We start from the raw sequence: 45,264 nt of genomic DNA, 5'->3' as shown, positions 1-45,264 counted from the left end.
AGGTCGTATTCGCCGCGTGGGGGACGTTCTCGGGTTGGTGAGGTCGTACTCGGCCGGGCGCAGGGGGTCGTTTTGGGGCTGATGAGGACGTTCTCGAGCTGGCGAGGTCGTATTCGCCGCGTGGGGGTCGTTCTCGGGCCGATGAGGATGAAGGCGTTCCTCGCCGCACATGGGGCAAGGAAAGCCTATCGTCATGGTGAAAATGGGCCCTTCCGGATTTGCGGGAGTGGAGGCGGCGGTGCCTGGCGCGGGTCGCGGTGCACCCCGGGATGCGCCTACCTGCCGCTTGGTGCCGCTCGCAGGGAAGAAGGCTCGCCGACCGCAGTCGGCCCCTGCCGGCCCCGGCGGGCCGCTAACTCGGTCTCGCGTAGGAGTGCGGCGGCCAGGGACAACGTCGTCACCGCTCCAAGCGCCACCACTACGCTGGGCGTTAGCCAGCTGGCCAGGAATCCGGTCGCGCTGCCCCGGGGTGCCCACAACAGGGTCGGCACGATCATGAGCTTCAATCCGTTACGCAGCGGCTGTCCCTTGATCAGGTTGCACGCCCAGATACATACCGCTCCGTACACGGCGCCGCCCAGCAGCACGCCCGCGTAGCCGTAGTCGTAGAACAGCTCGGCGATGAAAGAGCTGCCGGTGCCCCGGCCGGTCAGGTACTGCGGTCCCAGCAGCGTGTAGGCGAAGGCATGAGTGAAGGACCCGCCGTTCAGAGCGTGCTCCACGGTGTTGCCGTGGTAGACCTGGTACCCCAGCAGCCGGGCGGGCAGCCCGGAGTGCAGGAATTCTCCCGTGTACCAGTCCCTGGGAATGAAATCCGCGTAGGTGTACGCGTTGCGCACCACCGTAGAGCTCACCCCCTGGCCGTACAAGAGCTGCAGAACCGGGTTGCGGCCCGCGGTATCAGAGGCGACCGCGCCCACACCCCGCGCCGACTCCACGGCGGTCAGCACGACTGCGACCAGCGGCACCGCGACGGCGCCGGCGATCCGGCCGATCGCGCCTATGCGCCAGGTGCCCGACGGATCTTGGCGTGCGCGCACTATCCAGTAGGCGAGGATGATAACCAGGCCGCCGACAAATGTGCCGCGCTGGCCGGTCAGCAGGCTGAGGAACAGGTAAGCCGCCCAGCCGGTAACTGCAGCCGTCACTTCGCGTCGCGGCGGGAACACCCCCAGGTGAATCGCCAGCATCAGGGGCAGCATCACCTCAATGCGGCGCAGTCCATACATGGATCCGGAGGCGTCCTCCAGATCGGAGAACTCGGTGTAGTAGGACAGGTAGCCGTTGGCCAGCACATAGCGGGCCCGCAGCCCCACTGAGATCAGCGACAGCACGAGCGTGGCCCAGAACAGGAAACGCACAATCGACGGGTCAGCCAGCACCGTGGCTCCGCGGGCGTCCAGGGCCGCGCCTGCGCGGCCGCCGCCGACGGCGCGGTCTGGACCGTGCCGGTAAGCGCGGCCGCCGCCAACGGAATCTGTGGGCGCATCGGGGCCGGGTGCAGACTCGCCACTCCGGAGCAGATGTCGTGCGCTCCCGCGCCATGCCTCCGTGGCCGTGGCACCCAGCATGATGCCCAGCAGGCTCAGTGCCAGGCACAGTTGCAGGTGCTCGGTCTGCCCCGGCGGCGCCTGGGTGGTCTCATACCGGAAGAAGTCGATCGTGATCTCGCGTCCCAGCAGCAGCAGGAAGAAGGAGACCAGGAAGGCCGCCAAGATGGTGCGACTGGCCATCCTGGCGGCGGCGAACAGGAACGCATTCAGCCACAGCAGCAGGATCAGCGTCCAGGCCACGGAGGCCTGCGTCGACAGCGCCAGGGCCACTACCACCAGGTTGCTGAGCGCCCCGACCACCACGATCCCGGGCCGCCGCCGGGCAGGGACGGCGCGGCGCCTAGACCGCCGTCGTCCCCCGCCTGCGGTGCCGGCAGGCATACTGCCGCCACCGGCCGCTGCGTCCGCAGCCGCCACGGCACCGTTCGCCGCCCTCATCTGCGTGCTCATGCCCGCCCCTGGCCGAGGCCGCGCGGTTTCACGGGGCCGGCAGGCGCGGCTCCGAGCAGGCCCGCCAGCTCGTTCGCGAAAGCGGTGTACAGGGTGCCCGCGTCGCAGCGTTCCTCCCAGGTCCGCCGGGCGCCGGTGCGCAGCTCGGCGTAGGCGTCCTCGTCCAGGCCCGCGATCTCCTCAACGGCGCTGCGCACCTGCTCCGGCGTCGGATCTGCGGGCAGCAGGATGCCGTTGACCCCGGTGCGTACCAACTCGCCGGTGCCGCCTACGTCGGTGGCGACCACCGGTATACCCGCGGACAGCGCCTCCATGATGGACACGGGCACGCCCTCGGAGGCGGAGACATTGACGAGCAGGTGGCGCGGGGCGCGCACGTATTCCTCGACCAGGTCGGCGTTGCGCACAAAGCCCCGCCACGTGAGCGTCACATTGTCCCCCAGTTTCTGGGCGGCACGCGCCTCGATCTGCTCACGGAGCTCACCCTCGCCGAAGTGATCCCATTGGATCGGCCGGGAGCTGCCCGCCAGCGCGTCGACGAGCAGGTCCAGACGCTTGACGGGCACGATCGTGGAGCAGGAGACGATCCGCAGCCCGTCCGCGCGCCTCGGCACGGCAGCGGGGACCCCGTGATCAGTGGTTCCCAGGCGGGAGACAACCGCCTTGCCCGCCGCCTGGGGGTGCCGTCCCAGAAGGTAGCGCAGACCGTGATCGGCAACCAGGTAGATACGGTCCAGGCCTGCCACGGTCTGCTCGCGCAGGGGCAGGTAGCCGCGCGGGGAGTGCTCCTCGTACAGGTCAGCACGGTGAGCGCGAGCCACGGAGACGGAGCGGCGGAAGCGACGGCGCAGCCTGGCAGCCATATAGGGCTGGTAGGCGAAGCGGTAGGAGTAGAAGACCACCTCATCGTCCGCGGCCGCACCCACCGAATCCAGGATCCGGTCGATCTGGCCGGCCTCGTGGCGGGCCCGGCTCAGGAATATGAACAGGGTCACCACCTGGGCGGGCGCCAGCCGCCGTCGGCGGGCCAGGTCAGCCAGCTCCCGGTACAGGTTGGCATCGCCCAGTACCCGCAGGGAGCCCAGCAGGTAGAACAGGCGGGAGCGGAAGGGAATCGGGTGCGCGTGCATACCCTCCGGCAGCGGCCGCACCGTGGCCCGCTGGTCCGCGCGCACTGACAAGGACATGATGTCCACGCGATCGAAACCCGTTACGTACTCCAGCTCGGTGGTCAGGAAGGGCTCCCAGTTCCCGAAGGGGAAGGCATTGGCGAGGATGACTAGCCGCTTCATCACGCCTCCTGCAGATTGAAGGACACCTGGGCGGCCAGGGCGGCCGCCCGCTGCTGGCACTGCGGCAGGTCCTGGCCGCGCACCACCACCTGGCCCAGGCAGTCGTTGGAGGAGGTGAAGCCGTTGAGGTGGTCACCGGGGCCGCGGAAAAGGGATAGGTCCTGGACCCAGTCGGGCAGGTCTCCGGGTACGGACACCGCAGTGACCGTGCCGTGGGCGTCGGGATCGGTGAGCATCAGTGCCAGGGCGGCGCCGGGCCAGGGCTCGCACCGGGCCCAGGCCTCCGGCACGGCCAGGTCCAGGGCCTCCCGGGCGACCAGCTCGTAGTAGTCCAGCCCGTGCACGGCGCTCATCAGCTCTGGCAGGCCGTTGGCACCCGCCCGACCCGTCAGCTCAATGACGTAGACCTGGCCGTCGCACGCCATCAGGTCAATGTTGACGGCGCAGTCCTCCAGCCCGAGCGCGCTGATCGCCGCAGCGGTGACGGTGCGCGCCTGGGCGGCCAGCTCGGAGTCGTCGAGCGGCACGTGGTGGCCGATGGGGATCGGCAGGCCGCCGTCGGCCAGGTCGTCGCCGTGAACGGTTACATGCAGGACCTCACCATTGTGGACGAGCGCCTGCGCACCGAACTCGCGGCCGTCCAGGAAGCGTTCCACGATCACCGTGCCGTGCCGGCTGAGGGACTGGGCACGGTCGAAGGCTGCGCGTGCCTGGGCGGCGGAGCCGACCTTGAATACGCCGGCGGAGCCCTGCAGGTCTGCGGCCTTGACCATCGCAGGCAGCCCGACGGCGTCCAGCGCGGCGGCGAGCTCCTCCGGCGCTGATACCTCCCTGAAGGGGGCGGTGGGCACGCCTCGCTCCGCCAGGCGGCGCTTCATGGCTAGCTTGTCCATACACAGGCGGGCGGCCGCGCGGCTGAGCCCGCGCAGCCCCAGCTCGTCCACCACCGCTCCCAGCGCCTCCAGGCCGGTGTCCAGGCAGCTGGTGGCGACGGCGTCGACGCCGGCCATGCGGGCCTCGCGGGCAACCGCGTCCGGGTCCAGCAGATCCACATCAATGGCCTCGTCGGCCTCCTTCAGGCCGGGCGGCGGGCCGGCGGTAAGGCTGGCGACGACGGCGGTAGCGCCCAGGCGCTTAACAGCACGGATCAGCCCGAGCTGGCCGCGCCCGGCCCCGATGATCAGTACGCGCCGCCCGCGGGCCGGCAGCTGGCCCTCCTCCGGCGGTGCGGCGGACACGGCGGACGGCGCCGCAGGATCGACCTCGATACGGATCAGGTCGCGCGCCTGCTCACAGGCGGCGACGGCGGTGGCGCGGTCGGGGCCGGAGGCGACGACCACGCCCAGGCGATCCGTGCTCGAGTGCAGCGGGGTAATCTGCTCGCCTGGCTCGGCCAGGGTAATGACGGCTTCCACTCCCGGCACGGTGCGCGCGGCTTGAACGCCGGAGAAGGCACGCAGCACGCCCTCGGGGGCGGTCAGGAAGCGAATAGCGGCAGCGCGTCCGGAACTGGCCGGCACCTCGATGCTCTCACCGCAGGCCTGCCGCAGCACCAGGCCAATGAAGTCGATGCCAGTGGATCCGGGCACCAGGTGGGAGGAGACGAAGTCCCCGGCCATCCGTGAGCCGAACTCGATGAGCACCGGCCCGGAATCGGTCAGCATCATCTCCACGTGGGCGGGTCCGAAGTGCATGTCGACGGCGGCCAGGCACTGGGCCACCAGGGAGTGCGCCGCGGCGAGGGTATCGGCGTCCAGGTCCGCGGGCTGGGTGTGCCCAGTCTCAATGAAGTGCGGGCTGCCGGTGGTGTCCTTGTCCGTGGTGGCCAGCACGTGGTAATCGCCGTCTACGCACAGTACCTCGCAGCTGATCTCCCGGCCCACCAGCAGTTCTTCGACGATCACGGCCGGTTCCTTGGAGGGTGCCAGGGCGTACTCGAGCGCACCGGGCAGATCGGCCTCGTCATTGACCTGTACCACGCCGCGGGAGCCGGAGGAGTCCAGGGGCTTGACGATGCAGGGCAGGCCCACGTGGGCCACGGCTGCACGCAGCTCATCGAGGTTGGTGGCCAAGGCGAAGCGCGGGTGGGACACGCCGGCCCGCGCGACGGCCTGCAGCATGAGGGCCTTGTCAGTGCAGGCGGCCGCCGTCTCCGGTGAGACCGCGGGCAGTCCGTGGGCCTGGGCGACGGCGGCGATCGCCCGCACCGGCCGGTCCGTGCCCACGGAGGTGACGCCCGCCAGCTCACGCTCACGCGTCAGGGCCAGCAGCCCCTCGACGTCGGTGGTGGAAACGGCGGCGAACTCGTCGGCGAGGGCGGCGCCGGGAACGTTCGGGTTGGCGTCGACGACCAGCGTGCGCATGCCCAGGCTGCGGGCTTTGCGGATCATGGGTACTTGGAGCGGGGACCCGCCCAGAATCAGCACCGGTGGGCGGGCATCCCGGGAGTTGGTGGTGCCGGCGGCGTCTGCCTGCGGCGCGGGGGCGGAGAGGGGCTCAGGGGAGGGCATGGACTGGAGTCTCCTGTCAGTGGCTGGTTATAGGGGCCGGGAAGCTGGGCGGTTCAACGTGAGGCGGGAGCAGGTGTCCGCTCGGGCTGGGGCTGCTCGGCTTGCCTGGTCCCGGAGCCGCCCTTGGCGTCTGAGTACACCGACTTACCCGTCAGCACGGTCTGAATGGTCTTGAGCACGATGCGCACGTCCAGGCCGAGGGACAGGTGATCCACGTAGTAGCAGTCGGCCGCGTAGCGCTCGGGCAGAGTCGTGGAGTTGCGGTAGAAGGCCTGGTTGTACCCGGTGATGCCGGGGCGCACCGTCAGGCGCCGCCGCTCGTCGTCTCCCATTTGGTCCAGGGGCTTGGTGGCCAGGTTGGGGCGCGGGCCGATCAGGCTCATGGTGCCGTTCAGGACGTTCAGGAACTGGGGGACCTCGTCGATCGAGGTGCTGCGCAGGAAGCGGCCGACCCGGGTGACCCGTGCGTCGTTGCGGGAGGCGACCGACGAGGAGTCGGCATTGCGGATGTCCGGGGCACCTACGGACATGGAGCGGAACTTGAAGATCCGGAATGGGCGTCCCTGCCGCCCCCAGCGCTCCTGCCGGTAGAAGACGGGGCCGCCGTCGTCGAGCTTGATGGCGGCGCCCACGCCCACCGTCAGCACCCCTAGGAGCGGCATGACGGCCAGGGCCGCGGTTACGTCGAGCGCGCGCTTGCCGTGGCGGGCGTAAAAGGTCTTGGGATGACTCCAGGTGTTCAGGGTCGCCTGGTTTGCCATGGTTTTCCCCTTTCAGCGGCTTCACCGGGCGTGGCGCGCGGGGAGGCTGCTCAGGAAGTAGTTCTCAGGAAACTGGTCAGCAGCGGTCAGGTGTCAGGAGGCGTCTCAGGAGGAATCCCGAGCGCTGGGTGGTCAGGAACAGGTGCAGCAGAAGGTAACGGTCAGGAACAGGTACGCGATAAGCCTAGCCGTTATGTGGGGTGCGCGCACGGCGCATCTGTGAGAGATTAAGCGCCCAGCGCCTGGTCCCGGGCGATGGTCGCCTCCACGCCGTCGACCACGGCGGCGGAGAATCCGGCCCGTTCGAGCGCCACCAGGCCGGCCACCGTCGTCCCGCCGGGGGAGGAAACGGCGTCAATCAGGTCCGCGGGGCTACGGCCGCGCTCGCCGCCGGAACGGGCTGTCTTCGCGGCCTCCGCCTGTATGGTCAGCGCCGAGCCCAGCACCGCCTGCGTGACGATCTCCACGGCCTGCGCCTTGGGCAGGCCGGCCGCCACGCCGCCGCGTGCCAGGGCATCGATGAACTGGAACACGAAGGCGGGGGAGGAGCCCGCCAGGGCGGTGAATGCCGAGAAGTCGCGCTCGGCCAGCAGCAGGGTGCGGCCCACACTCGCCAGCAGGGAGCGAGCCGTCTCCAGGTCAGTGTCGGTGGCTGCCGTGCCCGCAGCCAGGGCCGTCATGGACTGGCGTACGGCGGCCGCCATATTCGGCATGGCCCGAACCACTCGGGCGCCCGGCGGCAGCATCTCCGCCAGGCGCTCGGTGGTGAGCCCCGCGGCGATCGAGAGCACCAGGGGACGGTGCTGCGCCAGCGCATCGGACAGGGGGGCGAGCACGGCCGGCACCATGTGTGGTTTGACGGCGAGCACCACCACGTCACTGGCCGCCACCAGGTCTGCGGCCGCCTTCACATGCCGCGCCCCGGTGGCCTGGGCCAGGTGGGCGGCGGAATCGTGGGCGCTAGTCAGTAGCAGGTCGGTGGTGGGAGTTCCCGCCGCGATGGTTCCCCGCACGATCGCGCCCGCCATGTTGCCCGCACCGATGAAGCCGTAGACCGTCATGCCCCCAGGGTAGTCTCGCGGCGTGCCCACCACCTCGTCTGCGCCCTCGAAGGACTCGTCCGGTCCGGCTGCATCCGCAGACGGCGTTACCCGGAGGCGGGCACTGTTCGTGGTCGGCGCCGCCCTGGCGGAGGAGGTTTGCGCGGTTCCTGATCTACCGCGGCGCGGCGGGCATATGTGGGTGCAGCCGGTCGCCTCCACCGTGGGCGGCTCCGCCATGAACGTGTTGCGCAACCTGGTGGGGCTGGGCCGCTCCCCGATCCCGGCGCTCACCGTCGGTACCGGGCCGGCGGCCGCCCGCGTCGCGGAGCTGCTGTCCGCCCTTGGGTTTCGCAGCGTTCTCCCGGCCCACGCGCGGGACAACGGCACCTGCCTCACCCTGATCACCCCGGACGGCGAGCGTACGTTCCTGACCGCTCCGGGGTGCGAGACCGACTGGTCGAGAACGCGTGTGGCCACCCTGGACGTACCCGCGGGTGCCGTCGTGTACGCCTCCGGCTTCCAGCTGCTGGCTCCCGGCGGGCACCTGGCAGACTGGGCATCCGGGCTGCGCTCCGATGCCCTCCTGGTGCTAGATCCCGGCGCCCGCTGCGCCGAGCTGGTGCGCCTGCCCGCCTGGCGGGCACTCAGGGATCGTTGTGACCTGCTGACCCTCAACGGCCGGGAGGCGGCGGCCCTGATGGACGCCGAACTCCACTCGTGGCACCGGGAGGGGAGCGCGGCTGGGCCGGACAGTCCCCTGGCCGAGTGGGCGCTCCAGCACCGCTGTGACGTGGTGCTGCGGCGGGGAGCCGCAGGTGCGACCTGGCTGCCCGCCAACGGCGGTCCGCCCGTGCACGCCGCTGCCGTGCCTGTGCAGGTGGTGGACACAGACGGCGCCGGTGACGCTCACACAGCCGGCGTCATGGCCGCGCTCGCGGATGGACTCGAGCCGGCGGTGGCCCTGGAACTGGCGGCCCGGACGGCCGCCCGGGCCGTCGCGCACGCCGGCCCATGATGCTCGGTGGCTGGTGGCGCCGGGTGATGCCCGGCGCACGCGCCTGAACTGCGAGACACAGCCCGGCCACAGTGCCGGCACGTGGGCCTTCCAGGTGGTGGCCGTAGCTTCAGCCTCGCCCTGACACCACGGGGTAGGCGACAACATGCCGAGAGCACACGAGAGCGCAGAGGACTACTTACATGACCGAGCCGAGGCCCGACGACTTCGATGTCACTGCCCGTATTCCGGCCGAGGACGCCCCCGCCGCGCGCGCCGGTTCCGCCTTGGCACCGGTGGGTGCAGATGCCGGACTGACAGACCGCTGTGCATCGCCCGAGGTCGGCGGCCAGAGCACTCCGCCGGCGGATGACCCCGAGCCTCAGGCTGCGGTGCCGGCCGGCGCTTCGCCGGTATCCACGCCTGGCGCCGGCACCGGGGATAGGCGGGGACGCCCCTGGTACCGGCGTGGCTGGCTCGCCGCAGCTGCTGTGATCGCCCTCATGGCGGCCTCCTTCGGTGCTGGCTGGGGCGTCAACGAGCTGCTTTCCGGTACTGCTCCGGCCGACGTTGAACAGGGTGAGTTTGCGCCGGGGTCGGGCGGTCCGGGCGGGCAGGCGCCAGGCCGGGGCGGAGGTATGCCGGACGGGGGACAGCCGCCCTACGGCGACTCAGGGCAGACGGAAGGCGGTGCCGGCGGTGCCGGCCGGACGACTCCTGACCGCGACGGCAGCGGCGGCGACGGCACCACCTCCGAGGATGGCGGCAGCGCCGGCGTGCTGCAGGAGGGCACCTCGGCCTGACTCAGGCCTACGTGGCCGCGGCTCGACCGCTCTTCGCCGGTTCGCTCTTCGCCGGTTGTGGCTTGGCGAGTCGCGCTGCCAGCGGGCCGTGGCACGGATTGCACCACTTTCACTCGCGACGGTCTTGGAGTCTGCGCAAGATTCGCATGATTGCGCGGTTCTATGTCTCAGGGTAGCGGTTGCAACCGCAAAAGTGGTGCATTCCGTGACAACGGTACGGTGCGACGCATTCACGGTGAGGCGGCGCCTCTCGCATATTGATACGGATGGACGGCAAGGCGGTGTGCGTCACACCTGCGTGTGGTGGCTTGCCACACCCGCACTCAGAGTGTCTACTTGTGTATACAAGTTGCCGCGCGGGTGCGGCAGCGTGAGTCACCTCGGAGCGCCAAATGAGCTTTCGCGACGCCGTCGTCTACCAGGTCTATCCGAAGTCCTTCAAGGACACTACCGGCAACGGTGTCGGCGACCTGCGCGGCATCATCGAGAAGGTCCCCTACATCGCCTCCCTGGGCGTGGACTACGTCTGGCTCAACCCCTTCTACCCCTCGCCGGGCCGGGATAACGGCTACGACGTGGCCGACTACTGCGCGGTAGACCCCGCCATGGGCACGATGGAGGACTTCGACGAGCTCGTCGCCGCCCTGGCCGAGCACGGCATCAGCCCCATGCTGGACATGGTGCTCAACCACGTGTCCACCGAGCACGAGTGGTTTCAGCGGGCCCTGGCCGGCGAGCAGCGCTACCGCGACTACTTCTACCTCCGCCCCGCCCGCGGCGAGGGGCCCGCGGGAGAGCCGGTCCTGCCCACCAACTGGGTCTCCAAGTTCGGCGGTCCCGCGTGGGCGCCCTTCGGCCCCGTGGACGACTCCGGCCGCCCGCTGGGCGGGGAGTACTACCTGCACCTGTTCGACCCCGGCCAGGCCGACCTGGACTGGCACAACCCCGAGGTGCGCGCCCGGGCGGCGGAGGTCATCAACTTCTGGCGCGCCCACGGCGTGCGGGCCTTCCGGTTCGACGTGATCAACCTGATCGGCAAGACCGAGCCCCTGGCGGACGCCCCCGCCGGCACCGATGACCGCCTGGTCTACACCGACGGTCCGCTGGTGCACGACTACCTGCAAGAGCTGAGCCGGGACAGCTTCGGCCGGGACCCGGACTCCGTGACCGTGGGGGAGATGTCCTCCACCTCCATCGCCGCCTGCGTGGACTACACCAACCCCGCGCGGCAAGAGCTGTCAATGGTGTTCAACTTCCACCACCTCAAGGTCGACTACGCCGACGGCCAGAAGTGGACCCTGGCCGAGCCGGATATCCCCGCCCTCAAGCGCGTCCTCAACGACTGGGCCCTCGGCCTCCAGGCGGGCGGCGGCTGGAACGCCCTGTTCTGGAACAACCATGACCAGCCCCGGGCCATCAACCGCTTCGGCGACCCGGAGCACTACCACTACGAGTCCGCCACCATGCTCGCCACCGCCATCCACCTGCTGCGCGGCACCCCCTACATCTACATGGGGGAGGAGATCGGCATGACCGATCCCGACTACACCCGCATCGAGGACTACGTGGATGTCGAGGCCCTGGGCGCCTACGCCGAACTGGTGGCCGCCGGGCACAGCGAGGCGGACGCCTTCGCGATCGTCCACGCCAAGGCCCGTGACAACGCCCGCACCCCCATGCAGTGGGACGCCGGCACGGGCGCCGGCTTCACCACCGGCACGCCCTGGCTGCAGCCCACCAACGCCGCTGCGGTCAACGTCGCTGCCGAGGAGGCGGGCGGGCGCATCCTGCCCTACTACCGCCGCCTGGTGGAGCTGCGCAAGACCGAGCCGGTGATCGCAGAGGGCGACTACATCCCCTGGGGGCTCGAGAGCCCCGACGTGTTCGCCTACATCCGCGAGCTCCCCGCCTCCGGGCCCGCTACCTCCCCCGCTGCCGAGGATCCCGCCCATGACGACGCCGGCACCACCCGCCTGCTCGTCCTCACCAGCTTCCGTGGTCATCCGACCACGGTCGAGATTCCCGATGAGTTCCTCACCGGAGACGTACTCATCGGGAACTACCCCACCCGGCCGCTGAGCCCCGTCATGACTCTGCTCCCGTACGAGGCACTGGCCATCATCGTCCGCACTACGACCAGGCTCTGAGAGGAGCTGTACACATGTCCTCAGCATCAGCCTCGGATACGGCGCTGGTAGCGCCCGTATCCGGCAAAGTAATCGCCCTCGCCGACGTACCCGACCCGGTCTTCTCCTCTGGGGCCCTCGGGGAGGGCTTCGGCGTGGCCCCAACCTCCGGCGACGTAGTCGCCCCGGCATCCGGAACCATCACGATGGTGGCGGAGACCGGCCATGCCGTCGGCATCGCCACCCCTGACGGCCTGGAGGTGCTCCTGCACCTGGGGGTGGACACCGTCGAGCTGGAGGGGCGCCCCTTCCACCTGACCGTCGCTGTTGGTCAGGAGGTCCGCTCCGGCCAGTCCATGGGAACTATGGACCTGGCGGCTATCAAGGCCGCCGGCAAGGACACCACCAGCATCGTGGCGGTGACCAACTCCGCCAAGGCCCTGGCCGAGCTGCGCGTCACCGCCGGGCAGGCGCAGGCCGGTGCCGGCGTGGCCACCGCCGTGCTCAAGACCACTGCCGGGGCAGCCGGCACCGTCCTGCCCGCGGCCACCGCCGACGACGGCCTGACCGGCTTCGACGCCACCGCCCGCGACATCATCGCCGGGGTGGGCGGGGCCGACAACATCCGCTCCGTCATCCACTGCATCACCCGGGTGCGCTTCTACCTCAAGGACGAGTCCCTGGCCGACGACGCCGCGGTCACCAGCGCCGACGGCGTGATCGACGTCGCCCGCGCAGGCGGCCAGTACCAGGTGGTCATCGGCGCCGCCGTCGGTGACGTGTACGACGCCGTCATCAAGCAGGTGCCCCGGCTGGCCGAGGGCGCCGACGAGGCGGAGGCGGCCCCGGCGGCCCCGAAGCCCACCACGCCCATCGGCTGGGTCAAGTACGGCTTCTCCTCCCTGATCGGCGTGATCACGGGATCCATGATCCCCGTGATCGGCGTGCTGGCCGCCTCCGGCATTCTCAAGGGAATCCTGGCGCTGCTCACCCAGTTCAACGTGGTTGACACCGGCACCTCCACCTACACCTTCATCGACGCCATGGCCTCGTCGATGTTCTACTTCCTGCCCATCATCATCGGCTTCACCTCCGCCCGCAGGCTCGGTGCGGACCCGATCATCGTGGCCATCATTGGTGGTGTGCTGACCTTCCCGTCCGTGGTCTCCATGGCCGACTCCTCTGCCGAGGACTACCACGTAATCGCCCGCATCGGGCGGACGGTGTTCAACTCCGACTTCTTCGGCATCCCCGTCTCCCTGCCCGAGGGCAACGCCTACGCCTACTCGATCTTCCCCATCATCGTGGCCGCCTGGCTGGCCAGCAAGATCGAGCCGTGGTTGAAGCGGTGGATCCCGGCGGTCGTGCGCTCCATCTTCGCGCCGCTGCTGGAGATCTTCATTGTCTCCACCCTGGTGCTGGTGGTATTCGGCCCGATCGTCATGACGATTTCCGGCGGTATTGCCCAGGGCGTCAGCTGGGTACTGGGCCTTTCGTATCCGGTAGCAGGCCTCCTCATCGGCGGCTTCTACCAGTGCCTGGTCATCTTCGGACTGCACTGGGCGGTCATCCCGATCATCTCCCAGCAGATCGCCGACCCCGGGTACTCCCCGCTCAACGCCATCGTCTCCGCCTCGATGATCGCCCAGGGCGGTGGCGCGCTCGCCCTGTGGGTCAAGGCCAAGAGCCCCCGTATCAAGCAGCTGGCCGGCCCGGCCACGATCTCAGCGCTGTGCGGGGTCACCGAGCCCGCCATGTACGGCCTGAACCTGAAGTACGGGCGCGTGTTCATCACCGCCTCCATCGGTGGCGCCGTGGGCGGTCTGCTCACCGGCCTGTTCGACGTCAACATGTGGGGCTTCACCGGCGCCTTCGTCGGCTTCCCGTCCTTCGTCAACCCAGAGGGCCTCGACGGATCCTTCACCGGCTTCTGGATCGCCTCGATCGTGACCCTGGCCGTATCCTTCCTGGCCACCTACTTCTTCGGTTTCAAGGAGTCTGACTTCGAGACCGAGCGCACGGTGGAGAAGGTACGACTGGGCAACCGCGAACCGGTGGCCCGCTGAGGGCTCCGGAGACGCATCTCCTGGACCGGCCCGGTCGGAGCGCAGGCAGGCACCTGCTCCGACCGGGCTGGTCCTTCAGTCTTGTCACCGCTGGGAGGGCAGGCGCTGGGCGGCCGAGACGAAGCCGAAGGTCCCCGGCACGTGGTGGGAGCGGGTGTACTCGAACGGTGCCCCGGAGGCGTCGAAGCCGAGGGACTCCATGACGCCCACGCAGTCCAGACCGCCCAGGTCCAGGTGACGACGGTCCAGCTCGTCCGCAGCCTCAATAGTGACCATGCGCGAGGCGGTGGTGATATGCACCCCCAGCTCGTTCTCAAGGTAGGTATAGATGGATGTCTCCGCGGCGTCGCGGGGAATATCGGGCACCACCGAGCGCAGGAAGCGGTTGTGGTCGATGATGGCGGGCCGGTCGTTCAGCAGGCGCAGCCGACGCAGGTACAGCACCTGCGCACCCGCGACCAGCCCCGAGGCCTCGGCGGCAGACTCCGAGACGGTCTCGACGGTGGAGGAGAGCAACACGGTGCGCACAGTCGTGCCGATGCGGCGGCCGGCCTCGGCCAGGGACTCAATGCCCGACAGGAAGAACAGTGAGGCCGAGCGCGGCCGGTAGATCACCTGGATGCCCTTGCCGTGAATGGGCTGAACATAACCCTGCGAGCCCAGATACTGCATCGCCTTTCGTACCGTGGGGCGGGTGGTGCCGAAGTCTGCACTCAACTGATTCTCGCTGGGCAGGAAGGAACGGAAGGGAAAGCTGCCGTCCTCTATCCGGCCGCGCAGGAACTCATAGATCTCCTGATACTTCGGCACGTTCGCATACTCGCGTCGGCGAGGCGGCTGAGAGGCGGCCACGGTGTGATCTCCTCGGTCGTGGTCTGGATGGCCCGGGAGGCCAGGTGGCATAAGCCTATGCGCCCACACTGTAGTGACGACGATGCTGAGATCGCGACTGCGCTCGTGGGACCGACGCCTTCCGGCGTAGTCGGCGGCTCAGCAACCAGGTCTACTAACTCGGGATGCAGTCGACGACGTGCCGATCAGCCGGACCGCGTGCTTCACCCCCGAGTTCAAAGTCGACTCCACTGCCGAGTCGACTGCCGAGTTCAGTGCCGACTCCACTGCCGACGGCCTCCCGGTAGCGCCGCGCGACTATGCGGGCGACCGCCGGGTGGGCGCCGATGGGTGCGGCGACGAAGCCGGCCTCACTCCGGTGCAGCGCGCGGGAGAACTTGCCCTCGGCCAGCAGGTAGGGAGCCACGGCAATGGTTCGCGCGCCCTCCTGCCGCCAGGAGGCCACCGCCTCATGGGCCGCGGGAGAGGTCTTGGCCAGGTACGCGGGCCGGACGGGAAGCCCGAGTTCCTGCGACAGTAGCGCCGCCGCCTGCTCGGTCTCCCGCACGGGCCGACGCCTGAATGAGCCCGAGCCGGCCAGCACGACGCCGTCCAGGCCGGCGGTGCCATGCCCGTGGCCCGCCGCCGCCCAGCGGAGCCGGTCGGCCACGACCTTGACGATCGCTGGTTCGGGACCCAGATGCCGGGTGGCGGTGCCGGACCCGTGCTCGGCGAGCAGGCCCGGCAGGTCATGCAGGACGTGGTAGCCCCCGCCCAGGAAGAAGGGGACCACGACGGGATCGTGCAGCCCCGAAAAGGCCTGACGGGCCGTTGGGGCTTGGAATTCCACGTAGCCGTGGCGCACGACGACTCCCGGCAGGAGGGCGGCCACCTGCGCGCTGACCCGTTCGAGGACCGGGCGCGCGCCGGGTGCGCGGGTGCCGTGTGCCAAAATCACCAGGGGACGCGCGTTCATGCGGCCTGCACCTCCGGGATGACGGTGAGGTGGCGAGCCCGGCGCACCGTGAAGGCGATAAGCGGAAGCAGGGCCGCAACCAGCGCCGACACCGTCCAGGCGGTGGCCGGGGCACTCAGACCGAGTGCCTCCAGAACCGTCACCGTATTCGTCACCACGATCAGGCCGCCGACGGCGGTTCCCAGGGTGGCGCCCGGCATCCGGGACACCGCCCAGGCGGCCAATGGGGCGGCCAGCACGCCGCCGCCCAGCAGGGCGATCACAATGCCGACGTCGATTCCGGCCGTCCCCAGACCGAGGAGGAAGCCCAATGACGCCGTCACGCTCACGATGAACTCGGCGGTGTCCACACTGCCCACCACGGTGCGCGGGGCGGTGCGCCCACGCGACAGCAGGGTGGTGGTGACCACCGGCCCCCAGCCTCCGCCGCCGGTGGCGTCTATGAAACCGCCGATCAGGCCGAGCGGCGCCAGCAGCCGCAAGGTGTGGGGGCTGGTGCGCGCGGCGGCGCCGGTTGACGGCCGGACGGCGAAGCGCACCAGCACGTAAACGCCCAGCACCAGCAGGATGGTGGCGGTCACGGGCGTCGCCGCGGCCGTGGTCAGCCGGGACAGGACGGTCGCGCCCAGGAAGGCGCCGACGGCGCCGGGGACGGCGAGGCGAGCCACCAGCGCCCGGTCGGTGTTGCCAAGACGTAGATGGGAGACGCCGGACATGAGCGTGGTCCCGATCTGGGATAGGTGAACGCTGGCGCTGGCCAGCGCCGGGCTCAGGCCTACGGCGAGCAACAGCGAGGAGCTGGTGACGCCGTAGCCCATGCCCAGGGTTCCATCCACGAGTTGTGCGACCAGCCCGACCAGGGCGAGGAGGATGAGTGCGAACATGATGATCCTTCAGGGCCGTCGGGGGTCGTCGCCGGGCGCATTACCCGGGGACGATCCGCGTGTTCCATGCGGGGCTGACGGTGACGACGTCGCCGATGACGATGACCGCCGGAGCGGTGACACCGACGCTGACGGCGACGTCGGGCAGACATCGCAGCACGGTGGTGGTTACTCGCTGATCGGGTAGGAAGCCGCGTTCGATGACGGCGGCCGGGGTGTCGGGATCGGCCCCCGCCTCCAGGAGGATCGTGGTCGAGCGACTAAGGTGCGCCACACCCATCAGGAGGATCAGCGTGTGGTCGCGCCGGGCCGGAACCGTGGATACCAGTTCCTCGTGACCGGTGACCATGGAGAACCCCCGGGCCAGGCCTCGGTGGGTCACCGGGATACCCGCGGCGGCAGGCACGGCAATGGCAGACGTGACTCCGGGGACGATCTCGACGATGATGCCGGCCGCCCGGCAGGCCGCCGCCTCCTCACCGCCGCGGCCCAGCACATACGGGTCGCCGCCCTTCACCCGCGCTACGCGCTGCCCGGCGCGGGCCCGGTCCACCAGCACCGCGTCGATCTGCTCCTGCGGCAGCAGGTGATGACCCGGGCGCTTGCCCACGTCGATCACCTCGGCGCCGGGGCCGGCGGCGTCCAATAGCCGGCGCGGGGCGAGACGATCGATGACGATGACGTCGGCCCGTCGCAGCAGGTCCAGCCCACGCACCGTGATCAGTTCCGGGTCTCCGGGGCCGGCGCCGATGAGCGCCACCCAGCCGGTGCCGGGACGGTCGGTATCCGGGACTCTTTCAACTTCCGGCGCGAGCGGCCCGGCTGTGCCCGCGGCTGTACTCGCCCGGTTCATGCCGCCAGCGGTGCAAACGCCCGCTCGTCCTCCAGGCGCACCATGCCCGCCGCGAGTGTCCAGCCGTCGAAGGGGTCTACGAGCAGGAAGGCGCCGTCGCTGCGGGAATGGGCGTAGTCGGCGACGGGAAGCGGCTCGGACAGGCGCAGGCGGACGGAGCCGATGTCATTGAGGGCCAGGGCCTGCGCGGGCGCGGCGGTGAGGTCGTCGAGATCGAGGACGCCCTCGACGGCAGTGATGATCGCCTGGACGGTACGCGTCCCGTGCTTGAGGAGTACCCGGTCGCCCGACCTGGCGGGCCGCTCGGACAGCCAGGCGACGCGGGCGGCCAGGTCCCGGCGCAGCTGCGGCGGGTCGGTGGCGGCGGCGAGGAGATCACCGCGCGTGATGTCGATGTCATTGTCCAGTCGCAGGGTCACCGACTGGCCGGCGTGCGCCTCGGCCAGGGCGGTGTTTGCGAGGTCGATGGCGGCGACTCGGCTGCGGCGCCGCGAGGGGAGAACCACGATCTCCTCGCCCACGCGCACCGATCCCGCGGCGATCCGCCCGGCGTAACCGCGGTAGTCGGACAGGCCCTCCGCCGCGGCTCCTTGCGGCCGGATGACCAGCTGCACGGGCAGCCGGAAGGCCCCGTCCGTCGGCGTGGTGTCGGCCGGGATGGTTTCCAGTAGCTCCAGGAGGGCGGGTCCGCGGTAGAAGGGGGTTCGCGAGGAGCGGCGCACCACGTTGTCCCCCTCCAGGGCGCAGGTCGGCAGTGCCCGCAGGTCCGTGACCCCCAGCTCGGCGCCGGCGGCGCCCAACTCGGCGACGATCGCGTCGTAGACGTCGGCGGAGAAGTCCACCAGGTCGATCTTGTTGACGGCGACCACCACATGTGGGACGTTCAGGAGCGCCGCCACCGCCAGGTGCCGACGGGTCTGCTCCACCACGCCGTGACGGGCGTCGACGAGCAGGACCACCACGTCGGCGGTCGATGAGCCGGTGACCGTGTTGCGCGTGTACTGCACGTGGCCGGGGCAGTCGGCCAGGATGAAGGAGCGGCGGGGGGTGGCGAAGTAGCGGTAGGCGACGTCGATGGTGATGCCCTGTTCACGCTCCGCGCGCAGGCCGTCGGTGAGTAGGGCCAGGTCGGCGTGGGTCAGGCCGCGGTCCAGGCTCACCTGCTCGACGGCGGCGAGCTGATCGCGCAACACCGACTTGGAGTCGACCAGCAGCCTGCCGACCAGGGTCGACTTGCCGTCGTCGACGCTGCCGGCGGTGGCCAGGCGCAGCAGCCCCGTGGTCTTGGACGGTCGCGGGGTGGTTTGGTCCGCTGCGGTGGGGGCGTGCTCGGAGGGGGTGTCGGTCATGGGTTTCTCCAGGGGTGTGTGGCGGCGGGTGTATGGGGTGGGATGGGTGTCGGAGCGGGAGCTGGAACAGGAATCAGAAGTAGCCTTCGCGCTTGCGGTCCTCCATGGCGGACTCCGACAGGCGGTCGTCCGCCCGGGTGGCGCCGCGCTCGGTGAGTGTGGAGGCGGCCACCTCGACGGCGATCTCGTGGTTGTTGGCCGCCGTGGAGTCCACGGCGCCGGTGCAGGACATGTCGCCGACGGTGCGGTAGCGCACGGTGCGGGTGGTGACTGTTTCGCCCTCGCGCGGCCGGGTTACCGGGGTGACGGCCAGCCACATGCCGTCACGTGAGAAGACCTCCCGCCGGTGGGCGTAGTACAGGCTCGGCAGGGCGATGTCCTCGCGCTCGATGTAGCGCCACACGTCCAGCTCGGTCCAGTCGGACAGGGGGAAGACGCGTAGGTGCTCGCCGGGGGAGTGACGCAGGTTGAGCAACCGCCACAGCTCGGGACGCTGGTTGCGGGGGTCCCACTGCCCGAACTCATCCCGCAGCGAGACGATGCGCTCCTTGGCGCGCGACCGCTCCTCGTCGCGGCGGGCACCGCCGATGACGCCGTCGAAGCCCTCGGACTGGATGGTGTCCAGCAGCGGGCGGGTCTGCAGCGGGTTGCGGGTACCGTCCGGGCGTTCGCGCAGGCGGCCGTCGTCGATGTAGTCCTGCACCCGGGTGACGAGCAGGCGCGCTCCGGCGGCGGCGACGGTCTCGTCGCGGTAGGCGAGTACCTCGGGGAAGTTGTGGCCGGTGTCCACGTGCAGCAGGGGGAAGGGCAGCGGTGCCGGCCAGAAGGCCTTGCGGGCCAGGTGCAGGATGACCACGGAGTCCTTACCGCCCGAGAACAGCAGCACCGGGCGCCGGCATTCGGCGACCACCTCCCGGATGATCCCGATCGCCTCGGACTCGAGGGCGTCGAGGTGATCCGCAGGGGCGGCGGTAACGCTGGTAATGCTGTCAGTGGCTGTGCTCATGTGGCTCTCCAATCGGTTTCGCGGCTTGGTGTGCAGGGGCGTGCGGACGGGGCCTCACAGGTGGATGCCGCACTCGGTCTTGGCGAATCCGGCCCAGCGTCCGGAGCGGGGATCCTCTCCCGGGGCGACGCGCCGGGTGCAGGTCTGGCAGCCGATCGACGGGTAGCCGTCCGCCAGCAGCGGGTTGACGACGACGTCGTGTGCGGTCGCGTACTCCAGCAGATCCTCGAAGCTCCAGGCCGCCAGCGGGTTGAGCTTGACGATCCGGTGGGTCTCATCGAAGGCGACCAGCGGGGCGTCGGCGCGGGTGGGGGAGTCCTCCCGGCGCAGGCCGGTGGCCCAGGCCTCATAGCCGGACAGGGCTCGTGCCAGGGGCGCCACCTTGCGCAGGTAGCAGCACCTGGTGGGGTCCCGCTCGTACAGGCGCGGCCCGTACTCGGCATCCTGTTGGGCGATGGTGAGTTCGGGCAGGACGTCTATGACGGTGACGTCCATGGTGCGGGCGACGGCGTCACGGGTCTGCTCGGTCTGGGGGAAGTGGAAACCGGTTTCCAGGAATAGTGTGTCCACGCCGGGCATGCGGGTGGCCACCACATGCGGCAGTACGGCGTCCGCCATGGAGCAGGCGACGGCCAGCGAGTCGGGGAAGGTTTCGGCCGCCCAGGCGATGACCGCCTCGGCCGAGGCAGTAGGGCCCAGCCGTGCGGCGCCGTCGGCCGCGATGCGGCGCAGCTCGGCTTCGCTGCGGCGGGGAGCCTGCGCGGAGCGTGGGCGGTTGGCGCCGCGCGCGATAAGTCGGCCGTAGGGATTGACGGCCGGGGCTGCCGTGGGGGCGGTCGCCGGGGCGGCGTTGGCGGTCAGGGTGGGGATGGTGGCCGTGCGCAGCCCGGCCAGGGGCGCGATGCTGTCGGTGGTCATACCAGTTCCTCCTGCGGTGCCCGCTGTGCCCACTGGGAGAAGCTCTCCTCCGGGGCGCGTGCGGCCGCGTAGCGGCGCACGACGCGTTCGATGTAGTCGGTCAAGTCGGTGGCGGCCACCTTCAGGCCGCGCACGGTGCGTCCCAGCTCAGCCTCGTTGTGGCCGGCGGAGGCCAGGCCGCCTCCCAGGTGCACCTGGAAGCCGGGTACCTGCTGACCGTCGACGCTGATGATCTGGCCCTTGAGGCCGATGTCGGCGATCTGGATGCGGACGCAGGAGTTGGGGCAGCCGTTGACGCTGATAGAGATACGGCGGTCGAGGTCGAGGTCCGCCAGGCGCGTGTCGAGCTCGGCGCTCACCCGCGCCGCCAGGGACTTGGTCTCCACGATTGCGAACTTGCAGAACTCCAGGCCGGTGCAGGCCAGCAGTGAGCGGGTCAACGGCCCCGGATCCGGGTTGATGCCGAGTTTCCGCAGGCCGACTACGGCCTCGTCCACGCGCTGCGCGGGCACGTCCAGCAGCAGGATGTTCTGCAGCGGCGTCGTACGTACACGATCGGAACCGACCGCCTCGGCGAGGTCGGCCAGCCCCAGCATGGTGTCCCCGGATAGGCGCCCGACCGGAGGCTTGCCGCCGATCCAGTAGCGCCCGTCCTTCTGCCGGTGGACACCGATGTGGTCCGCCTCGCCCACCGGCGGCGCGGGGGCGGGACCGTCCGCCAGCTCGTAGCCCAGGTACTCCTCCTGCAGGACGCGACGGAACTTCTCCGGGCCCCACTCGGCCATGAGGAACTTCAACCGGGCCTTGTTACGCAGGCGGCGGTAGCCGTAGTCGCGGAAGAGCCGGATGGTGGCCCACCACACGTCGGTGACCTGGTCGGGCCGCACGAATGTGCCCAGGCGCTGTCCGAGGAAGGGCGCGGTCGACAACGCGCCGGCGATCCACAGGTCGTAGCCGGGACCGAGCTCGGGGTGCTCCACGCCCACGTAGGCGATGTCGTTGATCTCGTGGAGGATGTCCAGCGTGGGGGAACCGGTGAAGGCGGTCTTGAACTTGCGAGGCAGGTTGGCAATGTCTGGGTTGCCGAGGAAGGTGTCGCGGATCTCGGCCGCGGCGGCGGAGGGGTCGATGATCTCGTCGGGGTCGATCCTGGCCACGGGGGAGACGAGGAAGCCGCGCGGGGTGTCGCCGCACGCCTCGATGGTGGTCAGGCCGACCTCCTCCAGTCGGCGCCACAGCTCGGGTACGGACTCGATCTGGATCCAGTGCATCTGGAGGTTCTGCCGGTCGGTGACGTCCAGGGTGCCGCGGGCGAAGTCGTTGGCGGCCTGGCCGAGGACGCGCATCTGCCGCACGGACAGGGATTGGCCGTCCATACGCACCCGCTGCATGAAGTACCGGTCGGACAGCTCGGCGGGGCTGAGCTGGGCGGTACGGCCTCCGTCGATGCCCTGCTTGCGCTGTGTGTACAGGCCCCACCAGCGAAAGCGGGTGTGGAGGTCGTCGTCCGGGATGGCGTCGAAGCCTGCGGCGGCGTAGGTGGACAGGACGCGGTCGTGTGCGCCGAGCGGATCGCCGTCCTGCTTGACGACCTCATTGGGGTTCAGGGGCTTGCGGCCGTCGATGCGCCACTGGCCGTTGGAGCGGCCGGCGCGCGGCGGGCGGATAGTGCGGCCGGCTGGGGTGTCGCTTGCGGACGGGTCCTTGATCGTGCTCATGTCTCCTCCAGGCTGGTGGTGCATGAGCGTCCGGAGTCATTGGTTCGGGGACTCGCTCCGGATCGGTGTCTACAAGTGGCTGCCGGTTATTGGCCGGGAATTGGTCCACTTGCTGCCGCGCGGCTCCGGACGCCTCAGTGCGCCGGATTCCGTGTGCGGCGAAGCCGCGGTGGTCAGGCGCTTAGCGGGCCTGACAGCACATGACTCGAGTGGAGCGCAGCAACGCCCCGCGGGACTCCGCGGCGGCGAGCAGGGGATGCGCTTGGGTCATGCCGTGCACCTTAGGGGCGCGGCGGAGGGGGACACAACCGTGCGGCCGGATAGTGAGACGACGTCGGCGATGACGGTTCTGTCATTGGCGTACCCCCGAGTGCTTGGGGTAGGCCTGCCCGCGGCGGCTCTCCGTTGCTGCTCGTTCCGGTGCATGGCGGCCCAAAGTGTCCAGGATCGGCATAAACGACTCCGACGTCGCCGTCGGCCGTGGGCAGAACGTTGCAATCATGCGGTTTTCAAATCCGGCCTGGGGGTCGTCGGCGGCCTTTGTGCCGAATCCGGACATTCCGACCCACGGCGGGAGCGCCCGGGCACACAACACCCACCAGGCGCACCACACCCGCACACCGCAAGCACGGAGAATGGCGGGCACGCCTCGACGCCGCGGCTCATCACCCACAAAAAGGCGCCTCGGAGGACGGCGGGCGTTTCCGGGACGCGATCGCGTGCGCCCTGCTCACAAGGCTCGCTTCTCAGCCGACCGCACGGGTACGCCGCCTGTTGCATCATTGGGGCATGAGCACGAGTACTGCCCCATCCACACGCAGGGCCGTGATTACCGGCGCCTCCACCGGTATCGGCGCCGCCACCGTCAGGCGGCTGCGCTCCAACGGCTGGCAGGTGGTGGCCACCGCCCGGCGCGCGAAGCGGCTGGAGGCGCTGGCGGAGGAGACCGGCTGCGCCTGGGTGGCGGCCGACCTCCAGGTGCCCGATGACGTCGACCGCCTCGCCCGTGAGGTTCTGGCTGACGGGCCGGTAGACGCCGTGGTCAACAACGCCGGTGGAGCGCTGGGCGTCGACCCCGTGGCCCAGGGCGACCCGCAGGAGTGGGCGACCATGTACGAGCGCAATGCGCTGGCGGCGCTGCGGGTGAGCCAGGTCTTCCTGCCGGGTCTGCGCGAGCGTGGCGGGGACCTGGTCTTTCTCACCTCCACCGCCGCCCATGACACCTACCCCGGAGGGGCCGGGTATGTCGCGGCCAAACACGCCGAGCGGGTCATCGCCAACACTCTGCGCCTGGAGCTGGTGGGAGAGCCGGTGCGCGTCATTGAGATAGCTCCGGGCATGGTTGCCACTGAGGAGTTCTCCCTCAACCGGTTCCACGGCGACGTCCAAGCGGCGCGCCAGGTCTATGCCGGGGTGGCCCAGCCGCTGACCGCGCAGGACGTGGCCGAGTGCATCGCCTGGACGCTGGAGCTGCCCTCCCACGTCAACATCGACTCCATGGTGGTACGGCCCCGGGCCCAGGCCTCCAACACGCTGGTGGCGCGCGAGAGGGCGTGAGGGGCCGGGTCCCGCTTCCCAACGGATTAACCGACGAGACAGGTCCTCCGCCTCCCCGTGCCACGGTCCGCGGGCTCCCCTGTCGCCTGCGCCTGACGCCGGTGTGGCCAGCACGACTCCGTCTGGAGGCCTCCGGGGATGGCCGGGTGGGCACCGCGCGGTTACACTCGCCGCCACAGGCGCCGACCCGGCCATCACCGGCGAGCCTCCGGAAGAACCGGACTGCGTTCACATTGTGTACGCGGCCCCCAGTAGAACCGGACGGGACAGCCCGTCACAGCTGCGAATCAAGCGGTCCGCCCCGGCGCTGCCGGAGCGGGCAAGCGAGGTGGTACCGCGGTGCGGCACCACCGCCGGGTACCGGCGGTCGGAGCGGCGTCGTCCTCGTGGATCCCGCGCCCCAGTGGCGCAAACGACTACGAGTGAGACGCGAGGCAAGACAAATGGCCGAAGAGCCCACCGCCGCCCAGCACCCGGGCGCCGCTTTCTACCCCCTGCACCGCCCCGGCCAGAAGGTCGAGCCGTCCCCCTCCTTCCCGGCGATCGAGGAGGACGTCCTGGACTACTGGAAGCAGGACGGCACCTTCCAGGCCTCCATCGACGCCCGCCCCGCGCTGGACGACAACGGCCACTCCAACGAGTTCGTCTTCTACGACGGCCCGCCCTTCGCCAACGGCCTGCCCCATTACGGGCATCTGCTGACCGGCTACGTCAAGGACGCGGTCGGCCGCTATCAGACCCAGCAGGGCCGCCGCGTGGAGCGCCGCTTCGGCTGGGACACGCACGGCCTGCCCGCCGAGCTGGAGGCTCAGCGCGAGCTCGGCATCGACGACGTCACCGAGATCACCCGCCCCGGCGGCCTGGGCATCGAGAAGTTCAACGAGGCCTGCCGCACGTCGGTGCTGCGCTACACCAAGGAGTGGGAGGACTACGTCACCCGCCAGGCCCGCTGGGTGGACTTCGAAAACGACTACAAGACCCTCGACCCCACTTACATGGAGTCGGTCATGTGGGCCTTCAAGACCCTGTATGACAAGGGCCTGGCCTACCAGGGCTACCGGGTGCTGCCCTACTGCTGGCACGACCGCACGCCACTGAGCAACCACGAGCTCAAGATGGATGACGACGTCTACCAGGACCGTCAGGACAACACCGTCACGGTGGGCCTGCGCCTGGAGCGGCGCCTGGATGCTGCCCACCCCGACGCCGCCCCGGAGCTGGCTCTGATCTGGACCACCACTCCGTGGACCCTGCCGTCCAACTCCGCCGTCGCCGTCGGCCCCGACGTCGACTACGTGACCGTCCGCGTGGACGCCGACCTCGACTCCCCGGTCGCCGGGCAGGATGTGCTGCTCGCCCGCGACCTGCTGGGAACCTACGCCCGTGAGCTGGGTGAGGACCCGCAGGTGCTGGCCACCTACAAGGGGACCGACCTGGTCGGCGTGCGCTACGTGCCCATCTACGACTACTACGACGACGCCGCCCACCGTGCGGAGGGAGCCGCCCCCGGGGCGGCGGCCTGGCAGATCATCACCGCCGACTACGTCACCACCACCGAGGGCACCGGCCTGGTGCACCTGGCACCCGCCTTCGGTGAGGATGACATGTACTCCTGCCAGCCCTACGGCATCGGCACGGTCATCCCCGTCGACGACGGCGGCCTGTTCACCTCCGAGGTCCCCGACTACGCCGGCAGGCACATCTTCGACGCCAACAAGCCGATCATCGCCGACCTGCGCGATGGCACCGGCCCACTGGCCCGCCGCGAGGCGGCCGTGCGCGCCGTGCTGGTGCGTCAACAGTCCTACGTGCACTCCTACCCGCACTGCTGGCGCTGCCGCAAGCCGCTGATGTACAAGGCCGTCTCCAGCTGGTTCGTGAAGGTCACCGCCATCCGCGACCGCATGGTCGAGCTCAACCAGGAGATCACCTGGGTGCCCGGGCACGTCAAGGACGGCATCTTCGGCAACTGGCTGGCCGGCGCCCGCGACTGGTCCATCTCCCGCAACCGCTTCTGGGGCTCGCCCATCCCCGTGTGGGTGAGCGACGACCCGGCCTACCCGCGCACCGACGTCTACGGCTCCTTCGCGGAGCTGGAGCGCGACTTCGGCGTGGAGGTCAAGGACCTGCACCGGCCCTTCATTGACACGCTGGTGCGACCCAACCCGGATGACCCCACCGGCAGGTCCATGATGCGCCGCATCCCCGACGTGCTGGACTGCTGGTTCGAGTCCGGGTCCATGCCCTTCGCCCAGGTGCACTACCCGTTCGAGAACGTGGACTGGTTCGAGTCCCACAACCCGGGCGACTTCATCGTGGAGTACGTCGGGCAGACCCGCGGCTGGTTCTACACGTTGCACGTGCTGGCCACCGCCCTGTTCGACCGCCCCGCCTTCACCACCTGCGTCTCCCACGGCATCCTGCTGGGAAACGACGGGGCGAAGATGAGCAAGTCCCTGCGCAACTACCCTGACGTCCAGCAGGTCTTCGACCGCGACGGGGCCGACGCGATGCGCTGGTTCCTGCTGTCCTCCCCGGTGGTGCGCGGCGGCAACCTGTCCGTCACCAACAAGGCCATCCGCGACACGGTACGCCAGGTGATGCTGCCGCTATGGAACACCTGGTACTTCTTCAGCCTGTACGCCGCCCAGGCCGGGGAGGAGGGCGCCTGTTACCTCACCGAGGGCGTGGACCTGGCTGATCCCTCGCTGTTCGGTCCCAAGGGATCCCTAGACGTGATGGACCGCTATATCCTGGCCCGCACCAGGGATCTGGCGATCACCGTGGCGGCGCAGATGGATGCCTACGACGTCACCGGTGCAACTCACACGGTGCGTGAGTTCATCGACGTGCTGACCAACTGGTACCTGCGCACCTCCCGCGCCCGCTTCACGAGTGCATCGGCTAGTGCGTCCCGCCCGGCATTCGACACGCTTGCCACCGTGCTGCGTGTGCTCATGCAGGTGATTGCACCGCTGGCCCCGTTGCTGGCGGAGGAGATCTACCGCGGGCTGACCGGGGAGCGCTCCGTGCACCTGGCGGACTGGCCGGTCCTGCCCGAGCACGTGGCCGATCCCGCGCTCGTCAGCGCGATGGACGAGGCACGCGATGCGGTCTCTGCGGCGCTGAGCCTGCGCAAGGCCGAGAAGCTGCGCGTGCGCCAGCCCCTGCGAACCCTCACCATTGCCACCGCCGACCCGGCCGGCCTGGCGCCCTTCGCGGGGCTGATTGCTGACGAGGTCAACGTCAAGCAGGTGCGGGTGGTGGACGCCACCGAGGCCGGCTACGAGCTGACCGAGGAACTGGCCCTCAACCCGCGCGCCTTCGCGCCGCAGGTCCGCAAGCTGACCTCCAAGCTCTTCGCCGCGGTCAAGGCGGGGGAGTGGGAGGTCACCGCGGACGGCGACGTGCGCTTCGGCACGGTCCTGCTCGACGGCGTCCCGGTGATCCTGGAGGCCGAGGACTCGGCCTTCACCCTGTCCACGCGGATCGAGGTCAGCGACGACGCCCTGTCCGCCACGGTGCTGCCCTCGGGCGCCTTCGTGGTGCTGGACACCGCGCTCGACGCCGACCTGGAGGCAGAGGGCTGGGCCCGTGACCTGGTCCGGCTGCTCATGGACGAGCGCAAGGCTGCCGGGCTGAACATCGGCGAGCCGGCGCGCGCGACGCTGACTGTGCCGGCGGACAAGCAGGCCTGGACCGGCGCCCACCTGGACCTGATCAAGCGGGAGGTCAGCTGCGTGGAGCTGCAGGTGGTTACCGCCGACGTCGACGCCCCCAGCGCCACCGTGGCGCGAGCCTGAGGCGCGCCTCGCCCGCGGCGGGGGCAGCCGCTGCCCCCCGCGGTGCGAGCGGCAGCAGGCATAGACCAGGCGACTATTGGATCGTGCCTATGAATTATGCCTGTATATATTGGTAATCCTTAATTAGTGACTTAGGGGTTGCTTTTTTAGGGGTGGAACCGTGACCGGTCTGCCTATGAAATCGCTATACAAGCACGCTAGCCTCTGTACTGCGAACAGATCGCACCCGAGAAAAGAAGTGTCCGCCAGGCCCTGACGCGACGCCTCATCCCTGACCCGATTCTCCCAACACGTATCTGCCAGGGATTCTCATTCCCTGCCGGGCTACCGCCCGTCAAGGTTGTTCCATTTAAATGTGGAGGAATCGGTGACTCGCAAAAGCCCGCCGTTGCGCCATAGCATCGTCCCAGCCGAAGAAAAAAAGCTTAACGACGAGCGCAAGCCGCTTGTCTCGGTGATTGTGCCCGCGTTCAACTCCGAGCGGCATATCAACCAGGCGCTGGACTCCGTCCTGGCCCAAAGCATGCCGGACCTTGAGGTGCTGGTGGTCGATGACGCCTCCCGGGACCGCACGCTTGCGCTGGCCCAGGAGCGTGCCGCCGCAGATCCCCGGGTGCAGGTGCTCGCGCAGCCCGCCAACCGGGGGGTGGCCCAGGCCCGCAACCTTGCTCTTGCCCGGGCGCGCGGCCGGTACATCGCGTATCTGGACGCGGACGACCAGTGGTCTCCCCGCAAGCTCGAGCGCCAGATTGCGTTCATGTCTGCGCGCGGGCTGGCGGCCTGTATCGCCTCCTACGAGACGATCGAGGAGGACGGCACGCACCGCAACTACGTGCACGTTCCAGAGTCGATCGGTTACAGCGAATTTCTGAAGAATACGCTCACCTGCACGCTCACCATCCTGTTCGACACCGAGCGCGTGGATCCCGGCCTGCTCGTAATGCCTGACCTGCGCCGCGGCCAGGACGCCGCTACGTGGCTGCAGGTGATGAAGCGCGGGTACCGGATCTACGGGCTGGACGAGTGCCTGGCGAAATACCGCAAGACCTCCGGGTCCTTGTCCAGCGACAAGGTGAAGGCGGTAAAAAGAACCTGGAATCTCTACCGCAATGTAGAGGGCATCTCCCGCACTTACGCGGCCTACTGCCTGTCATGGCAGCTGTTTCATGCCGCGCTGAAGAGGAGAAAAGGCAAATGACTGTAAAGGAAATGACCCAGTCGCTGCTGTCCAGCCGGGCGGAGGCGGGGCTGCGGCAGAGGATCTACCGCCACAACTGTGCTCTGCCGCTAAGGCGTTACCGCGCAGAGCTGGAGCGGTGGTACCTGTTGTCGACCGGGCATCGTTGCAACCTGGACGATCCGCGCACCGTCGGCGAGAAGATCCAGTGGCTGAAGCTGTACGACTCCACGCCGCTGAAGGGGCGGCTGGCGGACAAGTTCCTCATGCGCGAGTGGGCCGCCCAGCGCGTGGGCTCCGAGTACCTCGTCCCGTTGCTGGGGGTGTGGGAACGCGCCGAGCAGATCGACTTCGCTGCCCTGCCACGCGCCTTCGTGCTGAAGGCGACGCACGGCACCCGGTGGAACATCGTGGTGCCGGACGCACGCAAGCTGGATACGGTCGCGGCGAGACGCCGCCTGGCGGCGTGGCTGCGCACCCGTGCCGCCATGACCGGCGGCTTCGAGCTGCACTACGAGTACTGCCAACCACGCGTCATCTGTGAACCGCTGCTGCGAGACGACAGCGGAGGCCTGCGCGACTACAAGGTGATGACCTTCAACGGCAAGGTGCAGTTCATTGTCTGCGTCTCTGGCCGCTTCACCCCCACGCCGAGCATACGCACCTACCTTCCGGACTGGAGCAGGGCGCCCTTTCATTACGGGGGAGACCCGGGGCCCGCGCAGTCGCTTGAGAAGCCTGCGGGCTTGGCGCAGATGCTTGAGATCGCCAGCGCAATCGGGGGCGACTTCGCCCTGGCACGGGTGGATTTCTACGAGGTGGAGGGGCGTGTGTATCTGGGCGAGATTACCTTCACCGATTCTAATGGCTTAACTTGGTTCGCGCCCAAGCGCTACAACGTGGAGCTGGGCGACCGTATCGTGCTGCCTGATAAGAAGCCGTTTCGGGGGGTAATGCTGTAGTGACTGTGAAGGACTTGGCCCGGAATCTACTTCCCGGCGCTGCACAAGACATTCTGCGCGACGCCGTCTACCGGCGTAACTGCCGCCTGGAGCCGTGGCAGTACCGGCAGGCCCTTGAGCGCTGGTACCGGCTTTCGACCGGCCGTACCTGCGACCTGGATGATCCGCGCACCTTTACGGAAAAGGCGCAGTGGCTGAAGCTGTATGACTCGACGCCCGTCAAGGGGCGGCTGGCGGACAAATTCCTGATGCGAGAAGTCGTCGCAGGCAAAATTGGCGGAGAGTACCTGGTGCCGCTGCTCGGGGTCTGGGAGTCGGCTGACGATATCGACTTCGATGCGCTGCCCGACAGGTACGTGATCAAGGCTACCCACGGTTCCGGCTGGAACATCGTCGTGCCGGATAAGCGGCGTCTGCATGAGGCCCGCTCACGGCGCCAGCTGGCCCGCTGGCTGGGGCGGCGCATGGCCATGACGGGCGGTTTCGAGCTGCACTACGAGTACTGCGAGCCACGTATCGTTGCCGAGCAGTTCCTGCAGGATGAGAGCGGGGGCCTGCGCGACTACAAGTTCGTGGCCTTCGATGGCGAGGTCCAGTTCGCCATTACCGTTGACGGCCGTTTCACCGGCGAGCGCATGCTCACCTTCCTGCCTGACTGGAGCAAGGCTCCGTTCCGCTACAACTCTCGCTACGACGACGGCGTAGCCGAGGACGTGCTGCCCCGCCCGAAGCGCCTGGAGGAGATGCTCGCCATCACCACAGAGCTCTCCCGCGGGTTCTCCCTGGCGCGGGTCGACTTCTACGAGGTTGCCGGCCGCCTCTATGTCGGCGAGGTCACCTTCACCAGTTCCAACGGGTTGCCCCGCTTGGCCCCGGCGGCCTACGACGCGGAGCTGGGCAGCCGCATCACTCTTCCGGCGAGGCAGCCGTTCCGGGGCGTGATGCTGTAATGCGCACAAGGAAGATCGGGGTAGTCGGGCGCGTTGACCCCTCCGGCGCGCTACTAGACGGCCAGTCCGTCAAGACCCGCACCCTCTACCGCCACCTGGTGTCCCACTACGGTGCTGAGAGCATCCTGACGGTAGATACCCGCGACTATCGCCGCCGCGCTCCCCAGGTCGCCCGGGAGCTGGCGCGGTGCCTGCGAAGCTGTGATGACGTCGTCGTACTCCTGTCTGCCGGCGGCCGACGCGCCCTGTTCCCGATTCTCGCGGCTGCCGCGCGGCTGCGCGGCAAGCGCATCTACCACAGTCTCATCGGAGGCAGGCTTGCCGCTGACGTCGCAAGGGACGGCGGTGGCAGGCTGGTCAAGCAGCTCAACAGCTTCGCCGTTAACTGGGTTGAGAGCCGCGCCCTGGCGGACAGGCTGCGCGAGCTCGGCGTCATCAACGCGGTCTACCTCCCCAACTTCAAGGACCTGAGCATCCCGCCAAGCGCGTCCCCCGTACCGGACGACCGCCCGGTGCGGCTGTGCACCTTCAGCCGTGTCACGCCCCTGAAAGGCATTACGAACGCAATCCAGGCGGTCTGCGCCATCAACGCCGACGCCGGCGAGGACAAGGCCGTCCTGGACATCTACGGGCCGCTGGACCCCGACTATGCGGAAGAGTTCCGCAGGCTCGTCAATGCTCATCCGTGCGTCCGCTACGCGGGCCAGGCGGCCCCCGACCAGGGAGCCAGAATTCTGCGCGATTACTACGCGCTGCTCTTCCCAACGCAGTGGCCCGGTGAGGGCGTGCCCGGAACCATTATCGACGCCATGGCCGCGGGGCTGCCGGTGGTGGCCAGTAGGTGGCCGTATTACAGCGAGATGCTGCAGGACGGTGTCACCGGGCTGAGCTACGACTACGACCAGCCGGGCCAGTTGCGCGAGGCGCTGAGCCGATTCCTCGCGCTGCCCACGGCCGAGGTAGGAGCCATGCGCCGCGGCATCCACGCCCGCGCCGCCAACTACTCCTCCCAGGAGGTAGTTGCGCAGATCATCCGCACACTCGACGCCGGTGCCCCAAGACTCAGCGCCGAACGGCGGGCTCCGGCAGACGGGACCCGGGTGCTACTGGTTATACACGGGCTGAGCACTGGCGGCGCCGAAACCATGGTTCTGGGCCTTGCCCGCGAGCTGGTCGCGGCGCAGATCCCGGTGCGGGTGGTCAGTCTGCACGGGGCGGACACCGACGTGGGAGAGCGCATGCGGCAGGCCGGCATCGACGTCGTCGCCCTCAACAAGGCCTCGGGCCCAGATCCCCGCACGGTCCTCGCGCTGCGGCGGCAGATCCGGGAATTCGCCCCCACGGTCGTGCACTCCCACCTGCCGGTACTTCAGTACGTAGTGCCCGCTGTGCGCATGTCCGGCAGTGGAGCCCGCATCATCCACACGGTCCACAACCTGGCCACGAAGGAGACGCGGCGCCGCGGCCTGCGGCGCTTCAACCACCTGGCCTTCACCCACGGGGTGGTGCCGGTCGCACTGACCGGGCAAGTTCGCGACTCGGTGTGCCGCGAGTACGCGCTGGAGCCGAAGGCCGTTCCGATCGTGGGCAACGGCGTCGACGTCGGCCACTTCTTGTGCGAGCCGCGTAACGGGCGCCGAGGCCCGGTGCGGCTGCTGTGCGTGGCACGGATGGTGCCGGCCAAGAACCTGTCCCTGCTGCTGGAGACCCTGGCTGAAATGGTGCGGCTCGGCGCTGATGCCTCACTCACGCTGGTTGGAGACGGTCCCCTGCGCCCGCAACTGGAGGCGCGGACCCGTGACCTGGGACTGGTCGGCCGCGTCCACTTCGCCGGTCTGCAGCGCGACCCGGTCGCATTCTTCAGGGAATCCGACATATTCGTGCTGCTGTCGGACTACGAGGGACAGCCGATGAGCCTCATTGAGGCGATGGCGGCCGGCCTGCCGGCCGTGGCGACGCCGGTGGGCGGGGTTCCCGACATCGTCGTCGATGATGCCAACGGGGCCCTGGTGCCACCTGACCCGCAGCAGGCGGCAACGGCCATCCACGCCATCTGGAACGATCCGGAGAGGTATGCCCGGCTCAGCGCCGGCGCGGTACGCACGGCTGGGGAGCACTCGGTCCGCACCATGACGGAGAAGTACCTTGAGCTCTACCGCTGAGACCTTCTCTGCCCCGCCCCTGCCCGCCCGGGTAGCGCCACCTCGCCTGGCTGACCGCTGCTATCCCCTGCGCTACCTGGGGCTGCTGACGGCGTGCCTGATCCTCATGAAGCCCATCCTGGTGGACCAGGACGCGCTCCTGGCCCCGATGGTGAAGGCCGCCACCGCGGCGGTCTTCACGGTGCTGTGCCTGATGCACCTGGCGCGGCGCGTGCCCTTGTCGCCCGTCTTCCTCGTCTTCGTGTTCTACCGCCTGGCCTTTCTTCCGCCGACTCTCTACCACGGCGGTGACATACTCAACTGGGGGTACGCCAGTGTCGCCCAAGTCTCCCTGCTACTACTCATTGAGCTGCAGGCAGACGTCGGCCCGGACGCGCGTCGCCGACTGCTGCGCGTCATTGCGGACCTGCTGCTGGCCTACCTGGTGATCAACTACCTGATGATCCTGACCGGCACCCACCGGACCTTCACCATGGACGGGCAGTTCGCTCAGCCCTCGTACCTGCTGGGCATCCGCACTCGTGTCACTGACTGCATCTTCACCGCGGCTCTGGTGTCGCTGCTCTACGATTCCGTATCGCCACGGAGGTACGGCTGGCGAACCATTTTGGCGCTGGCCCTCGGCGCACTACAAATCATCTCCCTACAGGTGGCCACCGCAGCTGTGGGTGCGGGCATAGCGGCGGTTTTCTACTTCGGCGCGCGCGTGCGGGACGGGCCCATTCGCACAGTATTCTCCATGCGCGGCGTGACCGTATTCGGCCTATTGGTCAACCTGCTGGTGGTCGGAGCGCGTGTCCAGCTCTATTTCACAACCGCGCTCGGCCACTTGTTCGGCAAGTCGGCAAGCCTTACTGGCCGCACCGACCTATGGGACGCCGCTTATCCGATCCTGGCAGAATCGCCCCTGCTCGGCCACGGCATCAACTATGAGTTCGGTGCGTTCATCCCCGGCGCCAACGGGCTGACCTGGCAGGCTCACAATCAGTACCTCCAGCTCATGTACGACGGCGGATTAGCTGCCGTACTCCTGTTCCTCGCAATGCTGTGGTTGGCGAGCAGCAGCGTCGACTGCTCCGGTGTGGACCCCCGTGCTCGCGCTGCATTTGTTTCGGTGTATGCCGCTATGTCGGTCATGATGGTCACCGAGATTTACACGTATAATATGGCGCTGTTCTACCTGATCCCCTTCCTGGCCGCCCGGGCCGAACAGCTGACGGGCGGCGCAGAACGCGGCGGGAAGGGGGCTCGGTGAGTATTCGCTCGCTATTAGTCAAATTGCGCCGTCCGGGGATTAAGTCGGGCACCTCGACGGATTCACTGCTGCTGGCCAGCGTCAAGGTAGTCACGCTCGCCTCCGCCATGGTCAACACGATGATCCTGTCACACAGCCTGTCCCTGACCGCCTACGGCACCTACGCGCAGGGGGTGCTGCTGGTGGCCGTGTGCTCCGACGGGACAATCCTGGGGATGGTCGACGCCGTCAACTACTTCTTCAACCGGGGCGGCAGGAATGCCTCCGCACGCGAGTACGTGCGCACCATCCTGGGCCTGCAGACGGTCATTGGTCTGGTCACGGCGATTGTCCTGGTGGTGGCGCGGGGCGCGATCGGAGGGTACTTCTCCAACCCGCTGCTGGAGCCGCTGATCGTCCTGCTCGCCCTGCGGCCGATGCTCACCAACATGATGAGCATGCTGCAAGTGCTCGTCGTGTCGATCGGGCGGGCCCGCGCCATCGCCGTGCGCAACCTGGCCTTCTCCGCCCTGAAGCTCACCGCCGTGCTGATCACGGCCCTGGTGACTTCCTCCATTGCGGTGCTGTTCGTCATGCTGCTCGCACTCGACCTGGCGTCGGTGCTGTGGTTCTGGGACTGCTTCCGACGCTGGCAGTATCTCCTGCTTCCGGCCCGGCCCCGCTGGCTCCTGGCGCGGGACATCCTTGCCTTCGCCCTGCCCATGGGCGTGTACGTGATGACATCCTCCGTCATGCGGCAGGTCGGGGCCCTCGTGATCGGCATGTATGAGACCACCGAGCGGTACGCGGTCTACGCCAACGCCTCCACGGTGCTACCCCTGGACGTTATCCCCAACTCCTTCCTGACCGTCATCATCCCGATCGTCACCCGCTACCTGGGCGCCGGCCGCAAGGACCTGGTACGACGCCTGTTCCACCACTACCTCGCCGTCGGCTACCTGACTACGGTGACCTTCTGTGTCGCCACCATGGTGGTTGCCCCCGAGGTTATTCAGGTGCTGTACGGTGCGCGCTACCTGGGCGGGCTGGCAGTGTTCCGCCTCTACCTGATCACCACGATGGTCCGCTTCGCCGGCCTGTCGCTCATCCTCAGCGCGGCCGGGCGCACCCGCACACTCATGGCCGTGTCGCTGGCCGCAGTGGCGGCCAATATCGTGGCCTGCCCGGCCATGTACGCGCTGCTCGGCTTCGTCGGGCCGGCGGTGGCCTCCGTCGGCGTCAACCTGGCCATGACCTGCGTGCTGCTGCGGCTCAGCCTGAAGGAGATCGACGGCGGATTCGCCTCTGCCTTTGACGCCCGCACGCTTGGCCGCTTCGCCCTGACCGCCGCCGCCGTCGCCCTGGCCGGGCAGGGGCTGCGGGCGGTCCTGCACGCGCTTGGGGTCCCGGTGCTCGGCATCGCGGTGGCCGTGCTGTGCGCGGTCTCCGCTGCCATCCTCCTGCTGAACCGGCGTTCCCTAGCCACCTCGCTGCGGGAGATCAATGCCATGAAGTGATGCCCGCCAACCCGCTGCGGACGCAGGCGAGTCCCCAGCGCCAGCCGAGTAGCCGACCCAGTCAGCGATCAAATGAGCAACGAACAGGAGACCACCATGACCGCATCCATACGATCCATACGCCCGCCCCACGCCTGCTCCCGGTCCCGGGAGCGCCTTGAGAACACCGCGCCTGGCGCGCATCCTGGTGGTGAGCGAGTATGACGTTGGCAGATATCCTCATACTGACCCGGCGCTGGGCCGCAGGCCTGCTCGTGGCCGCGCTCGTGGGCGCGGGAGCGGGCTACGCCCTGGTGCGGCTCACTCCGGTCACCTACGCGGCCACCGCCATAGCCTATGTGCGCGTTGAGGTCGCCGGCGACCAGAACGGCTCCTCCTCGCAGTACGCGGCCGAGCAGCTGGCCATAAGCCAGGCGGAGTCACTTGTCCCGGTAGTCACCTCTCCAGTAGTAGCGCAAGCCGTCGCCCGGAGCCTCGGTATTGACGCACCTCCGGCGGCGCTTGCGGACACAATCTCCGCCAAGCACGTGGACGGCACCCACATGCTGGAGGTCACGGCGCGGGCGGGCTCGGCCGCCGAGGCCAGGCAAGTCGCCGACGCCGCGGTCGGGCAGGCCGCTGTGGAGCTGAAGAGCCTTGAGGGGGCGCAGTACCCGGCGGAAGTGGTGCTGATGTCCTCGGCCGAACTGGACGACGTGTCCCACTCGCCATCGGCCTTCCGCGCCGTCGCAGCCGGGGCCGTCACGGTGCCCGCGCTCGTGTACGCAATGCTCCTACTAGCCGCAGTAATGGGAGCTGCACGCCGAGGCGCGGCGGCCGGGGGCCGAACCGGCCAGGAACCCGGCCCCGCCCCCGCTAGCTCCCACCACCCCTGAACAACCACCTAAGCCTCCTGGATGCTCCATGATTCAACCACCCGTTCCCCTGGCGTCACCAACTCCCCGCTCCGGGCTCAGGAGATTCCTGCTCAGGCGGCGCTCTAGTCCGTCCTCGCAGTCTCTTCCAGCCGTCGCCACCTCGGCGGCCAAGCGCGCCGTCGACATCACCGGGTCCGCGCTGCTCATCGTGGTGCTGGCGCCGGTGTGGCTCATAGTGCCCCTGCTAGTGCATCGGCAGGACGGCGGCCCCGCTCTGTTCAAGCAGACCAGGGTGGGACTGGAAGGCAAGGACTTTCAGATGTGGAAGTTCCGCACCATGCGCGTAAATGCCGACGCAGAGCTGGAAGACCTGCTGCGAGAGCAGAACCGGCTCGACAAGCCCCTGTTCAAGGTCGAGAACGACCCGCGTATCACCCGGCTAGGCGGCGTGCTGCGGCGCACCTCCATCGACGAGCTGCCCCAGCTGTTCAATGTTTTGCAGGGGTCTATGAGCCTGGTGGGTCCCCGGCCGCAGGTGCCCAGGGAAGTCGCGATGTACGACGCCGTCGCCGCTCGCCGGCTACAGGCCAAGCCCGGTATCACCGGACTGTGGCAAGTCAGCGGCCGATCCTCACTGCCCTGGGAAGAGGCGATCCGCCTCGACCTGCACTACGTCGACAACTGGACGCCGTTGCTGGACCTGAAGATCCTGTGCCGCACCGTCAAGGCGGTGCTTACTCAGGAGGGCTCAGAATGAGGCTCCCGGCTACTGGTGCCGGGTCAGCCGCGGGTCGGGTGCTCCGGTAGGGTGACCAGCGTACGTAGCTGGGAGGCTCCATGACTGAACCGATGCAGCGCCACAATTTCGCCTTCATGGTGGTCGGCGGCCCCACTGTGGCGGTGGACGTCGCCGGGCTGCGCCTCGTAGTCGACCCCACCTTCGACCCGCCCACCGACTACGGCGCCCTGCGCAAGACCCGCGGGCCGGCCGTGGACGCGCAGGCGCTCGCGGACGTCGACGTCGTCCTGGTCAGTCACGCCGACCATGCCGATAACCTCGACGTCTCCGGGCGTGCCTTCGCCCTGGCCGCGCCGCGCCTGCTGACCAACCCCGGCTCGGCCCGCCGGCTCGGGGCGGGCGCCGAAGGCCTCGCCCCGTGGCAGTCCGTGGTGGTGGGTGACGGCGCCACGGTCACCGCAGTGCCGGCCCAGCACGGTCCGGCCGACGGGGAGGTCGACGCCGCCGGACACGTCAACTGCGAGGTCACTGGCTTCGTCATCCAGGCCGCGGGTAGCACGATCTATTGCACCGGGGACAATGCCTCCCTGGAGCTGATAGCTCGGGTCAGGGAGCGCTTCGGCAGTATCGACCACGCTGTGCTGAACGCCGGCCGGGCGACCGTGCCCGGCAAGTTCGCCGGGCGGCCCCTGAGCCTGTCCGCCGAGCGGGCTAGCGCAGCCGCGCAGGTGCTGGGGGCGCGGCACGTCGTCGTCGCCCACCAGACCGGCTGGGAGCACTTCACCGACGGACCCGGTGCGACGCTGCGGGCCTTCCGTGACGCCGGCATCCTGGACCGCCTGGACCGCACGCCCGAGGGGGAGTGGAGCCTAGGTTGATACATCCCGGCCGCGTGCTCACTGCACCGCGGCGAGTCTGCGCGCGGCCTCAACGACCTCGGCGCGGTAACGGGCGAGGGAATCGGCGTCATCGGTGCTGCCAGTCACCATGCGGGCGACCTGAGGCATGACGGCGGAGTAGCCCGCGAGCGCCAACAGCTGGAAGTACAGCGACCGCGCGGAGATCGAGCCCGATACGGTGCCGTGCGTCTGGCCTGCTGCTATTGCCTCAGTTCTGGACGCGTACACTTCACGGCGCTGCGACTCCTCGGGCACCTCCTCGCCGAATGACAGTGCTTCCCACATGAGTAGGCGCACGTGTTGCGGATGGTGCAAGTTGTAGTCGAACATGCGGCCCGCGAAGTCGCCCAGTGATTCGGCGTCAGTGGCATTCAGGGGGACCGCGCCGGTGCCCTCGGCCAGCTGCTCGCGGAGCACTTGGGCGAATAGCCCGGGCTTGGAGCCGAAGTAGTTGTAGACGCGCTCCTTGTTGATTCCGGCGCGGCGGGCGATCCGCTCCATGGTGGTTCCGTCCGGGCCGTGGGCGACGAACTCCTCGGTGGCGGCGTCCAGGATCTTGCGCCTGGTGGCCTGCGCGTCTCGCGCCATGTGTGCTTCCTCTCGTCGACCGGTTCCAACGCAAGCGTTGCCTCCCGGGTGGGAGCGTACTACAGTCGAGTCCAACGCCAACGTTTTCGTTGGTTAGTGTCGGACCAAAGGAGCCCATCGCATGCCCCACCCACAGCAGGCACTCATCATCGGGGTCGGCCCCGGATTGGGTGCCGCACTGGCTCGCCGTTTTGGCCGAGAGGGATTCACGCTGACCATCGCCGCCCGACACCAGGAGCACCTTGACGCCATCGCCTCGGAGTTGCGCTCCGAGGGTCTCGCTGTGGACACCCTCGTGCTCGATGCTGCGGACCCCGCGGCAATGAAGGTCCGGCTGAAGGCGCTGTCGGAGCGGATCGATCCGGACGTGGTTATCTACAACGCGGCCGTCATCGCCAGCGACGACATCCTCACCGCTGACATCGACCGCCTCAGCGACGCCTACAACGTGGACGCGCTCGGCGCAATCGTGACCGCCCAGGTCTTCGTTCCCGGCATGAAGCGGCGGGGCAGCGGCACGCTACTGCTCACGGGCGGCCGACTCGGCGTAGACCCCGATCCGGCATACGGCACACTCAGTGTCGGCAAGGCCGCGCTGCGCGCCGTCGGGGAGCTGCTGTTCCAAGAACTTGCGGCCGACGGTGTACACGCCGCCTCCATAACCGTCTCCGGTGCCATTCGGCCTGAAACTCCTTTCGCCCCCGAACTCATTGCCGACCGCTTCTGGGCAGTGCACACCCAGGAGCGCGAACAGTGGGTGGGAGAAACCGTCTTCGACGGCAGCGCCGCCGAGGGGAGCGCCGTATGACGCCAGCCGTGGGCGCTTTCGGTGTACTGAGGGTGCCGGCGACATGACCGGTGCGTTGGACGAATCCATGACGGGTCACCCCCCGGCGTCGGATCGTGCGGGTGCGCGGCCCACTGGCGCCGGCATGTCCGATGGACAGGCATTCCTGTTCGCCACCGCCGGCGGTGCCGCCGTCGGTAACCTCTACTGGGCGCAGCCGATCCTGTCGGTCTTGGCTCGTGACCTCGGGGTCTGTCTGGGGACCGCCGCCCTGCTTGTGACATTTACCCAGGTCGGCTATGCCGTTGGTGTCTTCCTCCTGGTGCCTCTCGGTGACATTGCTGACCGCAGACGGCTCATTCCCAGGATGATGACGGCCGCGGCCCTCATGCTGGGGGCGAGCGCCCTGGCGCCGAGCTTCCCGATTCTGCTGGTCACTCTCGGCCTGGTGGGCGCGAGCACGGTCTCCGGCCAGATGCTCGCCCCCCTGGCGGGAGATCTGGCCACCGATCAGCAGCGCGGACACGTCCTCGGCACGGTGGCTGCCGGCATCGGCATCGGCATCCTCGCGGCTCGCGCCATCAGCGGCGTAATCACGGACCTGCTCGGCTGGCGCGCCCTGTACGGGACCGTAGCGATCGCTATGGTGCTCATGGCCCTCGTGATGCGGCGTTCCCTGCCCACGCTCCCGCCGCGAACCCGCGCGGCCTACCCCGACCTCCTGGCATCGGTGCCGCGTACATTCCTTATGAGCGCGACGGCACGGTGGACGGGGTTCCTCGGCGCCTGCGCCATGTGCGTGTTCACCCTGTACTGGACGGGGCTGACATTCCTGCTGTCCGGGCAGCCGTTCGGATTCTCCGCCACGCAGATCGGCTTGATCAGCCTCATTGGCATCCTCGGAGCCGTTGCGGGACAACGTGCCGGCGGCTTGTACGACCGCGGCCTGGCCATGCCGGCTATTGGCGTCGGCTTAGCGGGGTCGATTGCAGCCTTCGCGCTGTCGGGACTGGCGCCGCACTCGCTTACAGCGGTTACCGTGTCAATCGCCCTGTTTTCGGTTGGCATTCAGGTAGTCCAGGTGATGACACAGACGCGTATGCTCTCCATCGATCCCGGTGCGCGCAGTCGCCTTAACACGCTGTTCGTCGTCGGCAACTTCCTCGGCAGCTCGATCGGTTCCGCGCTTGCCTCCGCGCTGTGGGGATGGGGCGGTTGGCCCTTGGCCATCGCCGGGGCGACGGCGATCCTCTTGGTTGCCCTGCTGGCATGGCTTGTGCAGCGGCGCCGCGCGCTCGACGTCTACTACGAGGGCTAGCCGACTACATGCGTTGGCGTGACCGGGCCGCATCTACGCCGGCGGAGCCTGGCTGGTCAGCAGCTCGGTTACTACCCCCGGCAGGCCTTGGAACTGGGCAAATCCGTCCGAGAACCATGAACATTTCAATCGATCAGGAGCAATTCCCATGGAGTACGTCGAGCTGAACAACGGCGTGGTCATGCCGGTGCTGGGATACGGCACCTATTTGACCCCGCGGCGCGTGACCCAGCGGCACGTCGCCGGCGCCCTGGACGCTGGCTACCGGCTCATAGACACCGCTCAGAACTACGGCAATGAGCGCGAGGTTGGGGCCGCGGTGCGCGCCTCCGGGCTGGGCCGCGAGGAGGTCTTCGTTACCTCGAAGACCCAGACCAGCGGTTACCGGTCTACCCGCGCGGGCATCGAGGAGTCCTTGGCGGCCGCCGGGCTGGACTACCTCGACCTGATGATCATCCACTGGCCCAATGCCGACTCCCGCGGCACCTACCGGGCCCTGGAGGAGGCGTACCGGTCCGGTCAGCTGCGCGCCATCGGCCTGTCCAACTTCAACCGAGAGCAGGTCCTGGAGATCATCGACACCGCCGACGTCGTTCCCGCCATCAACCAGATCGAGACCCACCTGTACTGGCAGCAGTGGGGTATGCACGACTTCCTCGCCGCCCACGGGATCGTCCACGAGTCGTGGTCGCCGCTCGGCGAGGGGCAGACGAGCATGCTGCGTGATCCGGTCCTGATCCGGGTAGGCCGGACCCACGGCAAGAGCCCGGCCCAGGTACTACTGCGCTTCCTCACGCAGAACCGGATCGTGTCGATACCCAAGTCGCTCAACCCGGAGCACATCCGCGAGAACCTCAGCATCTTCGACTTCCGGCTCAGCGACGAGGAAGTCGGCGCGATCCGCGCACGGGACGCCAAGCGCTCCCAAAGCGGATGGCCGGCCGCGATGGCCGCAGAGGAACGCTACTGACTCTCCTCGGCGGCACGCACGCCGGCGGGACGTGATGGCAGGATTAACCCATGGCCTCACCTACGCTTCCCGCCGGCGCTGCAACCACCGTTCCGCTGCCGTTGGGTGAAATGCCCCCGGTCACCGCCTGGTTGTCGGATATGGACGGCGTCCTGGTGCGGGAGAACCGCGCCCTGCCCGGCGCGCAGCAGTTCCTGGACGCCCTGGAGCGCAAGGGCATGCCCTTCCTAGTGCTGACCAACAACTCTATCTTCACCAACCGGGACCTGTCCGCCCGGCTGGCCCGCTCCGGGCTCACAGTCCCGGAGGAGCGCATCTGGACCTCCGCCAACGCCACGGCGGCCTTCCTGACCCAGCAGTCCCCGGCCTCCACCGCATACGTGATCGGTGAGGCCGGTCTGACCACGGCGCTGCACGGCGCCGGCTACGTCATGACCGACCAGGACCCGGAGTATGTGATCCTGGGGGAGACCCGCACCTACGACTTCAACGCCATCACCCGCGCCATCCGGCTGATCGAGGGCGGCGCGAAGTTCATCGCCACCAACCCCGACGTCAACGGCCCCTCCGATGAGGGCACGCTGCCGGCCACCGGCGCCGTAGCGGCCATGATCCAGGCGGCCACTGGCCGGTCCCCCTACTTCGTCGGCAAGCCGAACCCGGTGATGATCCGGGCCGGGCTGAACAAGATCGGAGCCCACTCCGAGGCGGCCGCCATGGTGGGGGACCGCATGGACACCGACATCCAGGCGGGGGTTGAGGCGGGCCTGCGTACACACCTGGTGCTGTCCGGCTCCACCACGCTGGAGCAGGTCGAGGCCTTCCCCTTCCGGCCCTTCGGCATCCATGAGGGCATCGGCGAGCTCATCGAACTGGTAGAGGCCGAGCGCTGAGTGACCGGGATGGCTGGGGTGTCCGGTGCCACCGTCCACCGCCGAGGTCGGTTGAAATAACCGTCGAGATCGGTCGTTGTTACCACCGAGGTCGGTAGATATGGTTCCGCCCACGGCGTCAGCACCTGCCCCGCCCTCCCCGGAGCCGATCATCTAGGCTGGCCCGCGTCGTCGAGCAGGAAGCAGGAACACCAGCACATGAGCAGCAAGCAGCGCGATCGGGACGCTCACGCCAGCGGTCAGACCGAGTCGCATCCCGGTGCGGCCTTCGGCATTCCCGCCGGTGCCAGTGGCGAAGACGTAGTAGACGCCGTCTACGGGCCCGGCGGCACGCACTCCGGCATCGATCCCGAGCTGCTACCGTACCTGGAAGCCGCCGACTCGCCCGAGGGCAAGTCCCTGGCCCAGGCCGCCGAGGACGACGCCGCTGCCGAGCACAGCCGCGAGCAGGCCGAGGCGGAAGACCTGGCTGCCCTGCGCGAGCTCGTCGCCGCCAATATGGTGCCCGGCGGCGACCTGGAGCGCCTGGACGCCCTGCTGGCCGAGGTCGACGCCGATGAATCCGACGACTGGGAGGACTGGGAACCGGTACTGCCCGACGTCGCCGGGAATGGTTCCGCGGAAGACAGTCCCGGGGCTGACGCCGAGCGCCACCGCGCCGAGCTGACCGCAGCCGCCCGCGCCGTCGAGGTGTCTGCGCGCATGCGCGAGGTCGAGGCGGAGATCCTCTCCCGCGCTCCCGAGCACCAGGTGCAGCCCTCCCTGGAACGCGTTGAGGCCGTGCTCGACATCCTGGGCAACCCCGAGCGCAACTACCGGATCGTGCACGTGGCGGGCACTAACGGCAAGACCTCCACCGCTCGCATGACTGAGCGCCTGCTGGCCGCCACCGGCATGCGCACCGGGCGCTTCACCAGCCCCCACCTGGCCACCATCCGCGAGCGCATCGCCCTGGACGGTGAGCCCATCAGCGAGGAGGGCTTCATCGCCGCCTGGGAGGACGTCGCCCCCTACGTCGAGATGGTAGACGCCCGCTCCCAGGCCGCCGGGGGCCCGCGGCTGAGCTTCTTCGAGGTACTCACGGTGATGGCGCTGGCGGCCTTCGCCGACCATCCCGTGGACGTGGCGGTGATCGAGACCGGCATGGGCGGTACTTGGGACTCCACCAACGTGGTGCCCGGCGACGTGGAGGTCATCACTCCGATCGGGCTCGACCACGCCGCGTGGCTGGGCGCCACGGTTGAGGAGGTCGCCGCCAATAAGGCCGGCATCATCAAGGACGGCGCCACGCTGGTTACCGCCGCGCAGCCGGAGTCGGTGCAGGCGGTAATCGCCGCAGCCGCCGTCGAGCATCAGGTCATATGGCGGCGGGAGCTCGACCCGGAGGAGGATCCCGGGGCCCCCGACGCCGGCGTGCTCCGGGTGGTGGACCGCACCTTGGGCGTTGGCGGGCAGATGGCTACCTTCGCCACCGCCGCGGGCGTGTACGAGGACGTGTTCGTGCCGCTGTACGGCGACTACCAGGCGCATAACGCCTTGCTGGCACTGGCCGCTGCGGAGGCCGTCTTCGGCGGTAGGCAGCTTCCCGCGAAGATCGTTGAGGACGGCTTCGCATCCGTGACCAGCCCCGGCCGCCTGGAGGTGCTGCGCTCCAGCCCGACGGTTATCGTCGACGCCGGCCACAACCCCCACGGCGTTACGGCCCTTTCTGGGGCGGTGGAGGAGGCCTTCGGCTTCCAGCACCTGGTTGCCGTCGTCGGCCTCATGGGGGACAAGGACGCGGAGGGAATCCTGTCGGTGCTGGAGCCGGTCTGCGACGCCGTCGTGTGTGTTCCGGTCGAGTCTCCACGTGCCATGGATGCCGAGGACTTGGGCGCGGTGGCGCGCGAGGTATTCGGCGCGGACCGGGTGGTTGTGGCGCCCACGCTGGCGGCCGGCGTGGAGCAGGCGGTGAGCCTGTCGGAGGGCTTCGATGCTCCGCTTACCGCCTCGGGCGTGCTCGTGGTCGGTTCCGTAGTGCTGGCCGCGCAGGCGCGCGCCCTGTTCGGCAGGCCCTGACTCCCGAGACCGGCACCAGTAACGTGCCGAGACCGGCACCAGTAACGTGCCGAGACCGGCAGATGCGGCTGCGCCGCCGGTGTGGGGCTGTCGTTTACACTCGGTCGGGCCGCCGGTTTTTGAACCTGCGGACGCTCTCCAGTCCCCGCCCCGACGGAAGGAACGTCATGACTGACGCCCCCGAACGCATCCTCGTCCTGCTCAAGCCCGACGCCGTGGAGCGCCGCCTGACCGGCGAGATCCTGCGGCGCATCGAGGCCAAGGGCTACGACATCGTCGCTCTGAAGCTGGTGCTCCCCACCACCGAGGTCCTGGCTGCCCACTACGCCGAGCATCTTGACAAGCCCTTCTACCCGGGCGTCGTGGAGTACATGACTCGCGGTCCCGTAGTCGCCGTCGTCGTGGAGGGACAGCGAGTTGTGGAGGGGGTTCGCTCACTGATGGGCGCAACCGACCCGACGGCGGCCGCTCCCGGCACCATCCGCGGTGACCTCGGCCGCGACTGGGGTACTAGCGCCATCCAGAACCTGGTGCACGGATCGGATTCGCCCGCCTCCGCGCAGCGCGAGATCGGTATCTGGTTCCCCGAGCTGGCGGATTGAGCCGAGCTGCTGACGCAGCGGGGAAACATGTGGGGTCGCCACCAGTGCGGTGGCGACC

Annotated in this window: 35 protein-coding genes; 21 read left to right on the top strand and 14 right to left on the bottom strand. The window is 68.8% G+C overall.

The annotated features are described in order from the left end of the window. Positions 1-275 precede the first annotated feature (275 nt). From GZ997_RS06810 to proC, 5 genes are all read right to left on the bottom strand, one after another. A complete protein-coding gene (locus GZ997_RS06810) occupies positions 276-2,003 on the bottom strand; it encodes an O-antigen polysaccharide polymerase Wzy family protein (protein ID WP_162679359.1) in 1,728 nt (575 codons plus the stop codon). Next, on the bottom strand, positions 2,000-3,295 hold the full coding sequence (locus tag GZ997_RS06805) for a glycosyltransferase (protein ID WP_161924439.1): 1,296 nt from the start codon (positions 3,293-3,295) through the stop codon (positions 2,000-2,002). Before GZ997_RS06805 ends, GZ997_RS06810 begins: the two co-directional genes overlap by 4 nt. After that, positions 3,295-5,805 (bottom strand): ATP-grasp domain-containing protein, encoded by a 2,511-nt coding sequence (locus GZ997_RS06800; RefSeq protein ID WP_162679358.1) that lies wholly within the window; start codon positions 5,803-5,805, stop codon positions 3,295-3,297. Before GZ997_RS06800 ends, GZ997_RS06805 begins: the two co-directional genes overlap by 1 nt. Before the next feature lie 53 nt (positions 5,806-5,858). Then, positions 5,859-6,566: a sugar transferase gene (locus GZ997_RS06795; protein WP_162679357.1), complete on the bottom strand. Its 708-nt coding sequence runs from the start codon at positions 6,564-6,566 to the stop codon at positions 5,859-5,861. A gap of 227 nt (positions 6,567-6,793) precedes the next feature. Next, positions 6,794-7,627 carry a pyrroline-5-carboxylate reductase gene (gene proC, locus GZ997_RS06790; protein ID WP_162679356.1) on the bottom strand — a complete coding sequence of 278 codons (834 nt, stop codon included), beginning with the start codon at positions 7,625-7,627 and terminating at the stop codon, positions 6,794-6,796. A 22-nt stretch (positions 7,628-7,649) separates the two neighbouring features. Between proC and GZ997_RS06785 the strand changes: the two genes are divergently transcribed. The 4 genes from GZ997_RS06785 to GZ997_RS06770 all read left to right on the top strand — a co-directional run bounded on the left by GZ997_RS06785 (position 7,650) and on the right by GZ997_RS06770 (position 13,598). Further along, positions 7,650-8,624: a PfkB family carbohydrate kinase gene (locus GZ997_RS06785; RefSeq protein ID WP_162679355.1), complete on the top strand. Its 975-nt coding sequence runs from the start codon at positions 7,650-7,652 to the stop codon at positions 8,622-8,624. 182 nt (positions 8,625-8,806) lie between these two features. After that, positions 8,807-9,406 (top strand): hypothetical protein, encoded by a 600-nt coding sequence (locus GZ997_RS06780; protein WP_162679354.1) that lies wholly within the window; start codon positions 8,807-8,809, stop codon positions 9,404-9,406. 392 nt (positions 9,407-9,798) lie between these two features. Further along, positions 9,799-11,553 (top strand): alpha,alpha-phosphotrehalase, encoded by a 1,755-nt coding sequence (locus tag GZ997_RS06775; RefSeq protein ID WP_162679353.1) that lies wholly within the window; start codon positions 9,799-9,801, stop codon positions 11,551-11,553. Positions 11,554-11,567: 14 nt separating this feature from the next. Further along, entirely contained in the window at positions 11,568-13,598 is a 2,031-nt protein-coding gene (locus GZ997_RS06770) for a PTS glucose transporter subunit IIABC (protein ID WP_162679352.1), read from the top strand. 84 nt (positions 13,599-13,682) lie between these two features. Here GZ997_RS06770 and GZ997_RS06765 read toward each other — a convergent pair whose 3' ends face one another. From GZ997_RS06765 to GZ997_RS06730, 8 genes are all read right to left on the bottom strand, one after another. Next, positions 13,683-14,450: a GntR family transcriptional regulator gene (locus tag GZ997_RS06765; protein ID WP_237564102.1), complete on the bottom strand. Its 768-nt coding sequence runs from the start codon at positions 14,448-14,450 to the stop codon at positions 13,683-13,685. Positions 14,451-14,604: 154 nt separating this feature from the next. After that, the gene (locus GZ997_RS06760) at positions 14,605-15,405 is read right to left on the bottom strand and encodes a CbiX/SirB N-terminal domain-containing protein (RefSeq protein WP_162679351.1); all 801 of its coding nucleotides are present in this window, start codon (positions 15,403-15,405) and stop codon (positions 14,605-14,607) included. Continuing rightward, positions 15,402-16,289, bottom strand: coding sequence for a sulfite exporter TauE/SafE family protein (locus tag GZ997_RS06755; RefSeq protein WP_162679350.1), 888 nt, complete (start codon positions 16,287-16,289; stop codon positions 15,402-15,404). Before GZ997_RS06755 ends, GZ997_RS06760 begins: the two co-directional genes overlap by 4 nt. Before the next feature lie 40 nt (positions 16,290-16,329). Next, a complete protein-coding gene (gene cobA / locus GZ997_RS06750) occupies positions 16,330-17,142 on the bottom strand; it encodes a uroporphyrinogen-III C-methyltransferase (RefSeq protein ID WP_162679349.1) in 813 nt (270 codons plus the stop codon). Beyond that, the gene (locus GZ997_RS06745) at positions 17,139-18,491 is read right to left on the bottom strand and encodes a GTP-binding protein (protein ID WP_162679348.1); all 1,353 of its coding nucleotides are present in this window, start codon (positions 18,489-18,491) and stop codon (positions 17,139-17,141) included. Before GZ997_RS06745 ends, cobA begins: the two co-directional genes overlap by 4 nt. A 73-nt stretch (positions 18,492-18,564) precedes the next feature. Continuing rightward, complete coding sequence (cysD, locus tag GZ997_RS06740; RefSeq protein ID WP_162679347.1) at positions 18,565-19,497, bottom strand: sulfate adenylyltransferase subunit CysD; 933 nt, start codon at positions 19,495-19,497, stop codon at positions 18,565-18,567. A gap of 54 nt (positions 19,498-19,551) precedes the next feature. Further along, complete coding sequence (locus GZ997_RS06735; protein WP_162679346.1) at positions 19,552-20,415, bottom strand: phosphoadenylyl-sulfate reductase; 864 nt, start codon at positions 20,413-20,415, stop codon at positions 19,552-19,554. Beyond that, on the bottom strand, positions 20,412-22,133 hold the full coding sequence (locus tag GZ997_RS06730; RefSeq protein ID WP_203234065.1) for a nitrite/sulfite reductase: 1,722 nt from the start codon (positions 22,131-22,133) through the stop codon (positions 20,412-20,414). Before GZ997_RS06730 ends, GZ997_RS06735 begins: the two co-directional genes overlap by 4 nt. Positions 22,134-22,922: 789 nt before the next feature. Between GZ997_RS06730 and GZ997_RS06725 the strand changes: the two genes are divergently transcribed. The 11 genes from GZ997_RS06725 to GZ997_RS06675 all read left to right on the top strand — a co-directional run bounded on the left by GZ997_RS06725 (position 22,923) and on the right by GZ997_RS06675 (position 37,969). Beyond that, a complete protein-coding gene (locus GZ997_RS06725; RefSeq protein ID WP_162679344.1) occupies positions 22,923-23,690 on the top strand; it encodes an SDR family NAD(P)-dependent oxidoreductase in 768 nt (255 codons plus the stop codon). Between the two features lie 443 nt (positions 23,691-24,133). After that, positions 24,134-27,493: an isoleucine--tRNA ligase gene (gene ileS / locus GZ997_RS06720; protein WP_162679343.1), complete on the top strand. Its 3,360-nt coding sequence runs from the start codon at positions 24,134-24,136 to the stop codon at positions 27,491-27,493. A gap of 355 nt (positions 27,494-27,848) precedes the next feature. After that, entirely contained in the window at positions 27,849-28,691 is an 843-nt protein-coding gene (locus GZ997_RS06715) for a glycosyltransferase family 2 protein (RefSeq protein WP_308807182.1), read from the top strand. Further along, the gene (locus GZ997_RS06710; RefSeq protein ID WP_162679341.1) at positions 28,688-29,632 is read left to right on the top strand and encodes an ATP-grasp fold amidoligase family protein; all 945 of its coding nucleotides are present in this window, start codon (positions 28,688-28,690) and stop codon (positions 29,630-29,632) included. Before GZ997_RS06715 ends, GZ997_RS06710 begins: the two co-directional genes overlap by 4 nt. Beyond that, positions 29,632-30,582 (top strand): ATP-grasp fold amidoligase family protein, encoded by a 951-nt coding sequence (locus GZ997_RS06705; RefSeq protein WP_162679340.1) that lies wholly within the window; start codon positions 29,632-29,634, stop codon positions 30,580-30,582. Before GZ997_RS06710 ends, GZ997_RS06705 begins: the two co-directional genes overlap by 1 nt. After that, positions 30,582-32,744, top strand: coding sequence for a glycosyltransferase (locus GZ997_RS06700; RefSeq protein ID WP_162679339.1), 2,163 nt, complete (start codon positions 30,582-30,584; stop codon positions 32,742-32,744). The genes GZ997_RS06705 and GZ997_RS06700 overlap by 1 nt, the downstream gene beginning before the upstream one ends. Continuing rightward, positions 32,728-33,999: an O-antigen ligase family protein gene (locus GZ997_RS06695; RefSeq protein WP_162679338.1), complete on the top strand. Its 1,272-nt coding sequence runs from the start codon at positions 32,728-32,730 to the stop codon at positions 33,997-33,999. The genes GZ997_RS06700 and GZ997_RS06695 overlap by 17 nt, the downstream gene beginning before the upstream one ends. Further along, a complete protein-coding gene (locus GZ997_RS06690; protein WP_162679337.1) occupies positions 33,996-35,495 on the top strand; it encodes an oligosaccharide flippase family protein in 1,500 nt (499 codons plus the stop codon). The genes GZ997_RS06695 and GZ997_RS06690 overlap by 4 nt, the downstream gene beginning before the upstream one ends. 200 nt (positions 35,496-35,695) lie before the next feature. Then, on the top strand, positions 35,696-36,370 hold the full coding sequence (locus tag GZ997_RS06685) for a hypothetical protein (protein WP_162679336.1): 675 nt from the start codon (positions 35,696-35,698) through the stop codon (positions 36,368-36,370). 28 nt (positions 36,371-36,398) lie between these two features. Continuing rightward, complete coding sequence (locus GZ997_RS06680) at positions 36,399-37,109, top strand: sugar transferase (RefSeq protein WP_162679335.1); 711 nt, start codon at positions 36,399-36,401, stop codon at positions 37,107-37,109. Positions 37,110-37,189: 80 nt separating this feature from the next. After that, positions 37,190-37,969, top strand: a complete 780-nt coding sequence (locus GZ997_RS06675) for an MBL fold metallo-hydrolase (RefSeq protein ID WP_162679334.1) — start codon at positions 37,190-37,192, stop codon at positions 37,967-37,969. A gap of 18 nt (positions 37,970-37,987) precedes the next feature. On the opposite strand, the gene GZ997_RS06670 is transcribed toward GZ997_RS06675, so the two are convergent. Next, entirely contained in the window at positions 37,988-38,578 is a 591-nt protein-coding gene (locus GZ997_RS06670; protein ID WP_162679333.1) for a TetR family transcriptional regulator, read from the bottom strand. A 121-nt stretch (positions 38,579-38,699) separates the two neighbouring features. On the opposite strand from GZ997_RS06670, the gene GZ997_RS06665 reads away from it, so the two are divergent. The 6 genes from GZ997_RS06665 (at position 38,700) to ndk (ending at position 45,206) form a co-directional block, all read left to right on the top strand. Further along, positions 38,700-39,386 carry an SDR family NAD(P)-dependent oxidoreductase gene (locus GZ997_RS06665; RefSeq protein ID WP_162679332.1) on the top strand — a complete coding sequence of 229 codons (687 nt, stop codon included), beginning with the start codon at positions 38,700-38,702 and terminating at the stop codon, positions 39,384-39,386. A gap of 124 nt (positions 39,387-39,510) precedes the next feature. Continuing rightward, positions 39,511-40,683: an MFS transporter gene (locus GZ997_RS06660; protein ID WP_162679331.1), complete on the top strand. Its 1,173-nt coding sequence runs from the start codon at positions 39,511-39,513 to the stop codon at positions 40,681-40,683. 148 nt (positions 40,684-40,831) lie between these two features. Beyond that, a complete protein-coding gene (locus GZ997_RS06655; RefSeq protein ID WP_162679330.1) occupies positions 40,832-41,653 on the top strand; it encodes an aldo/keto reductase in 822 nt (273 codons plus the stop codon). A gap of 50 nt (positions 41,654-41,703) precedes the next feature. Beyond that, complete coding sequence (locus GZ997_RS06650) at positions 41,704-42,546, top strand: HAD-IIA family hydrolase (protein WP_162679329.1); 843 nt, start codon at positions 41,704-41,706, stop codon at positions 42,544-42,546. Between the two features lie 198 nt (positions 42,547-42,744). Continuing rightward, positions 42,745-44,604: a folylpolyglutamate synthase/dihydrofolate synthase family protein gene (locus tag GZ997_RS06645; RefSeq protein ID WP_162679328.1), complete on the top strand. Its 1,860-nt coding sequence runs from the start codon at positions 42,745-42,747 to the stop codon at positions 44,602-44,604. Between the two features lie 167 nt (positions 44,605-44,771). Continuing rightward, positions 44,772-45,206: a nucleoside-diphosphate kinase gene (gene ndk, locus GZ997_RS06640; RefSeq protein WP_162679327.1), complete on the top strand. Its 435-nt coding sequence runs from the start codon at positions 44,772-44,774 to the stop codon at positions 45,204-45,206. The last annotated feature ends 58 nt before the right edge of the window (positions 45,207-45,264 follow it).

The sequence above is a fragment of the Actinomyces sp. 565 genome (assembly GCF_010365615.1).
GTDB lineage: Bacteria > Actinomycetota > Actinomycetes > Actinomycetales > Actinomycetaceae > Actinomyces.
This window is presented reverse-complemented; position numbering and strand designations above follow the sequence as displayed.

Coding starts and splice junctions, on each gene's coding strand:
- GZ997_RS06665 (WP_162679332.1), top strand. CDS start 38,700: ATGCCCCACCCACAGCAGGCACTCATCATCGGGGTCGGCCCCGGATTG.
- GZ997_RS06725 (WP_162679344.1), top strand. CDS start 22,923: ATGAGCACGAGTACTGCCCCATCCACACGCAGGGCCGTGATTACCGGC.
- ileS (WP_162679343.1), top strand. CDS start 24,134: ATGGCCGAAGAGCCCACCGCCGCCCAGCACCCGGGCGCCGCTTTCTAC.
- GZ997_RS06775 (WP_162679353.1), top strand. CDS start 9,799: ATGAGCTTTCGCGACGCCGTCGTCTACCAGGTCTATCCGAAGTCCTTC.
- GZ997_RS06680 (WP_162679335.1), top strand. CDS start 36,399: ATGATTCAACCACCCGTTCCCCTGGCGTCACCAACTCCCCGCTCCGGG.
- GZ997_RS06810 (WP_162679359.1), bottom strand. CDS start 2,003: ATGAGCACGCAGATGAGGGCGGCGAACGGTGCCGTGGCGGCTGCGGAC.
- cysD (WP_162679347.1), bottom strand. CDS start 19,497: ATGAGCACAGCCACTGACAGCATTACCAGCGTTACCGCCGCCCCTGCG.
- GZ997_RS06760 (WP_162679351.1), bottom strand. CDS start 15,405: ATGAACGCGCGTCCCCTGGTGATTTTGGCACACGGCACCCGCGCACCC.
- proC (WP_162679356.1), bottom strand. CDS start 7,627: ATGACGGTCTACGGCTTCATCGGTGCGGGCAACATGGCGGGCGCGATC.
- GZ997_RS06700 (WP_162679339.1), top strand. CDS start 30,582: ATGCGCACAAGGAAGATCGGGGTAGTCGGGCGCGTTGACCCCTCCGGC.
- GZ997_RS06710 (WP_162679341.1), top strand. CDS start 28,688: ATGACTGTAAAGGAAATGACCCAGTCGCTGCTGTCCAGCCGGGCGGAG.
- GZ997_RS06685 (WP_162679336.1), top strand. CDS start 35,696: ATGACGTTGGCAGATATCCTCATACTGACCCGGCGCTGGGCCGCAGGC.
- GZ997_RS06730 (WP_203234065.1), bottom strand. CDS start 22,133: ATGAGCACGATCAAGGACCCGTCCGCAAGCGACACCCCAGCCGGCCGC.
- GZ997_RS06780 (WP_162679354.1), top strand. CDS start 8,807: ATGACCGAGCCGAGGCCCGACGACTTCGATGTCACTGCCCGTATTCCG.
- GZ997_RS06670 (WP_162679333.1), bottom strand. CDS start 38,578: ATGGCGCGAGACGCGCAGGCCACCAGGCGCAAGATCCTGGACGCCGCC.
- GZ997_RS06770 (WP_162679352.1), top strand. CDS start 11,568: ATGTCCTCAGCATCAGCCTCGGATACGGCGCTGGTAGCGCCCGTATCC.
- ndk (WP_162679327.1), top strand. CDS start 44,772: ATGACTGACGCCCCCGAACGCATCCTCGTCCTGCTCAAGCCCGACGCC.
- GZ997_RS06745 (WP_162679348.1), bottom strand. CDS start 18,491: ATGACCGACACCCCCTCCGAGCACGCCCCCACCGCAGCGGACCAAACC.
- GZ997_RS06755 (WP_162679350.1), bottom strand. CDS start 16,289: ATGTTCGCACTCATCCTCCTCGCCCTGGTCGGGCTGGTCGCACAACTC.
- GZ997_RS06650 (WP_162679329.1), top strand. CDS start 41,704: ATGGCCTCACCTACGCTTCCCGCCGGCGCTGCAACCACCGTTCCGCTG.
- GZ997_RS06675 (WP_162679334.1), top strand. CDS start 37,190: ATGACTGAACCGATGCAGCGCCACAATTTCGCCTTCATGGTGGTCGGC.
- GZ997_RS06800 (WP_162679358.1), bottom strand. CDS start 5,805: ATGCCCTCCCCTGAGCCCCTCTCCGCCCCCGCGCCGCAGGCAGACGCC.
- GZ997_RS06655 (WP_162679330.1), top strand. CDS start 40,832: ATGGAGTACGTCGAGCTGAACAACGGCGTGGTCATGCCGGTGCTGGGA.
- GZ997_RS06735 (WP_162679346.1), bottom strand. CDS start 20,415: ATGACCACCGACAGCATCGCGCCCCTGGCCGGGCTGCGCACGGCCACC.
- GZ997_RS06660 (WP_162679331.1), top strand. CDS start 39,511: ATGTCCGATGGACAGGCATTCCTGTTCGCCACCGCCGGCGGTGCCGCC.
- GZ997_RS06645 (WP_162679328.1), top strand. CDS start 42,745: ATGAGCAGCAAGCAGCGCGATCGGGACGCTCACGCCAGCGGTCAGACC.
- GZ997_RS06795 (WP_162679357.1), bottom strand. CDS start 6,566: ATGGCAAACCAGGCGACCCTGAACACCTGGAGTCATCCCAAGACCTTT.
- cobA (WP_162679349.1), bottom strand. CDS start 17,142: ATGAACCGGGCGAGTACAGCCGCGGGCACAGCCGGGCCGCTCGCGCCG.
- GZ997_RS06805 (WP_161924439.1), bottom strand. CDS start 3,295: ATGAAGCGGCTAGTCATCCTCGCCAATGCCTTCCCCTTCGGGAACTGG.